39 protein-coding genes are annotated in these 54,592 nt (G+C 71.7%); 20 read left to right on the top strand and 19 right to left on the bottom strand.

Going from position 1 to position 54,592, the window contains the following annotated elements:
* Positions 1-19: 19 nt before the first annotated feature.
* The gene (locus ACWGR4_RS44930) at positions 20-1,552 is read right to left on the bottom strand and encodes a M1 family metallopeptidase (protein WP_380007473.1); all 1,533 of its coding nucleotides are present in this window, start codon (positions 1,550-1,552) and stop codon (positions 20-22) included.
* Positions 1,553-1,764: 212 nt separating this feature from the next.
* Between ACWGR4_RS44930 and ACWGR4_RS44935 the strand changes: the two genes are divergently transcribed.
* Entirely contained in the window at positions 1,765-2,028 is a 264-nt protein-coding gene (locus tag ACWGR4_RS44935; protein ID WP_452130444.1) for a hypothetical protein, read from the top strand.
* 173 nt (positions 2,029-2,201) lie between these two features.
* Here the strand turns inward: ACWGR4_RS44935 and ACWGR4_RS44940 are convergent, their stop codons facing one another.
* Positions 2,202-2,798, bottom strand: a complete 597-nt coding sequence (locus tag ACWGR4_RS44940) for a dihydrofolate reductase family protein (protein WP_380008049.1) — start codon at positions 2,796-2,798, stop codon at positions 2,202-2,204.
* 175 nt (positions 2,799-2,973) lie between these two features.
* Positions 2,974-3,405 carry an ASCH domain-containing protein gene (locus ACWGR4_RS44945; RefSeq protein WP_452130443.1) on the bottom strand — a complete coding sequence of 144 codons (432 nt, stop codon included), beginning with the start codon at positions 3,403-3,405 and terminating at the stop codon, positions 2,974-2,976.
* Positions 3,406-3,539: 134 nt separating this feature from the next.
* Between ACWGR4_RS44945 and ACWGR4_RS44950 the strand changes: the two genes are divergently transcribed.
* Entirely contained in the window at positions 3,540-4,829 is a 1,290-nt protein-coding gene (locus tag ACWGR4_RS44950) for a tetratricopeptide repeat protein (RefSeq protein WP_452130442.1), read from the top strand.
* Between the two features lie 67 nt (positions 4,830-4,896).
* On the opposite strand, the gene ACWGR4_RS44955 is transcribed toward ACWGR4_RS44950, so the two are convergent.
* Complete coding sequence (locus ACWGR4_RS44955; protein WP_452130441.1) at positions 4,897-6,105, bottom strand: amidohydrolase; 1,209 nt, start codon at positions 6,103-6,105, stop codon at positions 4,897-4,899.
* Between the two features lie 96 nt (positions 6,106-6,201).
* Here ACWGR4_RS44955 and ACWGR4_RS44960 point away from each other — a divergent pair, with 96 nt between their 5' ends.
* From ACWGR4_RS44960 to ACWGR4_RS44970, 3 genes are all read left to right on the top strand, one after another.
* The gene (locus tag ACWGR4_RS44960; protein ID WP_452130440.1) at positions 6,202-6,900 is read left to right on the top strand and encodes a TetR/AcrR family transcriptional regulator; all 699 of its coding nucleotides are present in this window, start codon (positions 6,202-6,204) and stop codon (positions 6,898-6,900) included.
* On the top strand, positions 6,900-8,633 hold the full coding sequence (locus ACWGR4_RS44965; protein WP_452130439.1) for an ABC transporter ATP-binding protein: 1,734 nt from the start codon (positions 6,900-6,902) through the stop codon (positions 8,631-8,633). Before ACWGR4_RS44960 ends, ACWGR4_RS44965 begins: the two co-directional genes overlap by 1 nt.
* Positions 8,634-8,713: 80 nt before the next feature.
* On the top strand, positions 8,714-10,615 hold the full coding sequence (locus ACWGR4_RS44970; RefSeq protein WP_452130445.1) for an ABC transporter ATP-binding protein: 1,902 nt from the start codon (positions 8,714-8,716) through the stop codon (positions 10,613-10,615).
* A gap of 66 nt (positions 10,616-10,681) precedes the next feature.
* Here ACWGR4_RS44970 and ACWGR4_RS44975 read toward each other — a convergent pair whose 3' ends face one another.
* Positions 10,682-11,386, bottom strand: coding sequence for an SDR family oxidoreductase (locus ACWGR4_RS44975; protein WP_452130438.1), 705 nt, complete (start codon positions 11,384-11,386; stop codon positions 10,682-10,684).
* A gap of 363 nt (positions 11,387-11,749) precedes the next feature.
* On the opposite strand from ACWGR4_RS44975, the gene ACWGR4_RS44980 reads away from it, so the two are divergent.
* Genes ACWGR4_RS44980 through ACWGR4_RS44995 form a run of 4 tightly spaced genes read left to right on the top strand, consistent with a single transcriptional unit; the run spans position 11,750 to position 18,590 of the window.
* Complete coding sequence (locus ACWGR4_RS44980) at positions 11,750-13,324, top strand: AMP-binding protein (protein WP_452130437.1); 1,575 nt, start codon at positions 11,750-11,752, stop codon at positions 13,322-13,324.
* Positions 13,321-15,801 (top strand): non-ribosomal peptide synthetase, encoded by a 2,481-nt coding sequence (locus tag ACWGR4_RS44985; RefSeq protein WP_452130436.1) that lies wholly within the window; start codon positions 13,321-13,323, stop codon positions 15,799-15,801. The genes ACWGR4_RS44980 and ACWGR4_RS44985 overlap by 4 nt, the downstream gene beginning before the upstream one ends.
* On the top strand, positions 15,798-17,045 hold the full coding sequence (locus ACWGR4_RS44990) for a cytochrome P450 (protein ID WP_380007503.1): 1,248 nt from the start codon (positions 15,798-15,800) through the stop codon (positions 17,043-17,045). Before ACWGR4_RS44985 ends, ACWGR4_RS44990 begins: the two co-directional genes overlap by 4 nt.
* A 24-nt stretch (positions 17,046-17,069) precedes the next feature.
* Positions 17,070-18,590: a tryptophan 7-halogenase gene (locus ACWGR4_RS44995; protein ID WP_452130435.1), complete on the top strand. Its 1,521-nt coding sequence runs from the start codon at positions 17,070-17,072 to the stop codon at positions 18,588-18,590.
* Here the strand turns inward: ACWGR4_RS44995 and ACWGR4_RS45000 are convergent.
* The 7 genes from ACWGR4_RS45000 to ACWGR4_RS45030 all read right to left on the bottom strand — a co-directional run bounded on the left by ACWGR4_RS45000 (position 18,562) and on the right by ACWGR4_RS45030 (position 29,247).
* Positions 18,562-23,049 (bottom strand): amino acid adenylation domain-containing protein, encoded by a 4,488-nt coding sequence (locus ACWGR4_RS45000; RefSeq protein ID WP_452130434.1) that lies wholly within the window; start codon positions 23,047-23,049, stop codon positions 18,562-18,564. The two genes, ACWGR4_RS44995 and ACWGR4_RS45000, sit on opposite strands and share 29 nt — an antisense overlap.
* A gap of 41 nt (positions 23,050-23,090) precedes the next feature.
* Entirely contained in the window at positions 23,091-23,837 is a 747-nt protein-coding gene (fabG, locus tag ACWGR4_RS45005) for a 3-oxoacyl-ACP reductase FabG (RefSeq protein WP_452130433.1), read from the bottom strand.
* 11 nt (positions 23,838-23,848) lie between these two features.
* Complete coding sequence (locus ACWGR4_RS45010; RefSeq protein WP_452130432.1) at positions 23,849-24,943, bottom strand: beta-ketoacyl synthase N-terminal-like domain-containing protein; 1,095 nt, start codon at positions 24,941-24,943, stop codon at positions 23,849-23,851.
* 11 nt (positions 24,944-24,954) lie between these two features.
* Positions 24,955-26,199 (bottom strand): beta-ketoacyl-[acyl-carrier-protein] synthase family protein, encoded by a 1,245-nt coding sequence (locus tag ACWGR4_RS45015; RefSeq protein WP_380007518.1) that lies wholly within the window; start codon positions 26,197-26,199, stop codon positions 24,955-24,957.
* Between the two features lie 25 nt (positions 26,200-26,224).
* Positions 26,225-26,467, bottom strand: a complete 243-nt coding sequence (locus ACWGR4_RS45020) for an acyl carrier protein (RefSeq protein ID WP_380007521.1) — start codon at positions 26,465-26,467, stop codon at positions 26,225-26,227.
* A 46-nt stretch (positions 26,468-26,513) separates the two neighbouring features.
* Positions 26,514-27,782 (bottom strand): cytochrome P450 family protein, encoded by a 1,269-nt coding sequence (locus ACWGR4_RS45025; RefSeq protein ID WP_452130431.1) that lies wholly within the window; start codon positions 27,780-27,782, stop codon positions 26,514-26,516.
* Between the two features lie 67 nt (positions 27,783-27,849).
* Positions 27,850-29,247 (bottom strand): cation:proton antiporter, encoded by a 1,398-nt coding sequence (locus tag ACWGR4_RS45030; protein WP_452130430.1) that lies wholly within the window; start codon positions 29,245-29,247, stop codon positions 27,850-27,852.
* 404 nt (positions 29,248-29,651) lie between these two features.
* Between ACWGR4_RS45030 and ACWGR4_RS45035 the strand changes: the two genes are divergently transcribed.
* The 5 genes from ACWGR4_RS45035 (at position 29,652) to ACWGR4_RS45055 (ending at position 35,041) form a co-directional block, all read left to right on the top strand.
* Positions 29,652-31,121 carry an MFS transporter gene (locus tag ACWGR4_RS45035; RefSeq protein WP_380007530.1) on the top strand — a complete coding sequence of 490 codons (1,470 nt, stop codon included), beginning with the start codon at positions 29,652-29,654 and terminating at the stop codon, positions 31,119-31,121.
* Positions 31,118-31,582: a MarR family winged helix-turn-helix transcriptional regulator gene (locus ACWGR4_RS45040; RefSeq protein ID WP_452130429.1), complete on the top strand. Its 465-nt coding sequence runs from the start codon at positions 31,118-31,120 to the stop codon at positions 31,580-31,582. The genes ACWGR4_RS45035 and ACWGR4_RS45040 overlap by 4 nt, the downstream gene beginning before the upstream one ends.
* Positions 31,583-31,738: 156 nt before the next feature.
* The gene (locus ACWGR4_RS45045) at positions 31,739-33,049 is read left to right on the top strand and encodes a serine/threonine-protein kinase (RefSeq protein ID WP_452130428.1); all 1,311 of its coding nucleotides are present in this window, start codon (positions 31,739-31,741) and stop codon (positions 33,047-33,049) included.
* An 85-nt stretch (positions 33,050-33,134) separates the two neighbouring features.
* Complete coding sequence (locus ACWGR4_RS45050) at positions 33,135-33,701, top strand: hypothetical protein (protein WP_452130427.1); 567 nt, start codon at positions 33,135-33,137, stop codon at positions 33,699-33,701.
* 83 nt (positions 33,702-33,784) lie between these two features.
* A complete protein-coding gene (locus ACWGR4_RS45055) occupies positions 33,785-35,041 on the top strand; it encodes an SLC13 family permease (RefSeq protein WP_380007541.1) in 1,257 nt (418 codons plus the stop codon).
* A 4-nt stretch (positions 35,042-35,045) separates the two neighbouring features.
* Here the strand turns inward: ACWGR4_RS45055 and ACWGR4_RS45060 are convergent, their stop codons facing one another.
* From ACWGR4_RS45060 to car, 6 genes are all read right to left on the bottom strand, one after another.
* Positions 35,046-36,485 carry an amino acid permease gene (locus ACWGR4_RS45060; RefSeq protein WP_452130426.1) on the bottom strand — a complete coding sequence of 480 codons (1,440 nt, stop codon included), beginning with the start codon at positions 36,483-36,485 and terminating at the stop codon, positions 35,046-35,048.
* 62 nt (positions 36,486-36,547) lie between these two features.
* A complete protein-coding gene (locus ACWGR4_RS45065) occupies positions 36,548-37,381 on the bottom strand; it encodes a M55 family metallopeptidase (RefSeq protein ID WP_380007547.1) in 834 nt (277 codons plus the stop codon).
* Positions 37,378-38,823, bottom strand: a complete 1,446-nt coding sequence (locus ACWGR4_RS45070; protein ID WP_452130425.1) for a diaminopimelate decarboxylase — start codon at positions 38,821-38,823, stop codon at positions 37,378-37,380. Before ACWGR4_RS45070 ends, ACWGR4_RS45065 begins: the two co-directional genes overlap by 4 nt.
* Before the next feature lie 119 nt (positions 38,824-38,942).
* Positions 38,943-40,598, bottom strand: coding sequence for a PucR family transcriptional regulator (locus ACWGR4_RS45075; RefSeq protein ID WP_452130424.1), 1,656 nt, complete (start codon positions 40,596-40,598; stop codon positions 38,943-38,945).
* Complete coding sequence (locus tag ACWGR4_RS45080) at positions 40,595-41,509, bottom strand: aromatic prenyltransferase (RefSeq protein ID WP_452130423.1); 915 nt, start codon at positions 41,507-41,509, stop codon at positions 40,595-40,597. The genes ACWGR4_RS45075 and ACWGR4_RS45080 overlap by 4 nt, the downstream gene beginning before the upstream one ends.
* Positions 41,510-41,701: 192 nt before the next feature.
* Positions 41,702-45,217, bottom strand: coding sequence for a carboxylic acid reductase (gene car, locus ACWGR4_RS45085; protein ID WP_452130422.1), 3,516 nt, complete (start codon positions 45,215-45,217; stop codon positions 41,702-41,704).
* Positions 45,218-45,426: 209 nt separating this feature from the next.
* Between car and ACWGR4_RS45090 the strand changes: the two genes are divergently transcribed.
* On the top strand, positions 45,427-46,200 hold the full coding sequence (locus tag ACWGR4_RS45090; protein ID WP_452130421.1) for a TIGR03084 family metal-binding protein: 774 nt from the start codon (positions 45,427-45,429) through the stop codon (positions 46,198-46,200).
* Between the two features lie 92 nt (positions 46,201-46,292).
* On the opposite strand, the gene ACWGR4_RS45095 is transcribed toward ACWGR4_RS45090, so the two are convergent.
* Positions 46,293-46,637, bottom strand: coding sequence for an SH3 domain-containing protein (locus ACWGR4_RS45095; RefSeq protein ID WP_452130420.1), 345 nt, complete (start codon positions 46,635-46,637; stop codon positions 46,293-46,295).
* 172 nt (positions 46,638-46,809) lie between these two features.
* Here ACWGR4_RS45095 and ACWGR4_RS45100 point away from each other — a divergent pair, with 172 nt between their 5' ends.
* The 5 genes from ACWGR4_RS45100 (at position 46,810) to ACWGR4_RS45120 (ending at position 54,501) form a co-directional block, all read left to right on the top strand.
* Complete coding sequence (locus ACWGR4_RS45100) at positions 46,810-49,017, top strand: protein kinase domain-containing protein (protein WP_452130419.1); 2,208 nt, start codon at positions 46,810-46,812, stop codon at positions 49,015-49,017.
* 122 nt (positions 49,018-49,139) lie between these two features.
* Positions 49,140-51,725, top strand: coding sequence for a protein kinase domain-containing protein (locus ACWGR4_RS45105; protein WP_452130418.1), 2,586 nt, complete (start codon positions 49,140-49,142; stop codon positions 51,723-51,725).
* Positions 51,726-51,854: 129 nt separating this feature from the next.
* Entirely contained in the window at positions 51,855-52,967 is a 1,113-nt protein-coding gene (locus tag ACWGR4_RS45110; protein WP_452130417.1) for a hypothetical protein, read from the top strand.
* The gene (locus tag ACWGR4_RS45115) at positions 52,964-54,103 is read left to right on the top strand and encodes a hypothetical protein (protein WP_452130416.1); all 1,140 of its coding nucleotides are present in this window, start codon (positions 52,964-52,966) and stop codon (positions 54,101-54,103) included. The genes ACWGR4_RS45110 and ACWGR4_RS45115 overlap by 4 nt, the downstream gene beginning before the upstream one ends.
* A 176-nt stretch (positions 54,104-54,279) precedes the next feature.
* A complete protein-coding gene (locus ACWGR4_RS45120) occupies positions 54,280-54,501 on the top strand; it encodes a hypothetical protein (protein WP_452130415.1) in 222 nt (73 codons plus the stop codon).
* Positions 54,502-54,592: the final 91 nt, after the last annotated feature.

The raw sequence follows: 54,592 nt of genomic DNA on the forward strand, positions 1-54,592 counted from the left end.
CTTCACGTCCGATGGATCGTCAATCCTTGTGATCGTGCACCGTGTTGGTCTCCTGGATCTTCTTCCAGGACTTCGGCTCCGGTGCCACGTCCGCGGTGGCCCTCGGCGTCAGACTCGGCTTCGCCGTACTCGGCGCCGCCACTCCGGCCGACCCCGCCGCGGGCTTCGACGGCGTGAACAGCCAGGTGGTGAACAGTTCGGCCAGCGGCTTGCCGGAGATCCGCTCCGCGTACGCCTGGAAGTCCTGGACGGTGGCGTTGCCGTACCTGCGCTCGGTCGGCCAGCCCTTCAGGATTTGGAAGAACTTCTCGTCCCCGACGGCGTTGCGCAGCGCCTGCACCGCCACCGCGCCCCGGTCGTAGACCGCGCCGGCGAACTGCTGATCCGGTCCCGGGTCGCCCGGCTTGATGGTCCAGAACGCGTTGTCGGCCGGGTAGAGGTTGTAGACGTAGTCGGCCAACTCCTGGGCCGTGCCCTCGTTTTCGTGCTCGGACCACAACCACTGCGAATACCGGGCGAAGCCCTCGTTGAGCCAGATGTCGCTCCAGCGCCGCACGGACACACTGTCCCCGTACCACTGGTGGGCCAGTTCGTGCACCACGACGGAGGTGTTGGCACCGCGGGCGAACTGCGCCGGGCTGTAGAAGATCTGGCCCTGCGTCTCCAGCGCGTAGCCGGTGGGCACGTTGGGCACATAGCCGCCGACGGTGCCGAACGGGTACGGGCCGAATCGGCCGCTGAGCCAGTCGACCAGCTCGCCGGTCCGCTCGACACTGGCCTGCGCCGCGCCGGCGTTGTCGCCGAGGTCCCTGCTGTACGCGGTGATGACGGGCAGTCCGCCGGGGGTGGTGTCGGTGCGGATGTCGAACTTGCCGATCGCCACCGTGGCCAGGTAGGTGGCCTGCGGCTTGGTCTGCCGGTAGTTGTAGCGGGTCCAACCGGCCCGCGAACTCTGCGTCGAGGTGCCGTTGCTGATCACCTGGGTGCCGTCGGGCACCAGCACGGAGACGTCGAACGTGGCCTTGTCGGTCGGGTGGTCGTTGCTCGGGTACCACCAGGCCGCGCCCTCGGGCTCGTTGGCGGCGATGCCGCCGTCGGGGGTGCGCAACCAGCCCGACACGCCGCCGCGCAGGACCGTACCGGGGCGGTCGGCGTAGCGGACGACGACGGTGATCGGGCTGCCCTTGGTGATCACCCGGGCGGGGGTGATCTCCAACTCGTGTTCACCGGTGGCGGCGAACGTGGCGGGGCGGCCGTTGACCAGCACCTCGTTCACCTTCAGCACGAAGTCGAGGTTGAAGCGGGTGAGGTCCTGGCCCGCGGTGGCCAGGATGGTGGTGGTGCCCTCTAAGTCGTCGGTGGCGGGCTGGTACTTGAGCCGGATGTCGTAGTGCGAGACGTCGTAGCCGCCGTTGCCGGCGGTCGGGTAATAGGGATCGCCGATGCCCGGGGCTCCCGGGCCGGCCTGGGCGGCGGCCGAGGCGGAGGCGGGGACGGACAGGAGCAGGGCGAGCGCGCCTGCGGCGGCAGAGACGGTCAGCCTCGTGCGCACAGTGGTCCTCCACAGGGTCACTGGGAAAACGGGTCGGATCGATCCTTGTCCCGCCGGACCCCGTGCTACGCCCGAACGCTCGGATGTTCACGGGAAGAAAGCAATGCGAAATGCCGGCGCCGGGGCGCACCCGATTCCGGTGGCACGGAACCGGGCCGCCAACGTCCTCGACGTTCCTCGGAACGATCACGGCCAACCGACGGGGGCACGACATGACGGATCGGCGAGAGGGTGACGGACTCGTACCGAATCGGCGTGGCACCGAGTTGGCGATGCTCGGCTTCGCGGTGCTCGCGGGCCACGATCCGGAGCGGGACGGGCCGCTCGCGGAGGAGGTCGTACGGGACACCTGGCTCGGGTTCGCGCCGGCGGACGAGGACGAGGACGGCGAATGGTGGGGCCGACTCGGGTGGTCGTCGGCTGCCTCGAAGCACGACGGCGCCGCTCCCGGGTACGGGAAGCGGCGCCGCGCGTGACGTCAAAGCCGGTGAGGGGGCCGCCTCACGGCGGAAGGCACACCGTGGCTCCAGCCGAGCGGTATTCCACGGAGGCAATGGTTGGGCCCGGGGGCACACCCTCACCGACGACCATCACAACCGACACCGCCCCGGAATCATTCCCCACCACCGAGCCGGGTCGGCGGCCGTGGCTACTTACGCCAGAACAGGTGGTGCACCACGCCGCTCGGGCTGGGCACGACATCGAGGTGGAACCGGTCGAGCAGCTCGTCGGGGGATTCCCACAGGCGCAGTCCGCCGCCCAGCTTCAGCGGGGAGACCGCCACATGCATCGTGTCGACGAGGTCGGCCTCCAGGAATTCCCGAATGACGGTGACCCCGCCGCCCAGTCGCACGTCCTTGCCCTGCGCCGCCTTGCGCGCCTTGTCGAGAACCGTGGCCGGGTCGCCGTCGACGAAGTGGAACGTGGTATCGGAGAGCGTGAACGAGGGACGCTCGTGGTGGGTCATGACGAACACCGGCGTCCGGAACGGGGGCTCGTCCCCCCACCAGCCCAGCCACTCGTGGTCCCGCCAGGGCCCACGCTGGGGCCCGAACTTGTTGCGGCCCATGATCTCGGCACCGATATTGCGGTCGTAGTCCCGCGTGAAGTAGTCGTCGAGCCCCCGGCTGCCCCCGGGATCGGTACGCATCCGCCAACTGGCGGTCGCCCCCGCCCAGGCGAACAGCCTTTCGGGATGATCATATCCGAACGGGCGTTCGAGACTCTGATCCTCGCCGGCACCCACGCCGTCACTCGACACGGCGAAATTCTGAACCCGCAACAGCTGAGCCACGTTTTCCTCCTGTGATGCCTTCAGGCTTGCGCCTCGGTTTCACGGATGGATCGGAGCCCACATCCCGTTCTCGACATCGAGCCACGGATTCTCCGAAAAATCTTCCGAACCCGCCTCACGATCGCATCTACGCGCCTTCGCCGCGCGGGAGGAGTCCGAAGCGCTGGGCAACAACCCGAGTGTCGTCATCGACCGTGAACCCGGGATCGTCCATCGCCGCCCGCATCTCGGGGCCGTGCCAGAACTTCTCGTGGTTGGCCCGCCACTGCGCGATCGAGGTATCGCCCTCACCCTCGTCACGAACATGCGACCAGTCGACATCCGCCAGTCGCAACACGCGGACCTCGATGATCTCGATGACACCGACACCGCATCCCCCCGAATCGACGACCGTGTAGCGATCCCCGACCCGCGGAAGTTCCTCACCCGCATGCTCGTAGTCCGCGAGCACACCGGTGGTACTGGTCTTCGTCCCATCGAGCACGGCAGCAACAAGCGCATCACGCAGCGGCCCGGGAAAGGCAAACTCGATGGGCGGATACTCGAACACGTCGACCATGCCCCCACGCTACGGCAGGGGGTTCACGGACGCAGTCCCGCCGCGCGAAACCGTTGGCGCCTTCGCGCCATGCGCCGGCGAAACCAAGCGCAACGGGGTGGCCCGGCCCCGTTCGGGCGGATGTCACACCTGCTGTGCGATCATCCGGTTCGTCGGTTGGGTGGGGTGCGCGTGAGGGGGCAACTCGGGTCGGGCGGTTGGCGGATCGTTGGCGGGAGCGTACCGGGGGCGAGGCCGGTGCGTTGTACCGGAGCGGGCTTGGGTTGCTGTTGGATCGCCGGGACACGGAGGCGGAGCCGTTGTTGCGCGAGGCCATGCGCTTGACGGTCGAGCGCGACGGACCGACGGCGCACACCACGTTCGTGTGCAGATTGGACCTGGGCAGCGCGCTGTCCAAGCGCGGCCGGCACGAGGAGGCCGAGGCACTGATCCGCGAATCGTTGGCATACGCGCAGACGGCGCAACCGTCGGGGGACGAGGAGATGCGTGCCCGCGCGTATCTCGTCCATGCGCTCGTCGTCGCCGGGCGACCCAAGCCGGCGGAGGCCGAGTCCCGCACCGTGATCGGACTGCCGGTCGGGCACCCCTCCCCGTGGTGGTACGTCGCCAACTGGCACCTGCGGGCCCGGACGTTGGCCTCGCTCGGGCGTCCCGGCGAGGCCCTGGAGATCGCCGAGCGCGTGATCGCCTACGCCGTTCGGCGTCCCACGGTGCGCTATTGGGAGCGGGGCGCGCGAATTCTGCGTGCGGAACAGTTGGGATACCTGGGTCGCCACTCGGACGCCGAGCGGGAGTGCCGGGCTGCCCTGGGTTCGTTGGACGGCGCCGACGAACGCACGGCAACGCAGACTTCCGTGGAGGTAGGGCACGTTCTGGTTCCGGCGTTGCTCGCCCTGGGGCGTCGGATCGAGGCCGAGGCGTGCGCTCGATCGACGGTCGATCGAGCCGCGTCGCATACCGCGACGTGGCGCGAGTTGGCCGTCGCGCACGCGAACCTGGCCGTGTGCCTGAACGCGGACGCTCGCCACGACGAGGCCCTGGCGCAGATCACCGCGGCCAGAGCGGTGTTCGCACGCACCGGACCGGCCGACCGGGACGGCAGCACGGCGCTGATCACGAACGCCGCGGCCGGCGTGCTGATCGGCCTGGGCCGATACGCCGACGCGCAGGCCGAATCCGACGCCGCGCTGTCCCTGGGTGCCCGCGAGCTCGGGCCCTTCCACCACCGCACCCTCGAGGCGGGCACCGCCCTGGGCACGGCACTCGCGCGCGAGCCGCGTCGTCACGCCGAAGCCCGGGACCGCCTCCGGATGGCCGAGGCGGCCTGGCGGACCCACTTCGGCCCGGAGCACCCACGAACGGCCGCCACCCGCAACGTACTTGCCGAACTACGGGATATTCCGCCGCAATCCGACCCGGACTGAGCCGCCCGAAGCACCTGCCCGGAGCCGGGCTCGGAGGTTCGCACACGCGGCGGCTGGAGGCGGGGCGCTAACGCGTGAGCCAGGTGCGGGCGGCGGATACCAGGGTTTGTACTCCGGTGGCCAGTGTGGGGTCGAGGGTTGGGGCGAAGTGGGGGGAGTGGTTGGTGGGGATGTTTTCCGCGATCCGGCCTGCCGCTTGGGCCTCTGCGTACAGCGCCGGGTCGGTGCCTCGGACGAACCAGTACGCGGAGGGGATGCGGCCGCCGTCGGTCAGCAGGCCGAAGTCCTCGCTCGCCGGGATCAGCGGCGCCGCGACCACGCGCGCCGGGTCGAACTGCGCCCGGAACGCCGCGAGTACCGCCTTGCCGACCCGCTCGTCGTTGACCAACGCCGGGAAGCTGTACAGCAGTTCGACCTCCGGGTCCGGCGCCCCGGACGTGGCCGCCTCGCCCCGCACGATCCGCTCGATCGCCGCCAGTGCCCGGTCGCGGACTGCGGGGTCGAACGAGCGCAGGGTCAGACCCAGTTCGGCCTCGTCGGGAATGATGTTCTCCTTGGTGCCGGCGTGCATCGACCCGACGGTCAGCACCACCGGGTCGGTCGCCGCCACCTCCCGGGACACCACGGTCTGCAGGCGCATCACGGTCGCGGCGGCCAGGACCACCGGGTCCACCGTCGCCTCCGGCCGCGAGCCGTGACCCCCCTTGCCGCGCAGTCGGATCCGGATGGCATCGCCGGCGGCCATGGTGACCCCGTCGCGGTACCCGATCCGGCCGGCCGGTCCGGGACCCACGTGTTGCCCCAACGCGACCGCCGGCGTGCCGAATCGTGCGTACAGGCCGTCGTCGAGCATCGCCCGGGCCCCACGGCCGATCTCCTCCGCGGGCTGGAAGACCAGTAGCACCCGGCCCGACCAGTCTGCGAATCGACCGGCCAACTCGGTCGCGGCACCGATCAGCCACGTGGTGTGCAGATCGTGGCCGCAGGCGTGGGCGACCCCGTCCCTCGTCGACGCGTACGGCAGACCGGTCTTCTCGGCGACCGGCAACGCGTCCATGTCGGCGCGAAGCAGCACGGTCGGCCCCTCCCCCCGGGCCAACACGCCCACCACGCCGGTGCCGCCGACCCCTTCGACCGTGTCGCAGCCGAGCGCGCGCAGGTGTGCGGCGACCAGGGACGCGGTGCGGTGCTCCTCGAAGGCCAACTCGGGGTGCCGGTGCAAGTCCCGGTATACCTCGGTGAGTTCGTTCAACAGGTCGGGTGATGTGGAGATCATCGTATTCCTTCCGTCGGGTCGGCGCGGCACGGTTCCGATGCTAGGGTGTGCGGCCTCGTTTGACTGAGTGAGCACTCATTCATTAGCGTCGAGCACGTGACGGACACCACAAGCAGGGCCACTCGGCGGCGGCGCGCGCCCTCCCTCGAACCCGAGGAGCGGCGGGCCGCCATCATCGCCGCCACCCTCCCCCTCCTCCTCGAACGCGGCGTATCGGTGACCACGCAGCAGATCGCCCGAGCCGCCGGCGTCGCCGAAGGCACGATCTTCAGCGTGTTCCCGGACAAACACTCACTCGTCCACGCCGCCGTGCTGAGCGGTTTCGAGCCGACACCCATCGTCGCCGCGATCGCCGCGATCGATCCGAATCCGGACCTGCGCGACCGGCTGAGCGCGGTGATCCGCGTCATCGCCGACCAACTCGTCGCCACCGAACCGCTCGTGGCCGCGTTGCGCACCCAGAGCGTGCCGGCGGAGGTCAGGGAACCGTTCCTGGCGGAGGTGGCGCGCTACCGGCAACGCCTCGTCGCGGCGGTCGCCGAGGTGGTCGAGCCCGACCGCGACACGCTGCGCCGCCCGCCCACCATGGTCGCCCAACTGGTGGTGGCGATGGTATTCGCCACCACCCGCGGCACGTTCGGCCTCGGCGACGCACTCGACACCGACGAGATCGCCACACTGCTCCTCGACGGCCTGCTCGTGCGCGAGCAAGCCCCCGAGCCGGCCCCCGCACCCACCCCGACCCTCGACCCGACGCGCCAACCACCCCGGTCGACCAAGCGGGCGCGACGCTGATGTTATTGCGCCTGTTACGCAACCACCTGCGCCCCTACCGCCGTTCCCTGACCCTGCTCCTGCTTCTACAGGTCGGTCAAGCCGTCGCCGCACTGCAACTGCCCAGCCTCAACGCCGATTTGATCGACAACGGCGTGCTCACCGGCGACAACGGATACATCCTGAGCATCGGCGGCGTGATGGCGGCCGTCGCGCTGGGCCAGATCCTCTGTTCGATCACGGCCGCCTATCTCGCCGCCCGGATCGCCACCGCCCTCGGCTACGACCTGCGAGCGGCGGTCTTCGATCGGGTGTTGTCCTTCTCCGCCCAGGAAGTGAACCGGATCGGCACCGCGTCGCTCTTCAATCGCACCACCAACGACGTGCAACAGGTGCAACTCCTGGCGCTGCTCACCGGCACCCTGCTGGTGCCCGCGCCGATCGTGTGCGTCGGCGGCGTGGTCATGGCGCTGCGCCTGGACGGGCCGCTGTCCGGCCTGTTCGCGGTCGTCATCCCGGTACTGGTCGTCATCGTGGGTGGCCTGGTCGGCCGGATGCTTCCGCTGCACCGGGTGGCCCAGCGGCGGCTCGACCGCACCAACGGCATCCTGCGCGAACAGATCACCGGCGTCCGGGTCATCCGGGCGTTCGTCCGCGACGACCGCGAGCGACGCAGGTATACCGCCGCCAACGAGGAACTCACCGAGGTGTCGCTGCGCGTCAGCCGGCTCACGGCGGTGATGTTCCCGATGCTGATGCTGGTCATCTACGTGTCCAGTGTCGCCGTGTTGTGGTTCGGCGGGCACCGGATCTCCGGCGGGTCGATGCAGATCGGCGCGCTGCCCGCCTACCTGTCGTATCTGATGCAGATCCTGATGTCGATTCTGTCGGCCACCTTCATGTTCACCATGATTCCCCGAGCCGAGGTGAGTGCCGAACGCATCCAGGGCGTCCTCGGCATCGAACCGATGTTGCGGGCGCCGGAACACCCCCTGACCGCGCTGCCCCGCGTCGGTGAAGTCGAGCTGTCCGCCGTGGAGTTCCGCTATCCCGGCGCCGATTCGGCCGTCCTGCAGGGCATCGACCTGGTGGCCCGACCGGGCACCGTCACCGCGATCGTCGGCGGTACGGGCAGCGGGAAGACGACCCTGCTGAACCTGGTGCCGAGGCTGATCGGGGCGAGCGCGGGCACGGTCCGCGTCGGCGGCGCCGACGTACGGGAGTTGGCACCGGCGCTGCTCGCGGCGCAGGTCGGGTACGTACCGCAGCGGCCGTTCCTGTTCTCCGGCACCATCGCCGACAACCTCCGGCACGGCCGGCACGATGCCGGCGAGGCCGAGATGTGGCACGCCCTGGAGGTCGCGCAGGCCCGGGAGTTCGTGGAACGGCTCCCGCAGGGACTCGATGCCCCGGTCACCCAGGGCGGCTCGAACCTGTCGGGTGGGCAACGCCAACGGCTGGCCATCGCCCGGGCGCTCATCCGTCGGCCGCCGATCTACCTGTTCGACGACTCGTTCTCCGCCCTCGACCACGCCACCGAGGCGGCGCTGCGTACCGCGCTCGCCGACGAGACCGCCGAGGCGACCGTGCTCGTCGTGGCGCAGCGGGTCGGCACCATCCGCGACGCGGACCACATCCTCGTGCTGGACGAGGGACGTGTGGTCGGCGCCGGTACGCATGCCGAACTGCTCGAACGCAACGCCACCTACCGGGAGATCGCCCTGTCCCAGACCAACGACCAGGAGGCGGCGTGAGTATCGGGAAGCCCGGCGACCCGGCGCGGCCCACCGTGCCGCGCGCGCCCCTGGCCGGTGCGGTCGGCGCCGGACGGGCGATGGGCGGCGGGATGCCGCCGGCCAAGGTGCTCGACCTGCGCGGATCGATCCGCCGCCTGGCGCGCACCCTGCGTGCGGACCGCCTGCTCATCGCCGCGACCGCCGGCTGCGCGGTGGTCGCCGTCACCCTGGCGGTGCTCGGACCGCTCATGCTCGGCAAGGCCACCGACGTCATCGTCACCGGGCACATCGGCGCCGAATTGCAGCCCGGCGTCGGCAAGGCCGACGCCGTCGCCCACCTGCGGGCGACCGGGCACGACCGGCTCGCGGACCTGGTGTCCCCGCTGCCGGTGTCGCCCGGCCACGGCATCGACTTCACCCGGCTGGGCTGGGTCCTGCTCGCGGCCCTGCTGCTGTACCTCTTCTCCGGGGTGTTCGGCATCGTGCAGGCCCGATGCACCGCCCGGCTGGTGCAGCGCATCGGCTTCCGGCTCCGTGAGGACGTCGAGGCGAAACTCTCCCGGTTGCCGCTGAGTTACTTCGACCGGCAGTCGCGTGGCGACGTGCTCAGCCGCGCGACCAACGACATGGACAATCTCACCCAGACCCTGCAGCAGACGCTGAGCCAGTTGCTCACGTCGGTCCTGACCATCGCCGGGGTGGTCGCGGTGATGTTCTGGGTGTCGTGGCTGCTCGCGCTGGTCGCGCTGACCACGGTCCCGCTGTGCCTGATCGGCGCCGCCCGGATCGGCCGCCGGGCACAACCCCACTTCGTCGAGCAGTGGGCCACGACCGGCCGGCTGAACGGACACATCGAGGAGACCTATGCGGGCCACTCGGTGGTTCGGACCTTCGGGCTGCAGGAGGAGGTGCGGCAGGATTTCGACCGGCACAACCGGGAGTTGCGTCGGGTCGGCTTCCGGGCGCAGTTCGTCTCCGGGACGATCCAACCCACCATGCTGTTCCTGGCCAATGCCAACTTCGTCCTGGTCGCGGTAAGCGGCGGGCTGTTCGCCACCGCCGGCATGGTCACCCTGGGCGGCGTCCAGGCATTCGTCCAGTACTCCCGCCAGATGAGCCAGCCGATCACCCAGATGGCGACCATGAGCAATCTGCTCCAGTCCGGCATCGCCTCGGCGGAGCGCATCTTCCAACTCCTCGACGCGGAGGAGCAGTTGCCCGATCCGGCGCAACCGGTGCGACCGGGGGTGCTCCGGGGCCGCATCGTCTTCGAGGACGTCTGCTTCCGGTATACGCCGGACGAACCGTTGATCGAGCACCTGTCGTTCACCGCCGAGCCGGGGCAGACGGTGGCGATCGTGGGCCCCACGGGCGCCGGGAAGACGACCCTGGTCAACCTCCTGATGCGCTTCTACGACCTCACCTCGGGTCGGATCACCATCGACGGCGTGGACATCGCGACGATGACCCGCGAGGACGTACGGCGCAACATCGGGATGGTGTTGCAGGACACCTGGCTGTTCCGGGGAACCGTCGCCGACAACATCGGGTACGGCGCGCACTGCCCGACGGCCGAACACATCGAGGAGGCGGCGCGCGCGGCGCACGTCGACCACTTCGTGCGCGCCATGCCCGACGGCTACCGCACGATGCTGGACGAGGCGGGTACCAATCTCAGTGTCGGCGAGCGGCAACTCGTCACCATCGCACGCGCGTTCCTGGGCGGGTCGGGCATCCTGATCCTGGACGAGGCGACCAGTTCCGTGGACACCCGTACCGAGGTGCTGATCCAGCGGGCGATGAACACGTTGCGCACCGGGCGGACCAGTTTCGTCATCGCGCACCGGTTGTCCACGATCCGCGATGCGGACCTGATCCTGGTGATGGAGGGGGGTCGGCTCGTCGAGCAGGGCACGCACGAGGCCCTGTGCGCGGCCGGCGGCGCCTATGCGCGGCTGCACGCGGCGCAGTTCGCCGGGGCGGATCGGCGGCGCGACTGAGGCTGTCCGAGGCCCTGTTCGGGGACCTGCGCGGAGCCCTGCGTGGGCCCCTGCATGGGGCCCTGCTCAGGGCATCCCACCGGCAGCCGCCACGTGGACGACCTGCCCCGAGGCAATGCCGGCCCCGTCGCCGGCCAGGAACGCCACCGTGGCCGCGAGTTCGGCCGTCGGCGCAGGCCCGCCCGGCGCGGGCGGACCGGGCGCCGGCGGCAGGATCTCCCCCGCCGCCGCCCGCACGCCCCGACCCACGACGACGAGGTGGGCGGTGACGCCGAACGCGTCGGCCTCCAGCGCCAGCGTCCGGGTGAACCCCTCCAGTGCGGCCCGCACGGTGGCGTTCTCCTGCCCGTCGGCGGCGTCCGGCATGTCGACCACGGTGACGATGCGCCCGTACCCCTCCCGAATCATCGGGTCCAGCACCGCCCGGCTGATCAGGAACGCCTCCCGCAGCGGTCCGCCCACCTGCCCGTCCCAGTCACCCGCCGCGCCCGGCGGCCCGCTCGGCAGCGCCCGGACGACGTGCAACAGCAGGGCAGGCGGCCCCAGGTGCACGTCGACGTGATCCACCGCCCCCTGCACCGAATCGGCCGCGCCCGCGCATACCTCCACGGCCAGCGCCCGCCGACCCGACCGCCGCGCGCACTCCACGGCCCCGGCACAGGCATCCGCGGACGGACCCAATACCGCGAGATCGAATCCCGCGTCCGCCAGCCGTGCAGCGAGCGGATCGCCGGCCCGGCCCGCCCCGGAAATGATGCCAACTGCGGCCACGGCGGCCTCCCCCCAACAGTTCGGAGGCGGGAGCCTAGCAGGGCAAATGGCGCTGTCCACCGCTGAGTTCTCCGCCGACCGACCCGCCGTGCGCACCGCGACGCCTACGGGTCGCATCGGTCTGGACCCCGTCGCCGACCCTGCCTAGACTCGGCGAATTCCATCGGGATCCCGCAGCGGCACGGTTCCGCTTCCAGCGCCGATCCGACAGTCTCTGCCCTGCTCGCCGCCGCACCCCGGTCCGGCGCCGCGTGCCGGCCCGAAGCCCGGCACCGCGACGGAATACCCACGAATCCCGCAGGCCCGCCGGCGACAACGCGGCGGCGCCGCACCCTGCAGCCGTACATCGGATGGGAGTACGCCATGCCCGGCAACGACCACTACGTCCGACAGATCCTGGAGTCGTTATCCGTCGACGAGGACCGGATCACCCTGGTCCACGAGGACATCCCGACCCGCGCCGGCGAGTTGGCCGCCGCGGTGCGCTCGGCCGCCGCCGGGTTGCGCGCGCTCGACGTCGGCGTCGGCGACGTGGTCGCGGTGATGACGGTCAACAACACCCCCGCGACGCTCGTTTTGCGCTACGCCGCCGGCCTCGTCGGCGCCCTCGTTGTGCACGTCGGCACGGTGAACGCGGTCGATCCCGGCGATGTACTGCGCGCCGGCGAGCAGTTCGAGATGGTCGCGAGCACCGGGGCGACCGTGTTCGCGATCGACGCGGACAACGCCGCCCGGGCCCGCGAGTTGCGCGCCCGGTTCGAACGGCCCGTGCTCCTGGTGGCATTGGGCGACCTCGGTCACGATGTCACCGACCTGAGCCTGTCGTTGCCCGACGCCTTCGATCCGGCCGACGCCGCCCAGGGCGAACTCGCCGTCGTCACCTACACCAGCGGCTCGACGGGTCGACCGAAGGGGGTGTGCTGGTCGTTCGAGGTGCGCAACGACGTCACCGCGCGGATGGCCGCTCTGGGGCACCGGCAGACGATGTTGGTCACCGCGCCGCTGACCCATACGGCCGCGTTCACCTCGGACAACGTCCTGGTGTCCGGCGGCACGGTCGTGCTGCATCAAGGGTTCGACGCGGCGGCGGTGTTGCGCGCGGTGGGCCGGCACCGGATATCCCGGGTGATGTTGTCCGCCCCGCAGGTGTACGCCCTGGCGGACCATCCCGACGTCGGCACCACCGACCTGTCCGGCCTGCGCGACCTCGGCTACACCGGCAGCCCGGCCTCCGCCGACCGACTCGCCGAGGCGGTGAAGGTCTTCGGCCCGGTGCTCGGCCAGATCTACGGCAGCAGCGAGTGCGGCCTGATCTGCCGGCTCACCGGCGACGACCACACCCGTCCGGAGTTGCTGAGCACCGTGGGCCGGCCGGTCGCACCGGTGACGCTGAGCATCCGGGACCCGCTCGACGAGCGTGAACTGCCCATCGGCGAAGTCGGTGAAGTGTGTGTGCATACGCCGCTGGTGATGGCCGGGTATTGGCGGGACCCGGAGGCGACCGCGCGGACCCTGCGCGGCGGTCGGCTGCACACCGGCGACATCGGACACCTGGACGAGCACGGTTATCTGCACCTGCGCGGCCGGCTCGCGGACGTCGTCAAGACCAAGGGCATCAAGGTGTATCCGGCGGCCGTGGAGAAGGCCCTGTCCGGGCACCCCGCGGTGGCGCAGGCCGCGGTGTTCGGGGTCGCCGACGCCGACCGCATGGAGCGTGTGCACGCCGCCGTGGTCGTGCGCGACGGCCGGCACGTCACCGCCGAGGAACTGCGCGAGCACGTCGCCGCGATCCTGTCACCGAACCAGTCCCCCACCGTCGTGACGTTCCGCGCGGAGTTGCCGGTGCTCGGCCTCGGCAAACCCGACCGGATGCGGCTGCGCGCGGAGGCCGAGGCCGCCGGCGCAGCGCCGGCCCACAACGCATCGGAGACGAGATGACCCTGCCCACCACATACGCCGGCGACCTGGACACCCCTCCCGCCGAGCACGCCCGGGGCGGCGCGTACCCGCCCGCGCCGACGGAACCGACCCTGCTGGTGCCGGCGCTCGCGGGGGCCGCCGAGACCGGTGCGCCGGCGAGCACCGAGCGGGAGCTGTCCGAGGCGACGAGCGCTCGGCTGACCGCGCATTGCGAGGCCCGGGGCCTGACCCTGGAATCGGTGGTGCGGGCCGCCTGGGGCGCGGTGTCGAGCCTGCTGACCGGCAACGAACACGTGGTCTTCGGCGGGGCGATACGTCCCGTCCACCTGCGGTACCGGCCGGCCGCCTCGCTCGCCGCGACGGCCCGGCAGGCCGAGGGCGAACCGGACCGGGACCACTCGACGGGCGAGTTGTTCGACAGCGCGGTGTACATGGCCGGCACCGACCCCGTGGGCTCGCCCGCCGGCGGGGTGCCGATCCACTGCACCGTGCATCCGGGCCGTCGGGTGCGGCTGTGCGTGCGCGCGGCGGACGGTACGGCCACCGAGTTGCCGGCGAACCTGCTCGTCCGCTTCCTCGACGCGTTCGCCGACGATCCGGATCGCCCGCTCGGCACGATCGCCCTGCTGACCGGCGACGAACACCACCGGATGTTGACCGAGTGGAACGACAACGGCGCGGACCCGCCCGCGATCTCGCTCGCGGAGGTGGTGCGGCGCCAGGCCCGTGTCAACCCGCACCGGACCGCGCTGGTCGGCGACGGGGAAACCCTCACCTACGCCCAACTCGACCGCCGCGCCGACCGCTTGGGCCGGCTGATCCGGCGCCGGGTCCGCGGTGCCGAGGACATCGTCGCGCTCGTGTTGCCCCGCTCGGTGGCGATGGTCGTCGCGATCGTCGCGGTCGGCCGGGCCGGCGCCGCCTACCTGCCCGTGGATCCCGAATACCCGGCCGAGCGCGTCGCGTTCATGCTCGGCGACGCGCGGCCCGCGCTGCTGGTGACAACCACGGGAGCGGCGCCGCCGTCCGGTGTCGGGCCGGAGCGGATCGTGCTGGACGAGCCCGAGACGGGCACCGCGCTCGACACACTCGACGCCGAAACCGAGGCCGAAACCGCCGCCGAGACCAAGACCGAACCCGAGGCCGTGAACGGCCGCCCCCCGTACCGGACGGCCGATCCGGCGTACGTCATCTACACCTCCGGAACGACCGGACGCCCCAAGGCAGTCGTGGTCACCCACGCCGGCCTGGCCTCGCTCGCGGCGGCGAAGGTGGCGCGCATGGCCGTCGCGTCGGACAGCCGTGTCCTGCAGTTCGCCTCCCCGAGCTTCGACGCGTCGGTCACCGAACTGCTGGCCGCCTTCACCGCCGGCGCCACCCTCGTCGTCCCGCCCGCCGGGCCGCTGGTCGGCGAGGAGTTGGAACGGGTGCTCGTCGACGAGCGGATCAGCCACGCGGTCCTGCCGCCGGTCGCGGTGGCCGGCCTCGCCGAACCCCGGCTGCCGGGTCTGCGCACCCTGGTGATGGCGGGCGAGGCGTGCCCGGCCGAACTGGCCGCGACCTGGTCGGGCAAGCACCGGACGATCAACGCCTACGGCCCGACCGAGGCCACCGTGTGCGCGACCATGAGCGAGCCGCTGTCGGGTTCGGGACGGCCGTCGGTGGGCGGGCCGGTCGCCGGCCGGTCGGTCTACGTGCTCGCGGACGGGCTGCGCCCGGTGCCGCCGGGTGTGGTCGGCGAGTTGTACATCGCCGGTCCCGGTCTGGCCCGGGGCTACCTGCGGCGGCCGGGCCTGACCGCGGCGCGATTCGTGGCCGACCCGTTCGCGCCCGGGGAGCGCATGTACCGAACCGGGGACCTGATGTCCTGGCGACGGGACGGAAGCCTGACCTTTTACGGTCGGGCCGACGACCAGGTCAAGGTCCGCGGGTATCGCATCGAACCGGGCGAGGTGGCCGCCGCGGTGGCCGAACACCCGGATGTCGCCCGCGCGGTCGCCGTGGTCCGCGACGACACGCCGGCCGGCCCGCGGATCGTGGCCTACGCGGTGCCGGCGGGCGAGGCCGCGCTCGATCCCGCCGCCCTGCGCGAGCACGTCGAGCGGTTCCTGCCGGCGTACATGGTGCCCGCCGCCTTCGTGGAGGTCGCCGAGTTCCCGCTCACGCCCGGCGGCAAGCTCGACCGGGCCGCGCTGCCTGCGCCGCAGGAGGCGCCCGCGACCCCGGGCCGGGCGCCGCGCAACCCGGCCGAGGCCGCCCTCGTCGCGTGTTTCGCGAAGGCGCTCAACCTGTCCGCGGTGGACATCGACGGCGACTTCTTCAAGCTCGGCGGCAACAGCATGCTCACCATCGTGCTGATCCGCGAGGCCCGCCGGGCGGGACTGTCGATCTCACCACGGGACCTGATCGACCATCCCACGATCGAGGCCCTCGCCGCGGTGGCCGAAACCAACCGGCTGAACCGCGCGAACGCGCACCAGAGGAGCCAGGCGTGAACACCCGACCCATGATCTCCCCCGACGACATCGACGACATCGACCTGGCCGACGCGCGGCTGCACGCCGAGTACGACCTGCGCGAGGTGTGGCGCCACCTGCGCGCGCACCGGCCGATCCACTGGCACACCCCGCGCGAGTCACGCCCCGGCTTTTGGGTCGTGAGCCGCTATGCCGACGCGATGACCGTCTATCGCGGCAAGGACCACTTCACCACCGAGGGCGGCAACGCGCTGGCCACGATCCTCACCGGCGGCGACTCGGCGTCGGGCACCATGCTGGCGGTGACCGACGGCAAGCGGCACGCGCAGATCCGCAACATCCTGATGCGGGCCTTCTCTCCCCGGATGTTGGAGGAGATCAAGCAGGCGCTGCGGGTGACGGTTGATCAGCTGCTGGTCGAGGCGATCCGCAAGGGCACCTGCGACTTCGCCCACGACGTGTCGGGGAACGTACCGCTGGGCGCCATCTGCGACCTGCTCGCGATTCCCCGGGAGGACCGGCGGCAGCTGCTCGACCTGACCTCGCACGCGTGGAGTTCCGACTACGCCGACGCCCCTTACCAGGACAGTTGGACGGCGAAGAACGAGATCCTGCTGTATTTCTCCGACCTGGCCGAGACCCGCCGGGACAGCAGGCACGACGACGTGGTGAGCCTGCTGGCCGGCAGCCGGATCGACGGGGAACACCTATCCGACGCCGAGCTGATGGCCAACTGCTACGGCCTGATGATCGGCGGCGACGAGACCGGCCGGCACGCCATCACCGGAGGGCTGCTCGCCCTCGTCGAGAACCCCGACCAGTGGGCGGCCCTGAAGAAGGGCGAAGTGGACATGTCCACGGCGGTGGAGGAGGTGTTGCGCTGGACCCACCCGTCGCTGCACGGCGGCCGTACGGTCACCTCCGACGTGACCGTCGACGGCCATCGTTTCGCCGCCGGCGACGCGGTCAGCGTGTGGATCTCCTCGGCCAACTTCGACGGTGAGGTCTTCGCCGATCCGGACCGCTTCGACCTCAACCGCTCCCCCAACAAACACCTGACCTTCGCGTACGGCTCGCACTTCTGCCTCGGCCACTACCTGGCACGGCTGGAGGTCGAGGCCGTGCTCGACGGACTGCGGCGCCTGGTGGCCGACATCGAGCCGCTCGGGCCGCCGCAGCCGATCTACTCCAGCATCCTCTCCGGCATGCAGTCCCTGCCGGTACGTCTGATCCCGGAACCGCACGCAATCGCCGCGGCCTGACCCATCTCGAAACGGAGACCAACCATGAACACAACCGATCGGGAGTCCACGGACGTGGACGTCGTCGTGGTCGGCGGTGGGCCGGGCGGCTCGACCGTCGCCTCGTTCGTCGCGATGCAGGGCGGCCGGGTGCTGCTGCTGGAGAAGGAGAGCTTCCCCCGGTATCAGATCGGCGAGTCGCTGCTGCCGTCGACCACGGAGTGGATCTGCGGACTGCTCGGCGTGGCCGACGAGGTGGAGGCGGCCGGCTTCCAGACCAAGACGGGCGGCACCTTCCTGTGGGGCGCCAGTCCCGAGCCGTGGTCGTTCACCTTCGCGACCGACACCCACCGCGGTCGCCACGCGTTCCAGGTCGAGCGGATGAAGTTCGACAAGATTCTGCTGGACAACGCCCGCCGGGTCGGCGTGGACGTGCGCGAGCGGTGTTCCGTGCGCGACGTCCTCGGCGATTCGGAGCGGGTGCGCGGCGTGCGATACACCGACGCCGACGGCGTGGAGCACGAGGTCACCGCGAAGTTCGTCGTCGACGCCTCCGGCAACACCAGCCGGATCCGCCGGCATGTCGGCGGTACCCGCGAACTCGCCGAGTACTTCCGCAACATCGCCGTGTTCGGGTACTTCGAGGGCGGCAAGCGCATGGACCCGCCCCGGCGGGGGAACATCCTGTGCGCGGCGTTCGGCGGCGGCTGGTTCTGGTACATCCCGCTGACCGACGAGCTGACGAGCGTGGGTGCGGTGGTCCCGGCCGAGATGGCCGACAAGATCCAGCAGGACCGCGAGGGCGCGCTCGACCGGTTCATCGCCGAGTCGCCGATGATCAGCGACTTCCTCGGCGACGCGCGCCGGGTGACCGAGGGTCCGTACGGACAGGTGCGGGTGCGCAAGGACTACTCCTACAGCAACACCCGCTTCTGGCGGCCCGGCATGGCACTGGTCGGCGACGCCGCCTGCTTCGTGGACCCGCTGTTCTCCACCGGCGTCTACCTGGCCACCTACAGCGGCCTGCTGGCGGCCCGCTCGATCAACAGCGTGCTCGCGGGCCGGCTCGACGAGCAACGCGCGTTCGCCGAGGCCGAGTTCCGCCACCGCCGCGAATACGAGCTGTACTACGAGTTCCTCAAGGCGGTCTACGACACGCACCAGGACGAGACGTCGTACTTCTGGACCGCGAAGAAGCTGACCGGCGCCGCGGCCTCCGAGGCCGACTCGTTCAGCTACCTCACCGCGGGCCTGGGCGCCGGCGAGTACACGCCGCTGGACGCTGGGTCCGCGACCCCGGCGCCGCGCACGCGGGGGCGCGGGCCCGACGAGGACGCCGGGATGCGGGCGTTCTGGGAGGGTCGGACCCAGGAGTTCACCACCGAGAACCACCCGGATCCCAACCACCTGCGGCTGGAGGGCGACAACCACCGGCGGTTGCTCGACACCATCGCCGCCGGGTGGCGGGACCGACCCGACCGGCTGACCGTGTCGACGGACGGCATGTACTGGGAGGAGCCCGCGCCGGCGCCCGCGCTCAGCGAGCCCGCAGCCGAGGCCGGATGACCTCGGCGAACCGGGCCAGCGGCTCCGGCTGAGTCATCTCCCGGTGCTCGCACCCGATGTCGTGCACCTCGATCGGCCCGGTGACCCAGGGCCGCCAGACCTCTCGGTTCGCCGAGTCGGTCCGGCGGCCCTTCGTCGCGCGAAACAGCAGCAGGTCACCGTCGAACACCGCCGCGGGCGGTCGGCGGATCAGCCGGGCGTTGTTGAGGAAGACGTCCACGACGGCGTGCCGGCTCGCCGCGTCGAGCGCGGACAACGGGCCGCCCTCGACGCCGAGGGCCGCCACCGCCCGGGCCCGGTCCGGCGGCGCGTGCGCCGGGTCCGGAGCGCCGCCGACGAAGTCCACCAGCTCGGCGAGCAGTTCCGGCTCCGACGGCTCCGACGGCACGCGGCCGTTCGCCGGACCGACGCCCGGGAAGCTGTCGAGCACGGCCAACAGCGCGACGGCCTCGCCGCGCGCCTGCAGCATGGTCGCAAGGGTGTGTGCGACGTGCCCGCCGAAGGACCAACCCATCAGGTGGTACGGGCCGTTCGGCTGCACCTTCAGGATCTGTTCCAGGTAGTCGGCGGCCATCTCCGCCACGGTCGCCGGCAGCGCCTCGCGACCGTCCAGGCCGCGTGCCTGGATGCCGTGCACGGGCTGGTCGTTGCCGAGGCTGTGCAACAGCCCGGCGTAGCACCAGCTCAGCCCGATGCCCGGATGCACGCAGAACAGCGGTGCCCGCTCGCCCCGGGTGCGCAGCGGCAGCAGTACGCCCAGCGCGTCGCGCCGGCCGCCCTCGCCGAGCCGCCTGGCCAACGCGGCCACGGTCGGCGCCTCGTACACGTCCCGCACCGACGGCTCGGCGCCCAGGACGTCGCGCACCCGCTCGACGAGGTGCGCCGCGAGGAGCGAGTGGCCGCCGAGGTCCAGGAACGAGTCGTCGATGCCCACCGACGGCAGCACCAGCGCCTCGGCGAAGAGCCGGCACAGCACCTCCTCGCGGGGTGTGCGGGGGCCACGGCCGGCCGGGTTCGGCTCGACGCGCGGGGCCGGCAGCGCCCGCCGGTCGGGTTCGCCGTCGGCGGTCGACGGCAGTTCGTCGAGTACGACCACCGCGGTCGGCACGGGCCGCTCGCGCAGGGTTCCGCCCAGATACGCGGCGCCGGCCAGGTACGCCCGCAGCGCTCCCGGGTCGATCCGACGGTCCGGCGCCGGGACGGCGTAGCCGACCAGCCGGCCGTCGGTGAACGTGACGGCGGCGCGGGCCACGTCGGGATGCTCGGCCAGGATCGGCCCCAACTCCGCCAGGTCGGCCGGATCGATCGTATCGGGCGGGGTGTCCTCGGCGCCGGCCGGCTCGCCCAGGGCCAACCGGGCCGCCAGGCCGGCCACGGTGGGCGACTCGAACACATGCCGGACCGACAGTTCGACGCCGAGCACCTCACGCACCCGGCCGAGCAGTCGGGTGGCCAGCAACGAGTGGCCGCCGAGGTCGAAGAAGTCGTCGTCGACCCCGACCGCCTCGACCGCGAGGACCTCGGCGACCAGTTCGCACAGGGTCTGCTCGGTGGGCGAGCCGGGCCGCCGTCCGCCGCCCGCGCCGGTGGTCTCGGGCGCCGGCAGTGCGCCGCGGTCGAGCTTGCCGTTGCCGGTCAGCGGCAGCGCGGCGAGCACCACCACGGCCGCCGGCACCATGTGTTGCGGCAGTCGGGCGGCGAGCGAGCGGCGCAGCGCCACCGGTTCGACGGTGCGCCCGGGCTCGGGGACGACGTACGCGACGAGCCTGCGGTCACCGGGCCGGTCCTCGCGCAGGATCACCACCGCGACGCCGACCTCGGGCTGTTCCGCGACGGCCGCCTCCACCTCGGCGGGTTCGACCCGAAACCCCCGCACCTTCACCTGGTCGTCCGCGCGGCCCAGGAACCGCAGGGTGCCGTCGTCGTACCGGCGCGCCAGGTCCCCGGTGCGGTACATGCGCGAGCCGGGCGGCCCGAACGGGTTCGCCACGAACCGCGCGGCGGTCGGCCCCGGCCGGTCCCGGTAGCCGCGGGCGACTCCGGGGCCCGCGAGGTACAGCTCGCCGGGCACCGCGATCGGCGCCGAGGACAGGCCCGGCGAGAGCACATGCGCCTGCGCGCCGCGAATCGGCGTCCCGATCGGCGGTGCCTGGTCGCCGTGCAGCGCGGCGCTCGCGGTGGCGCACACGCTGTACTCGGTGGGCCCGTAGGCGTTGACGAGGGTACGTCCCGGCGACCACTCGGCCACCAGCGTGCCGGAGACCGCCTCCCCGGCGACGACCACCGTGGTGCCCGGGGGGATCGTGTCGGTGGGGATGCTCGCGAGCACCGCCGGGGTCAACGTCACGTGGGTCACCGATGGTCGGCCGGCCAGGGCTTCGGCGATGGCGTCGATGCGGGGGCGCCCGGGTTCGGGCAGGACGAGCGCCGCGCCCGAGGTCAGTGCCTGGCACAGTTCCCAGAACATCGCGTCGAAACCCATCGACGCCGCCTGGAGCACCCGACTGCCGGGGCCGACGCCCAACGTCTCGCGCTGCCATCGGGCCAGGCTCGGCACACCGGCGTGGGTGACGAGCACACCCTTGGGCGTGCCGGTCGAGCCCGAGGTGTGGATCAGGTAGGCGGGGTGCGCCGGGCACAGCGGCCGGCTGCGCTCGGTGTCGGCCGGCTCGTGGTCGGGCAGGGCCGCCCAGCGGCGGGCGATGTGCGCGTCGTCGAGCACGAGGGTGGATGCGGCCGAGCCGTCCAAAAGCGCGGCGTGGTGCTCGCGGTCGGTCAGCACCAGGTGCGGCGCGGCGTCCGCGAGCAGGAACCGCAGGCGCTCGACCGGGTGTTCGACGTCCAGGGGCACAAAGGCGCCGCCGGCCTTGAGGATCGCGAGCAGTGCCACGATCAGCTCCACCGAGGGCGGCAGGGCCACCGCCACCAGCCGCTCCGGGCCGACCCCGCGGCGCATCAGGTGGCGGGCCAGCCGATTGGCGCGGCCGTGCAACTCCCGGTAGGTGACCGTCTCCGTACCGCAGTGCACGGCCGGGGCTTCGGCGTGCGCCCACGGCGCCAGCAACTCGGGCACCGTGGCGGTCGGGGTGTCGTCGTCCACCGGCCCGGAGGCCAGGGCCCGCAGCCGATCGCGCTCGGCGGGCGTGGTCAACTCCAGTCCCACGACCGGTAGTGCCGGCTCGGCATCGATCACTTGGCGCAACACCCGGAACAGCCGGTCGCCGTGCGCGGCCAACTCCGGGCGCCCGTACAGCGCCGGGTTGGCATCGAAGTTCAGCTCGTATCCCTCGCCGTCGCCGAGATCCTCGGCCGCCACGGCGAAGTCGCCCACGGGCCCGTTGGTCAGGCTGTGTACGCGCCAGGTCCGCCCGCCGGAACGCAGACCGCGCGGGAAGGACGTCACGTTGACCACCAGGCCGAACAACTCCCGGTCGCCGGTGCCGCGTTGCAGGGCTCGGCTCAGTTCGCCGCTGCCGTGCCGCTGGTAGCGCAGCGCCTCCAGCAGGCGCTCGGCCGCCTGTGCGCGCAGCTCGGCCACCGTCGTCGCGGGGGTGACCGTCATGCGCAGCGGCACCGCCTGGGCCAACATTCCGGGAATCCGCCGCAGGTGCCGACTGTCCCGCCCGCCGACGGCGAGCCCGACCACGACGTCCGACGCGCCGGTGATCCGGTGCAGGTAGGCCGCCGCGGCGGCGACCAGGTGGGCCGGCGCGCCCGACGCCGGCGGCCGGTTCGGCGCCGCGGTGCCGCGCAGCGCGGCGGGCGAGAGCCGCCGGGTCTCGCGCAGGAAGTCGGTGGGCAGCGCGGTGGGGGGTTCGCCGAGTCGGACCGGCTCGGGGGCGTCACGCATGCGCTCCAGCCAGAAGTCCCGACACCGCCCGAACGCCGCCGAGGCGCGGAACTCCCCTTCGTCGTCCAGCAGTTCGGCGAGGGTGCCGAAGCCGCACGGCGGTATCGGCGCGCCGTCGTGCAGCGCCGGATACACCTCGGCGACACGACGCACCAGCAGCCCGACGCTGTACGCGTCGAGCAGGAGGTGGTGGTTGGCCAGATACCACAGGAACCGGTCGGGACCCTCGCGAAACAGCGCGAACGAGAACAACGGCGCCCGCTCGATCACGCGCGGCTCGCGCAGGTCGGCGCGCATCCGCTCCAGGGCCGTGGCGCGCGGATCGGGCGCGGCGCCGATGTCGAGATACGGCAGCGACCAGTCCGGCTGCGCGCCGACGATCTGGCGCGGCTCGCCGTCGACCTCGACGAACCGCAGCCGCAGCGCGTCGATCTCGTCGACCACGTGCCGCAGTGCGGATTCGAACACCTCGGGCCGGACCGGGCCGAGGATCTCGACGTAGCCGCCGATGGTGTAGACGGGGTTCGCGGGGGCCGACTGTTGTGCGAGCCAGATTTCCCGCTGCGCCGCGGTGAGGGGCAGTGTCGCGGCCGTGGCACCCGGTTCCATCTCGCTCCGTTTCCTGTTCTTTCGGTTCCCTGGGGTTGCGGTCAGATGGTGATTCCGCCGTCGATCTCGAAGACGGACGCGGTGATGTACGCGGCGCGGTCGGAGGCGAGGTAGCCGATGAGGTCCGCGACCTCCTCGGCGCGGCCGAATCGGCCCAGCGGTACCGCGTCGAGCAGCTTCTTGCGCGCGCGTTCGGGCATCGCCCGGATCATGTCGGTGTCGACGAGTCCCGGTGCCACCGTGTTCACCCGGATCCCGAACCGGCCCACCTCCTTGGCCAGCGCCTTGGAGAAGCCGATGATGCCCGCCTTGGACGCGGAGTAGTTCGTCTGCGAGGGATTGCCGTGCACCCCGGCGACCGACGACAGCGTGACCACGCTGCCCCGTCGCCGCTTCATCATCGCGAACACCGCGGCCCGGCAGACCTCGAACACGCCGGTGAGGTTGGTCTCCAGGACGCTGTGCCACTCCTGGTCGGACATCAGCACGAGCGGCTGGTCGCGGGTCACGCCGGCGCACGTGACCGCCACCTCGACCGGCCCGAGGCGCGCCTCGGTCTCGGCCAGCCAGGCCCGGACCGCGTCCCCGTCCGCCACGTCGACCGGTACGGCCAGGCAGCGCGCGCCCGCCTCCTCGACCAGCGACTCGACTTCATGCGCCGCGGCCGCGTCGGAGTGGTAGCAAAAGCTGGTGTCGAAGCCCTCCCGGGCCAGGCGCAGCACGGTGGCGCGGCCGATCCCGCGCGAGCCACCGCTGACCAGCGCCACCCGGCGATCGTCGTCCGGCATCGTCTTTCCCCTCAGGATCGTGGCCGGCGGGCGGCCGAGTGATGCTCGCCCAGCCGCAGCAGCGCGCAGGCGACGGTGCCGTCGCGGTCGACGGAGCTGACCAGCGCCGCCCGCCCGGCGGCCGCGGGCAGCCGGTCCGATGCGCTGAGCACGGACACGAGTTGGAAGGCGGCGGAGGCCGCGCCGGTGTCGCCGAACGGCAGGCGTGGGAGCCGGTCGAGCGCGTTCGGGGCGAACAGCCTTGTCAGGGCCGCCCATTCCCGCTCGCCCGCGGGCCCCGGCGGCCGGCTCGGCGACACCGCCCAGACCTCGTCCGCGGCCACTCCCGCCGAGGCCAGCACCTCCACCGCCACCTGCCGAATCGTGTCGGCCGGATCGTCACCGCGGTGGACCCGGCTGCGTACCGACAACACTTCGGCGAGCACGGGAGCGCCGGCCGCGCCGTCGCCCAGGATCACCGCGCACCCCTCGCCGAGCGGCATCGGATCGGCGTCGTCCGCCCGGGCGTGGTGTTCCAGCCAGGAGCGGGTCACCGAATACTCCTCCGCCGCGCCGCACACCACGCGCCGCGCCCGACCGCAGGCCAGCAGTCGCCGCTGGTAGCTCAGGGCCAGCAGGCCGGCCGCGCGCCCGCCGGCGATGGTGGCGTTGGGTCCGCGCAGCCCGTAGCGGATCGCGCATTGCCCGGCGGCGCAGTTCATCACGGTGTTGGGAGTGCGTGCGGGGTCGACGTGATACGGGCGCGCGCCCTGGAACGATTCGCGGGTGAAGTCGGTCATGCTCTGCACGCTGCCGGTGGCGGTGCCGAGCACGAGTCCGGTCTGCTCCGGCGCGTCCGGTGCCGGGTCGGGGTCGGCCTTTGCCAGCAGCCGTCCGACGGCGACCGCGGCCAGCGCGGTGACCCGGTCCATGGACCGGGTCTTGCCGCGGAGCGCTTCCCGCGGCGAGAAGTCGGGCACCAGACAGGCCCGCGAGCCCGGAGCCGGCGGGGGTGTGGGGGTCGGCGCGGCGGCGGGCCGGGCGCCGGACCACAGGCCCTCGGTGAAGGCGTCCCGACCCACGCCGAACGGTGATACGGCGTCCCACGCCGTGATGGCGATGCCCATGCGACGATTCCTCACTGGTATCTGCCGAGGACCACCACGGCGTTGTTGCCGCCGAAGGCCATCCCGTTGTTCTGTACGATCCGCAGGTCCGCCTCGACCGACGTGTTGGGAACGCAGTCGATCGCGCATTCGGGGTCGGTGCGTTCGTGGTTGATGGTGGGCGGGATGAAGCCGTGGGTGATCGCCAGCGCGCATCCGATGGCGCCCAGCGCGCTGGCCGCGCCCATCGAGTGCCCCAGCATCGACTTCAATGCCACGGTGCGGGGCGGGTGTTCGCCGTACACCTCGCGGATGGCCATGCTCTCGGTGACGTCATTGGGTATCGTGCCGGTGCCGTGCGCCGAGATCAGGTCGACCTGGTCGGGGGTGACGCCGGCGTCGCGCAGCGCCAAGTCGATGCAGCGGGCGACGCCCGCCTGGTTCGGCGCGACCGGGTGGAAGGCGTCGCAGCTGAGCCCGAATCCGAGGATCTCCGCGTAGATCCGGGCCCCGCGACGCAGTGCCGAGCCCAGTTCCTCCAAGACCAGCACCCCGGCGCCCTCGCCGGTGAGGATCCCCTTGCGGTCCACGTCGAACGGTTGGCACCGGTCGGGCGCGATCGTGCCCAGGCGGTAGAAGCCGGCGAACGTCTTGCGGCACATGGCGTCCGCGCCGCCGCACAGGGCCACGTCCACCTCTCCGGAGCGGATCGCGTCCAGGCCGGTTCCGATCGCGTAGTTGCCCGCAGAGCAGGCGGTGGCCACGGTGGACGCCTCCGCGCGGTTGAGGGCGAGTTCCTGGGCGACGGCGGTGGAGAGCCGGATCGCGGACACCCGCCGCACCGTGACCGGGTCGTACTTCTCGGGTCCGTCGGCGAGTTCGCTCTCCACGAGCCGGTCCAGGTCGTACGCCTCGCCGTCGGTGGTACCGATCGCGACCAGGACGGGTTCGTCCCGCAACCGGTCGAGCGGCAGGCCCGCGTCCTCGACGGCCATCCGGGCGGCCGCGACCGAGAACCCGGTCGCCTTGCCCAGCGTGTCGACGTCCAGGTTCCGGATCCATTCGGCCGGGTCGAACCCGACCACCTCGCACCCGTTGCGGTGCTCGAAGCCGTCGGTGTCGAACACGGTGATCGGTCGGACCCCGCTGCGCCCCTCCCGCAGTGCCCGGGCGAATTCGTCGGCGCCGATGCCGATGCTGGACAGCACCCCGACGCCGGTGACGACCACGCGCCGCCGCCCGGCGGGCGGGTGGTCCGCCGCTGCTCCTGTTGCCATGTGCGCCCCCTCGGCCGGCCGGTCGCTACCAGCCCGGCGTCGCGTCGAGTACCTCGTACACACCGCGCAGGTTGACCATGCGCGGTACTTCGGACTGGGCGATCACCACGTCGAATCGCTTCTCCAGTCCGGCGAGGATCTCGATCAGATTCAGCGAGTCGGCCTCGTGGTCGTCGACGAATCTGCTCGTTTCGGTGACCTCGGACCGCTCCAGCTCCAACAGTTCGCAGACGAGGTCCGCGACCTGGCCCCGGCGTTCGTCGTCCATGTGTGCCCCTCTTCCGTCCCGACCCCCGATGCGGGCGGGTTTGCCGTCATCCGGCCGTACCGGTGCCCGGTACGGCGCTCGTCGTGGGTTGCCGCCCCAGGTGTACGGGCAGGTCCACCAGGCCGTGCATGACCACGCTCGGGCGCCGGCGCAGTTCGCCGACGGGGACCGCGAGCGTGATGTCGGGGAAACGTTCGACCAGTCGGCCGAGGGCGACCTGCGCCTCCATGCGGGCCAGCGCGGCTCCCAGGCAGAAGTGCATGCCGTGCCCGAAGCTGAGGTGGCCGGTGATCCGCCGTTCGATGTCGAAGGCGTCCGGGTCCGGGATGCGCTCGTCGTGGTTGGCCGCGCCCAGCGCCAGCAGCACGAGGTCGTTCGTCGCGATCGGGGAGCCGTGGATGCTCATCGGTTCCGCCGCGTATCGCCAGGTGGTGACCGGGGCCGGCGAGTCGTAGCGCAGCGTTTCCTCCACCGCCGCGTCCACCAGTTCCGGCCGCTCGCGCAGTCGCGCGAACTGGTCCGGGTGCTCCAGGAGTGCCAGCAGCGCGCTGCCGAGCAGGTTCACCGTCGTCTCGTGGCCTGCGATCAGCAACAGGCAGGCCATCGACACCAGTTCCAGCGGGGTGAGCCGGTCGCCGGTGTCGCTGGCCTCGACCAGGTCGGAGAGCAGGTCGTCGCCCGGCGCGGAGCGTTTGGCGGCCATCGTCTGCGCGAGGTAGCCGCCCATGGCGGTGGTGGCCCGGCGCAGTTGGTCGCGCGAGGAGGAGCCCACGACGACGGTCGACCAGGCGCGGAAGGAGCGTTGGTCGGCGCGCGGAATGCCGAGCAGTTCGCAGATGACGGTGAGCGGCAGCGGGAAGGCGAAGGCGTCGATGAAGTCGACGCTCCCGTCCGCGGCCCGCACGACCATGGCGTCCAGCAGTTCGTCGGTGAGCTGCCGGACGAGCGGTCGCAAACGTTCGATGCGGCGTGCGCTGAAGCCCTGGGCCACCAGTTTGCGCAGCCTGGTGTGCTCGGGCGGGTCGCTGTTGAGCATGTCGGTGGCGACCATCTCGCCCACGTGCGATCCGTCGAGCCCGGGCGGTGTGGCCCGGTCGATGATCGCCCGCAGCCGGGCCGAGTCCTTGCACAGGCGCCGGTCGGCGAGCGCGGCGGAGACCTCCGCGTGGCCCGTGACGACCCACACCGGAATGCCGCTCGGAGTATTCGCGCGATGTATCGGACCCACCCGGCGCAGCTCGGCGAATACGCGGTAGGGATCCTGCATATAACGGTCGCTGAATAGCCCGTGCTCGTGCACCGATTCGATCGTCACGACGCCCTCCTTTCCTCCGGTGCCGTCTTCGGGTTGCCGTCTTCGAGTTGCCGCCGAATTACGCGTCTCATCGCTCGGGTTCGGTTTTCCCCGGGGAGTGGAAACGGCCGGACAATGGCGTGTCCTGCGGTGATGGGGATCGACCGTACGGGACGGTATCGACATTGACAATGTCCACGGTCGGACGGATGCCGACCGGTCGCGGATCCGCTCGAAAGCCCAGGCGTCCCAGCAGCGGTCCGGTCATGAGCGTGGTCACCAGAGCCATGATCACCATGGCGGTGAACATGCGTGTGTCAAGTACGCCCAGCCCGAGACCCACGTTCAGGATGACCAGTTCGGTGAGTCCGCGGGCGTTCAGCAGCACGCCGAACGTGAGCGCCTCGTGCCCCGACGCGCCGGACAGCCGGGCGGCGACGGCCGCTCCCACGAACTTGCCCACGCACGCCACCAAAACGACGGCCACGACCATCACGAGGCCGCGCCGGCCGAGGCTGCCGAGGTCCACCGACAGGCCGGTGACGGCAAAGAAGACCGGCAGCAGGAACAGGCCGGTCTGGTCGATGCGTTCGGCAACCTCGGGAGCCCGCTTCTCGACCTCGCGGCGCGGTACGACCACGCCGAAGGCGAAGGCGCCGAAGACGGCGTGCAGCCCGATCACGTTGCCGGCCCAGGCGGACAGCAGCACGCCGGTGACCAGCACGGCGTGCAGGAGCGCGCCGCCGGCCGAACCGCGCCCGGAGGCCGTCAGCCGGCGCAGTCCGGGGCGCACGATGTAGCCGAGGACCAGCAGGAACAGCGCCGTCTCCAGTGCCATTCGGATCAGCGGCCAGGACCCGCCGGCGGTCGCGATCATGACGATCACGGCCAGCACGCACCACGCGAGGAAGTCCTGGATGGCAGCGCAGGCGAGCGACATCGCGCCGATGCGGCTGTGCTGCATACCCCGTTCCTCGATGATCCTGGCGAGCACGGGGAAGGCGGTGATGGACATCGCCGCGCCGAGGAACAGGGCCGGCGCGAGCATGCCGTCGGTATCGAGCCGGGACTTGTCGTACCAGGGGTAGAGCAACACCGCCAGCCCGGTTCCCAGCAGGAACGGCAGCGTCACGGAGGCGAGCGACACCGCGGTGACCCGGCGTCCGGTCCCGCGCAGGTGCGCGGCATCCAGCCGATGGCCGATGCCGAACATGAAGAGCACCAGGCCCAGTTGCGACAGCGCCTGGAGGAGCGGCCGGGTGTCCGCCGGGAACAGCGCGTCGGTGGGATCGCCCGGGAGCAGGCCCAACACGCTCGGCCCCAGGGCGAGCCCCGCGACGATCTCGCCGACCACCGCCGGTTGTCCGACGCGGCCGGCCAGTCGGCCGAAGACGAAGGCCGCGGCGAGGATCAGGGCGAGCCCCGCGAACATGGTCCCGGTGATCGCGTCGGCGGAACGGGCGGCAAGGAAATGGGGTTCGGACAAGGTCGGCTCTCCCCCGGTTCTGAATCCACTGAACGACAGGAACGACGATTCGCCTCCGACACGGGTTGACTGCGGCCGGGAATGTCCGGCGTGGCGAATCCCGAGGCTCGTACCTCGTACCTCATACCTCGTATCGCGCACTTCTCGACCGGCCATGCGGGAGAAACGCCGTCGATATCGGGTCGTCGAGCGCCACCGCATCAACGTAGAGCGGTCGACGGGCCCTTTCAAGGACCCGGAATTCACCGCGTGACGCGATTTCACCGTCCTGCCGACAGGACAACATCGCACTCGCCCCGACCCGGGCCCTGCGGTAATGGGCCGCGGCGGACCGGTTGACCGTCGACCCAGATCGTTGTACAACTATAATGGTTGTAGACCAGTAACGATTGATGGGGTGGTACATGTCGTCGCCCACCGGGATCGGCCGCCGCGAGAAGCTTCTCGTCCTGTCGACCTGTTGCCTGAGCCTGTTCATCGTCGGGCTCGACAACACCATCCTGAACGTGGCGCTGCCGTCGATCCGGGGCGATCTGCACGCCTCGGTGTCGCAGCTCCAATGGACCATCGACGCCTACACGTTGGTGCTGGCCGCGCTGCTCATGGTGGCCGGCTCGACGGCCGATCGCATCGGTCGGCGTCGGGTGTTCCAGACCGGACTGGTGGTGTTCGCCGTGGGCTCGGCGTTGTGCGCCGTGGCGCCGGGGCTCGGGTGGTTGATCGCGTTCCGCGTGGTGCAGGCGGTCGGCGGGTCGATGCTCAACCCGGTCGCGATGTCGATCATCACCAACACCTTCACCGAACCCCGCGAACGGGCCCGCGCAATCGGCGCGTGGAGCGCGGTGATCGGCGTCGCCATGGCGCTCGGGCCGATCGTGGGCGGTGCGCTGGTCGACTCGGCCGGCTGGCGGTCGGTGTTCTGGATGAACCTGCCGGTCGCGCTCGTCGCCATCGTGCTCACCGCGCTGTACGTGCCCGAGTCCAGGGCCGCGCGTCCTCGGCGGGCGGATCCGGTCGGTCAGGTGCTGGTGTTCGCCTTCCTGCTGTCGCTCACCTACACGATCATCGAGGGCCGCGCCCAGGGGTGGACCTCGCCGCTCATCCTCGGTCTGTTCGCCCTCGCCGCCGGCTGCCTGGCAGGTCTGGTGTACCGCTCACCGCGGCGCGTGGAACCGCTGATCGATCTGCGCTTCTTCCGCAGCGTGCCGTTCGCGGGGGCGACGGTGACGGCCGTGTGCACGTTCGCCGCGATGTCCGGATTCCTGTTCCTGAACACGCTCTACCTCCAGGACGCGCGCGGCTGGTCGCCGACCGAGGCGGGCCTGCGTACGCTGCCGATGGCGGTGATGACGGTCGTGTTCGCGCCGATCTCCGGGCGGCTGGTCGCGCGGGTCGGCCCGCGCATACCGCTGGTCGGGGCCGGTGTCGCCATGGCGGCGGGCGCGGCGTTGCTGGTCGGACTGGCCGAGGACACCTCGACCCTGCGCATGGTCGCCGCGTACGCCGTCTTCGGCGTCGGCTTCGGGCTGGTCAACGCGCCGATCACCAATACCGCCGTGTCCGGAATGCCGCGTGCCCAGGCGGGCGTCGCCTCCGCGATCGCCTCGACCAGCCGCCAGTTCGGCCAGTGCCTCGGGGTCGCGGTGGTGGGCACCACGATCGCCTCCGTGCCGGGCACACCCGGCGGCGCCGACCTGGCCGCCGCGACCCACACCGGGTGGTGGATCGTGCTGGGCTGCGCGGGCGCCGTCGCCGTCCTCGGTATGCTCACCACGGGCCGCCGGGCCCTGCGCACGGCCGAGCGTACGGGCGCGGAACTCATGCCCGCGGCGCCGCCCGCCGGCACGCAGGAAACGACGGACGTGAGGCAATGAGCGCATCCCCCGCGCACGACGCGACGAGCGACGCCCCTTCGGATGCCGCCGGGCGAATCTGGCGGGGGATGCGCGTGCTCGTCGTGGAGCGGCACGACCGACGCCGCGCGGTGACCGAGGCGACCGGGCTGAGCTTCGTCCGGGTCAAGGCGCTACGGCGGATCGCCGCCGGTCCGATGTCGATGCGCGAACTGGCCGGCCGGCTCGCCACCGACAAGCCGTACACGACGCTGGTCGTCGACGACCTCGAACGGCGCGGCCTGATCGAACGCACCGTGCACCCCACCGACCGCAGGCAACGCATGCTGGCGGCGACCCCGGAGGGCCGACGCCTCGCCCGAATCGCGCGCGACATCCTGGACGACCCCCCGGCGACGCTGCGCGACCTGCCCGCGGCCGACCTGGCGGTGCTGGACCGGGTGATCACGGCGCTGATCGACGCGGACGAGCCGGCGCGGTAGGGACGCGCCCGCGGCGTGTCGGCCGACTTCCCGAAGCCCAAGTCGTATGCACACACCCGGAGTATCTCCGTTTTCGGCGTGCGGGCGCGTTTCGGTATGGCGGGGCGAAGGGTGGGTAGGAACCCGGGCATTGTCGGGACCGATCGGGGAGAGTGCATGACGGCATTACCGCGCCGAATACGGCGTCCCCTGCCGCGGAGCGGCGGCATCCTCGACGGTCGATACCGCCTGGGGCAACTGCTGGGCGCGGGCGGCACCGCCGATGTCTTCCGGGCCGTCGACCTGCGGCTGCGGCGCGAGGTCGCGGTCAAGATCTTCCGGCCCGGCGTGCCCGCGGTGACGGCGGAACGGTTCTGCCAGGAGGCGGTGTTGCTGGGCCGGTTGACCCATCCGGCCCTGGTCACGGTGCACGACGTCGGTTGGCACGAGAGTTGCACGTATGTGGTGATGCGCCTGATCCGGGGCGTCACCCTGCGGCAGCACATCGTGGACGGTCCCCTGACGGCCGACCGGGTGGCGAGGATCGGCGCGCGGCTGGCCTCGGCGTTGGCGCACGTACACGCGGCCGGCATCGTGCATCGGGACGTGAAGCCGTCCAACGTGCTGATCGGCCCCGGCGACACCCCGTACCTGGCGGATTTCGGCATCTCGCGTCTCGTCGACGAGCCCACTCGCTCCTCACCCGGCACGATCGTCGGCACCGTCTCCTACCTCGCACCCGAGCAGATCCTCGGGCACGGCTCGGGCCCCGCGTGCGACGTCCATGCCCTGGGCCTGGTCCTGTTGGAGGCACTGAAGGGCGAACGCGAATATCCGGGATCCTCGCTCGACGCCGCCCTGGCCCGCTCGCGGCGATCGCCGCACATCCCGTCCCACGTGCCGAGCGAACTGGCCGCCACGATCGAGGCGATGACACGTGTCGACCCGGCCACCAGGCCCGACGCCGCCGAGTGCGCCCGCCTGCTCGACGCGGCCGCGGCATCGTGCGCGCCCGCGTCGGGTCCGCCGGTCGTCGCGACCGGCAATGCGACCCTCACCACGTCGGATACGCGGGTACTGGGCCGGAGACGACGTCACCTGCCGACCGTGGGCCTGGTCGCCGGCATCATCCTGGGCGCATCCGGTGCGACCCTGGCGGTCCTCCACCACCAAGCCGGCCCGGACGCGGACAACAGCCGCCCCGCACCGACCACCGCCCCCCTCCCACCGCTCACCCGGCCCACGACCCCACCCGTCGTACCGCCGTCCACCACGTCCGCCCCACCGCCCTCGGCACCCCCCACACGCGCGACCGCTCCCCCTCCACCGCCGGCCACGACCGTCACCGTCGCCGTTACCGTCGACGCCCAAGTCCCCTCGTCCGCCACCGACGCCCCACCCCAGGACAAGGAGCCGAAAGGCGACACCAAGCCCAAGGGAGAAAAGCGCACCAAACCCACCGAACCCCCCGGCAAACCCCACCGGTAAACCCACCCGACGACCGCCGGCGCACGTACCATCGGCCGTTCGTGATCTCACCGATGGGAGAAACCGCGTGCGGGCAATCGTGGGCGTGACCGTAGCCACCCTGATCCTGCTGGCCGCGTGCAACCACGGCGATTCCCCGAAGAAGCAGACCGCGGACCGGCCGACACCGACGGCTTCGGCACCACCGTCGACCGGCGCGCCCACCACCGGATCGTCGACGTCGCCGGCCTCGGCGACCTCGACACCGGCCGCCGTCGGGTCACAGGTCCCTTCGGCCACCACCGACGCCCGAGCGCCACAGGGTGCGTCGCCCGAGGCGGCGATCCGGCGCTTCGAGGAGTTTCTGCACGGCGTCGGGCGAGAGGACATCGCCACGCTCTGCGAGATCGCCGGGCCGGCCGCGAAGCAGGCCGAGAACGAGGGCGCCGGCCCGTGCGCCACGTCCTTCGCGGGCATGTTCCGGATGATGTCCGCCACCCAAAAGAAGGCTCCGACCACCGCCACCGTGGACCCGAAGCCGGTCTCCGTGCGCGGAACCGACCGAGTCGACATCCCGGCCCGCGCGATCAAGGCCACCACCACGTTCACCAGCGGCGACCTGGGCGATTCCACCCTGCGCTTCATCGACAACGCGTGGTACGTCGTGGACTGACCCCCGGGGGCCGGCTACCGGGGAATCCCGATTGCGCGGAGGGGTCGGATGTTGGTTGGTTCGGGTGGGGGAAGATCGGGCGGGTGGATTCCTCGTTGGCGGAGGCCGTCTCCGTCGTACTGCTTCTGGGCGTGCTCGCGTGCGCCGTAGTTCGCCCGTTCGGCATGACCGAGGCGGTTGTCGCCGTGCCGGCCGCCGGGGTGGTGGTCGCCGTCGGGGCGATCTCGCCCGCCCATGCCGGTGACGAGGCGGCGCGGCTCGGGCCGGTGATCGGCTTCCTCGCCGCCGTGCTGGTCCTGGCCCGGCTGTGCGACGACGAGGGCCTGTTTCACGCCTGCGGGGCGTGGATGGCCCGAACCGCGGCAGGACGCCCGCGTCACCTGTTGGTGCAGGTGTTCGTCGCCGCCTCGGCGATCACCGCGGTGCTCAGTCTGGACACCACCGTCGTGCTGCTCACCCCCGTGGTGTTCGTCACCGCCGCCCGGCTCGGCGCCCGCCCCGAACCCCACAGCTACGCCTGCACGCACCTGGCGAACACCGCCTCGCTGCTGCTGCCGGTCTCCAACCTCACCAACCTGCTCGCGTTCGCGGCCAGCGGATTGAGCTTCACCCGCTTCGCCGCCTTGATGGTCCTGCCCTGGCTGGTCGCCATCGCCGCCGAGTACCTGGTCTTCCGGCGCTTCTTCGCCGCGGACCTGGACGCCGGCGCGCAGGCGCCGCCCACCGCCGAACCCCGGGAGGTGCCGCTGTTCGCCCTGGTCACCGTGGCCTGCACGCTGGCCGGGTTCGTGCTGACCTCCGCGGTCGGCGTCGACCCCGCGTGGGCGGCCCTCGCCGGCGCCGTCGTCCTGGCCGTGCGAGCCCTGGTCCGGCGGCGCACCACGCCCACCGCGATCGTGCGCGCCGCCGCGATCCCGTTCCTGGCCTTCGTCCTGGCCCTGGGCATCGTGGTCCGCGCCGTCGTGGACAACGGTCTCGCCGACGCCCTGGGCCGGCTGATCCCGGACGGCACCGGCCTCGCGGCCCTGTTCGCCATCGCGGCGCTGGCCGCGCTGCTCGCGAACATCGTCAACAACCTGCCCGCCGTACTGGTGCTGCTGCCGCTGACCGCGCCGTCCGGGCCCGGCGCCGTGCTCGCGGTGCTGCTCGGCGTCAACCTCGGACCCAACCTCACCTACGCCGGCTCCCTGGCCACCCTGCTGTGGCGGCGGATCGTGCACGAACACGACGGCGAGGTCGAACTCGGCAGATTCACCCGACTCGGCCTGTGGACCGTGCCCGCCGGCCTGCTGCTGTCGGTGCCGGCGCTGTGGCTCTCCCTCACCGTCATCGGCGTCTGATCCGCTACGGCGTGGCGATGGGTTCCGGAGCGGCCTTCGGGTCCCGGGGCTCGCCCGACCCGGCCGCCGGGCGCGGGCCGTACACCCGGCGCAGCCCGTACGCGGCGAGCACGACGGCGAGGCTGCCCAGGCTGGTGAACAGTTGGGTGCGCTGGTCGTCGATGACCGCCATCGCCACCAGCACGGCGACGAAGCCCGCCATCACGATCCAGGTGAGGTAGGGGAACAACCACATCCGCAGCGTCAGTCGCTCCGGGGCCTCACGCTCCAACCGGCGGCGCATGCGCAGTTGCGAGGCGCCGATCATGACGTACATGAAGATGGCGATCGCGCCGGAGGAGTTGACCAGGTACGTGAACACGGTGTCCGGCGACAGGTAGGCCAACACCACCGAGACCCAGCCGACGACCGTGCCCGCCAGGATCGCCCGCACGGGGACGTTGCGCCTGCTGGTCCGGACCGACCACTTGGGCGCGTCGCCGTGCGAGGCCAGCGCGAAGAGCATGCGCGAGGAGACGTACACCGACGAGTTGAGCACGCTGAGCACGGCGGTGAGGATCACGATGTCCATCACCGTTCCCGCGCCGGGCAGGCCGATGATGTCCCATGCGGCGACGTACGGGCTCGCCAGCACCTCGGCGCCGTCCCACGGGACGATCGTGACGACCAGGAAGATCGAGCCGACGTAGAACAGGATGATCCGCCAGATGATGCCGGTCGTCGCCTTGGCCACGGAGCGCTCGGGCTCCTTGCTCTCGGCGGCGGCGATCGTGACGATCTCGGCGCCGCCGAAGGCGAAGATGACCACCACGATCGCGGAGAAGATCGAGGTGAAGCCGTTCGGCGCGAAACCGCCGTGCGAGGTGAGGTTGCCGAAGTCGAACGAACTGCCCGGCCACGCGCCGAACACGTGCAGCCCCCCGACCACCAGGAACGCGATGATCGCGGCGACCTTGACCGAGGAGAACCAGAACTCGAACTCGCCGAAGGACTTCACCGACAGCAGGTTCGTCGCCGTCATCACCGCCATCAGCGCCATCGCCGGCACCCACAGCGGCAGATCGATCCAGGCGTGCAGGATGGCCGCGCCCGCGACCGCCTCCACGGCCACGATGATCACGTAGTAGTACCAGTACAGCCAGCCGATCGTGAATCCCGCCCAGGGCCCGATGGCACTGCGCGCGTAGTCCGAGAACGAACCCGACGACGGTCTCGCCACGACCATCTCGCCGAGCATGCGCATCGTGCACAACACCAGCGCGCCGGCGAGACAGTACGACACGATCGCGGCCGGCCCGGCGGTCTTGATCACACTGCCGCTGCCGACGAACAGACCGGCCCCGATCGCCCCGCCGATCGCGATCATGGCCATGTGCCGGTTGCGAAGCGAACGGCTGAGTCGTGGTTGTTCGGTCGAGGATGTGGGCTGCGGCTGCGACGACATGGAGACTCCTGCGGGGGCGGGGAACGAGAGAGGTGAAAGGGAACAGGCGGGCGCGCGACCGGTCAGGTCCAGTCGCCCTCGCGGCCGGCGCCGATCACCCAGGTCAGGGCCCGGAACCGGCGCAGCGCCGTACGGGCGTCGGGGGCCGCCAGGCGCACGGTGCGCGGGCCGATCACGTCGACCCCGCCCATCGTGCTCGCCCGTTCGGCGAGGTAGGGGCTGTCCACGTCGACCTCGACCACGTGCGGGGCCGGCATCGCGGGGCCCGGATCCAGCGGGCTCGCCAACGCGGCGGCGGCCTCGCGGCGGATGTCGGCCGCCGTCGCGGCGGGCGTACGGCAGATCGCCGCATGCCGGGAGATGGCCGTCTTCACCGTGACCGTACGGCAGCCCGGCGCGTAGCGCGCGGCCTCGGCGCAGGTCGCGTCGTCACCGGTGACCAGCACCACCGGCACCCCGGCCTCGGCGGCGACGAGTGCGTTGAAGCTCCCCTCGTCGACCGCGCGGCCGTCCACGCGCACGCCGAGGATGCTGTGCGAGAGGTAGGTGTGGGCGAGCACTCCGGCCTCGCCCGCGCCGGTGTGGTAGCCGACGAACGCCAGCGCGTCCACGTCGGATTCGAGGCCCTGGAGCATGCCGAGGGGTTTGTTGCGGCCGACGATGAGCACCGCGCGCGGGTCGAGTTCCTCCAGGAGCACGTTGTCCATGCCGCAGTGCGCGTCGTTGACGATCACCTCGTCGGCGCCGCCGTCCAGGAATCCGGCCACCGCCGCGTTGACGTCGCCGGTGAGCAGGCGCCGAAAACGTTCGTAGCGCGGGTTGCCGGCGCGCACGTCGGCGGGCAGCACCGTGCCGGTGGCGCCCTCCATGTCGGCGGAGATCAGGACGCGGGTCATACCGCCACCTCCTCGGGGTCGGGACAGTCGTGCTCGGACGGGTACCCCGAGCAGGTCGCGGACCCCAGGTCCACGAGGGCGTGCACATGCGCCGCCCCGCTCTCCAGGACCACTTCGCGAACGGTCTGCGCCTCGCGGACGGTGGCCAGGCGCACCTCGCCGTCCACGACCCGGTAGCCGTACACGGCCGGTCGGGGCAGCGAGTTGTAGGCGAAGTGGGACGAGAAGTAGTACGCGCCGGTGTCGTAGAGCGCGACCACGTCGCCCGGTTCGAGCAGTGGTAGCGCGCGGCCGACGGCGGTCAGGTCGCCGGCGAAGCAGCACGGGCCGGCGACGTCCTGGATCTCCTCCGGCGTGTGCTTGGGGCGGCCGTGCGCGTCGAAGGCGCCCACGCGCAGCGGCCACGCCCGGGGCATGAACACGGTCCGGGTGGCGACCTGTGCGCCGGCGTGGGTGATCGCGATCCGTCGGCCGCCGGCGCTCTTGGTGTACTCCACGAGCGAGGCGATCGTGCCGTTCTTGGCGAGCAGCGAGCGGCCGAACTCGGTGACCAACTCGTAGCGGCCGTCCAGGAGTTCGGGCACCGCTGCGCGCAGTTCGGCGACATAGTCGGCGAAGGTCGGGTCGTCCTCGTCGCCGGTGAAGTCCACGGGCAGGCCGCCGCCGATGTCCAGGCCGGTGATCTGTCGGTGGCCCAGGACGGCGTTGACGTGCTCGGCGAGTTCGTAGGTGGCCCGCAGGCCGGCGGCGATCAGGGACAGCGGGCAGCCCTGGGAGCCGACGTGCGCGTGCAGTCGGTTCAGCCACGGCCGGCGGGCGAACGCCTCGACCACGGCCTCGACGGCCCCCGGGTCGCGCAGCGCGATGCCGAATTTGGACGTGGTGGTCGCGGTGCTCATCGCGCCGATCGTGCCGGCGCCGACCTGCGGGTTGACCCGGATCCCGATCGGCCCCGTCGCCGGGCGCTCGGCCACGATCGCATCGATGCGCGCCAGTTCCTGGAAGTTGTCGACGTTGACGGCGATGCCGTGCGCGAGGGCGTACCGCAGTTCCTCGACCGTTTTGGCGGGGCTGTCCAGGACGAGCCGGTCGGGGGTGAACCCGGCCGCCAGGGCCTGTTCGAGTTCGCCCGGCGAGGCGACCTCACAGCCCATGCCCGCGTCGGCGAGCAGGCGCAGCACCGGGACCAGGCCGCACGCCTTGGCGGCGAAGGTGTGCAGTACGGGGGTGTCGCCGAACGCCGCCGCCAGCGCGTGGACCGACGCCCGGATGCCGTCCACGTCGAGCAGTCCCAGCAGGGGTTGCTCCGGGCCCAGCAGCCCCTGCTCGACCACTCGGGCCAGGGCCGCCTCTCGGGCCGATCGACGCCGTCGGGCCGCTGCGGAAGTCACGTGCACCACACCTCGGAGATGTCGAGTGTTCGCGACCCGTTCGAGTCGCATGCACAGCTTGGATCCGGGCGTGGGCGGGGGTCAGCGTCACGGGCGACCAAAGGCGGAGGCATCGGTTGTCTGCCATCACAAGAAAATGATCATGAAACGCAGCCCGCCGCACCCTGGACTCACGGGCGCGCCCGGTACGCCAACCGCAGCCCGAGGTCCGCGAGCAGTCGGCCCGTCGGGTCGTCCAGGTCCACTCCGAACAGCTCCTTGGCCCGGCGCAGCCGATAGCGCAGGGTGTTCGGGTGCACGCTCAGCCCGCGCGCGGCGGCGGCGGTGTCGCCGAAGGCGCCCAGGTACGCGCCGACCGACGCGGAGTACTCCGATCCGTGCAGGCGGTCGTGCTCGACCATCTCGTGCACCGGTCCGGCCATCGGCCACAACGACGCGAGCCGGTCGAGGAGGCGCACCAGGGCCACCTCGGACACCAGGTCGGCGGACAGCGCCGACGCGGACGCGGGCGCCCCGGCCGACGCCGCCGCCCGCTCGCGCAGCACCCGCACCACGATCTCGGCCTCCTCGCGCGCACCGGGCAACTCGTCCGGCCGCCCGGCGGTGGGCCCCACCCCGGCGAAGACGACCGTGCCCGGAACCGACCGCGCCGTGGCGACCAGGTCCCGCGCCGGGTCCGCGTGCGCGTCGCCCGCCGGCGTCAGAACGAACAACCGCCGCCCGGCCCGCGCGGTCACACACTCCGGGCGCAGCGCCGTCGCCTGCAACGCGAGCACATCGAGCACCCGTTGCTCGGCGTGCGTGGGCGGGTCGGCCGCGGCCTGCGTCGCGGAACGCTCGTACGCCTCGACCACGATCACGATGTACGGCCGATCCGGGCGCACCCCCACCGTCCGGGCCGCCTGTTCCGCGCCCGCGCCGCCGCCGAGGAGCGTGTGAACCGCCTCCTCCCGCCGCCGCGCCGCCTCGCGACCGCGCGTCTCGTGGTGGACCAGGTGCGGCAGGGCCGCCCGGGCGGCGGTACGCAGCGCCGCCGTCGCGTCCGGCGCGAGCGGGCGCCCGTCGGCCGCGGCCCAGATCGACCCGAGCACTTCTCCCCCGTCGCGCACCGCGATCACCAGCCGCTCCGCGTAACGCTCGTCGGCGGGCAGCCGCACCACATCGTCGGTGCCCCACAGGGTGCGGAAGAAGCCGCTCTCGCGCAGCTCCGCCACCCGCCAGCGCGGCACCTCCTGGTTCAGGATGGTCGCCCGGCGCATCGGATCCGGCTCGTGGTCCATCCGGGAGTAGGCCAGCACCCGCGACTGCGGATCCTCGATCGTGATCGCGCCGCCGACCAGGTCGGCGACCGTATTGGCCAGGCCGGACAGGTCCCCGGGGCGCAGGCTGTCGACGGCGGTGAGTTCGAAGGTGCCGCTCTGCGCGCAGGCGTTGCGCAGCAGGCCGAGCACGTGGGTCCAGCCGCGTCGGGGATGCCGGGTGAGCAGGGCGGTTCCGCCGTGTTCGGCCGCCTCGACCACCGCGGGATCCACTCCGGCCGCCCCGCGCCGAAGCACCAGCGCGCTCGCCCCCGCGTCACGGGCCGCCCGCACGGCCTCCACCGCGTCGCGCCCGCGCGGGTCCACGCCCACCCCGAGCAGGATCGTCCCGGCGAGCGCCGCGCCGTCGGCGTCCTCGTCGCCCAGGTCGTACAGGATGACCCCGCGCACCGGCACGTCGGTCCCGCGCGGCGCCACCACGACGTCGATGATCCCGGGGTCGATCAGATCCAGCACCCGGGCCAACGTCGCCGCAGCGGAACGGCCGGAGGTTTCACGCTCGGTCATACACCCATGATGCCGGGCACGGTCATCGGGCTGTCGCAGTCGTGCATCAGTGCGACCAACCGGCCGCAGTAGCTGCGCTCGGCCTTCATATAGTGGCGATTTCCCGCGCCGAACGACCAGGCCACGGCATTCATCTCCGCCTCGTCGTGCGAGGGAACCCGGTCGAAGAATGTGGCCAGGCGGCCGGCGATGTGCGGGAATCGCCCGACGGGAAGCCGAAGAGCATAGATACCGACGCGCTCGATCCGTCCGGTGTCGATCCGCAGGGTCACCGAGAACGTATACCCGCCCGGCGCCGTGAAGGCGCGCATGTCCGCGAAAGTCCGCGCGTCCGGCCCGGCGCTCCCGGACAGCGCGAGCAGTCGCTTCGTCGACTTCGCGTCGATGCCTTCCGCGGTACGGAAGTACAGGTTCGCGGTGCCCTGTTGATAGTCCACCGCCACATTCCGCACCACCGTCAGGCCCAGTTCGCGGAAACGGCTCTCGTGCCGGCGGATCGAGTCCGGGATCTCGCGCGGCCCGAGGACCTCCTCCAAGGGCCGCCTCCCGTCCAGATACACCCAGGTCTTGACCAGGCCCTGCGCCGAGTCGAAGTCGCACAGCTCCCTCGACCCCGCGTACAGCGCGCTCCAGGCGCGGATCAGACCGGTGGCAGGGCTGCGGGCGGGGATGAAGCCGGCCCGCTCGGCGATGTGCACGGTGTCGACGGGCCTGCGCTCGTAGAAGCGATAGTTCAGCGCGCCGCCGGGCCGGTCGGTGGTGCGCCACAGCACCGCCCCCCGGTGGAAGCTCTCCTCGAACACATCCAGCACCCGGCGGGTCATCGGTGCGCAGTAGTCGGCGCCCAGGAGGTCGGCGGTCGTTTCGATGTCCGCGAGGAATCGGGACGGAGAAAATTCGATGGTAGACATAATCAGGATGCGCTCCCGGTTTTTGCATAGGAATTGACGAAACCGCGGAGCGGCTATTCACTCACGATCCCATAAAGCTCTGCAAGGACATGTCGGTATGTCGCGGAACACGAATCACATTCAGAGTATCGGGTGTGAAAAGGCGCCCGAATGGGCGAGTTCCGGTCGGGCCGGACGATTATCGACGTGAAATCAGATCAGCCCGAGCCGGCGCAGATCCGCCGCATACTTGTCGATCAGCCCGGCGGACAGATGGGGAATCCCCGGCTCGCCGATCCCCGTCGCCCGCACGGCCCGCGCGAACCGTCCGGCCGGGAAACGCGAGCCGGCCACGGGTTCGGCCGGTTGCCGGAAGGTGTGCAGCAGAGGCAGTACGGAGTGCCGACGCCGCGTCTTGGGCAGCGCCCGCAGCGCGGCCTCGAAGCGGGTGAACCAGACGCCGTGGTCGTCGACGCGTTCGATGTCGTGGCCGGTCGCGACGAGCCGGTCGACGAAGGTGTCCAGCGAGATGCCGTCGTCGTGGGGGTTGACGACGTTGTACGTACGAAAGCCGTCCCCGTCGCGGGCGCCGAGGGTGTCGACGGCCCGCGCGACGAAGTCGACGGGCAGACCGTCGAAGTGCGCGCGTGGCCCTTGGGCCCCGACGTCCCTCCGGTAGAAGGAGGCCGGCGCGATTTTGGTGGCGACCAGGCTCAGCATCAGCCGGGTGAACACGTCGGTCACGTTGAGCTGACCGGCGTGGTGGGGGTGGGCGAGGATGATGTCCGAGCGCAGCACGGTCACCGGCAGGCCGTACCGCTCGTGGGTTTCGCGCAGCAATACCTCACCGGCCCACTTGCCGGCCGCATAGCCGGTGGCGTAGGCGTCCGAGAGGCGGCGCTCGGGGCTCGCTTCGCGGATGTCGGCGCTCTCGTCGAGCCGCGCCGGTTCGACTCCGGTGGCCACGCCGACGCTGGACAGGTAGGTGAACGGCTTGATCCGCCCGGTGAGCGCCAGTTTGATCAGCTCGGCGGTGCCGGCCACGTTCGGGCCGAAGAGCTGGTCGTACGGCAGCACGTGGTTGACCAGCGCGGCCAGGTGGAACACCCGATCGACCTCCTCGGTCAGCCACCGCCACGTATCCGCGTCGAGGCCCAACCGCTCCCGGCCGATGTCCCCGGCGAGCACGTCGAGCCGCCGGGCGGCCAGGACCCGGTAGCGGCGCGACAGTTCCCCGTCGTCACCGTCGTCGAAGGCGGCATCGAGCCGGCGGCGGGCCTCGGCATCGTCCCGGCCGCGCACGATGCACACCAGCCGACCGCCCGTGCCGGCCAGGCGCTCCAGCAGGTCGAGGCATACGAATCGGCCGAGGTAGCCGTTCGCGCCGGTCAGCAACACGGTCGCGGTCGCCGTCGGCCGTACCGGTGCCGCCGGCGAACAGGCGGCTTTCAGGGTGGCTGCGTCGATGAACCGGTCCGGTGTGAGGTCGACGGCCCGCACCACGTCGCCGCCGGCGCCGTGCACGGAGCCCGCCGAGGGTCGTGCCTCACCGAACTCGCGTACCGCCTCGATGTGTTCCGCGATCGCCCGCATGGAGCACGCCGGGCCGAGCAGCATGTCGACCGGGACCTCGACCCCGAAGACGTCCCGGAGCAGTTCGGCGAACGCCAGCGCGGACAGCGAGTCGATCCCCAGGTCGGTGAAACGCGCGGCCGGCCCCGGATCCGCGACCGACAGCCCCAGGAATGCGCCGGCGGCCCGGCGGACGGCCGCGAGCACCGGTTGATCGGCGCCGGCCTCGCGCAGGGCGCGCAGTTCGTCCGGCCGTCCCGTCACCGTCTGCTCGTACAGCCGTTCCAGACGATCCCCGTAGCGCTCCTTCAACCGGGGTCGGACGTTCTTGCGCAGCTCCGACAGCAGGCCGTTCCCGATGTCGAAGGGCTCGGTCTCCACCAGGAAGTCCCGGGGAACCTCGTAGGGTTCCAACGCGGCCTGCCTGGCGACCCGTTGCAGCGACTCACCCAGTGCCCGCCGCAACTCGTCGCCCTCGGCCCGCGCCATCGCCTCCTCGGTGGGCACGATCACGGCGAGCAGATGGGCACGTTCGCCGTTGCCGTACACGTAGATTTGCCGCACGAGCGACGCGGTGGCGAAGATGCTCTCCAGCCGCGAGAGTGCGACGAACTCCCCCTGGGCCAGCTTCAGCACGTCGTTGCGGCGGCCCACGTACACCAGCCGGTCCGGGCCGATCCGCGCCATGATGTCGCCGGTTCGGTAGAACCCGTCCTCGTCGAAGACCTCGTCGGTCGTCCCGGGCCGTCCGTGGTAGCCGGGGGTGACGAACTCCGACTTGATCAGCAACTCGCCGCGCGGATACGGCAGATCGGTGGTGCGGTAGCCCGACTCCGGTACGTCGACGAGCTTGTGGTCACGCACCGCGGGCCGCTGTACGCGGGAGTCGAACAATACGACGCCGGCCTCGGTCGATCCGTAACTGTCGTGCACGGTCCGGCCCAGGTACGACTCCATGAAGCGGGCGAGTTCCGGGGACAGCGGCGCACTGCCGCACATCACCCGCAACACCCGGCCGCCGAGGCGGGACTCGCGGCCCAACTCCTCTTTCGGCCCAAGCAGTTCGTGGCCATGCTGCCGATAGAGCGTGTCGCAGATGCGCGGCACCAGCATCAGCTGCGTCGGGCGGACGAGCCGGATGTCGTCGAAGAGGGTCGAGGCGTCGCTCTTCGCGGGGAAGTACGCCGTGCCGCCGTGGCCCAGGGTGTGGAAGAGGACGGTACGGCCCGCCACATGGCTCAGCGGCAGGTACTGGACGGTGATCCAGGGTAGCCCGTCATCGGGGATGCTGCCCATCCACAGTCGCCGGAGCATACGCTCCGTGTAGATGGCGCCCTTCGGCTCCCCCGTGCTGCCGGAGGTGTAGACGAGCAGCCGCATCGTGTCCGCGTTCGTGTCCTCGTCCGCAGCGGTCGGCCGGCGCGCCGGGGCGGCGGGTGGGAGTGTGCGCCCTCGCTCGGTGACGACGGTAAGGGTGTCGATCCCGGTGAGTCCGGCCTCGGCCAGGCGCCTGCGCGCCGCCTCGAAGCGCTCGCGCTGATCGTCGACCTCAGGGTGGTGGTCGAACACCACGAGCCGGGGCCTCGACGTGCTCGCCAACACCAACTCGACGGCGTTGTCCAGGACTTCGACGCCGGCCGCGAGGACCCGGGGCCCGACCTCGTCGACGATCGACCGTAACCGGGCCACGGGAGCGCTCGACGGCAACGGCACGGACACCGCCGCCGACCGCAGGCACGCCAGGTCCAGCACCGTGTAGTCGACGCCGACGAAGCCGTACACCGCCACGAAATCCCCGGCATCGACCGCACGCCCCGCGTCCCGCGTCCACTCGGCCGCGACCGCGCCGGCCCGTTCCCACAACTGGGCGTAGGTGATCGTGTCGAACCACGGCAGCGGTTCCAGTGTGGTGCGACCCGACGCCGGATCGAGCACCGTGCGTGTCGCGCGCCGACCGAGGGCGGGACGTCGGGCGTAGGCTTCCATCAGGAGCGCGACGCTTCGCACCAGGCTGTCGGCGGAGTCCCGAAACGCGGCGCCGACCGAGGGAACGGGCACGGCGGCGCGCAACTGCGCGTCCTCCGCCACCACATCGGCGGGCTTCGGGAAGCCGGGGGCTACGGCGTCCCGGTCGCACGTCGCGGATGACGGGGACACGGCTCACCAACCTTCCGAACGAGGGGATCGATTCCACCGAAAGCCTCCCATCGACCCCCCTGTCGTAACGCCGATCCGCCCCCGAATGCACCCGACCTGGCGAACGGAACCACCCTAAACGGCTCCCGTCGCCGTCGCCGCCGGACGAAAACGATCGACATCTACGATGTTTCGGTGGACGCATGCCAACAACCGAAAGGCGACGTCGGATGCTGAACTACGGCCTTGACGTGTCCGGTCTGGAACGCGATGTCGCCCTGTCCGACCTGGTGGCCGAGGGAGACGAACTCGACGCCCTGGTATCGGCGCACGCCGACTGGACCGACCCCACGCCGGCGGCGGGGTGGACGATCGCCCACCAGATCGCGCATCTCGCCGCGGCCGATGCGAACGTCCTCATCGCCATACGAACCCCGGAGGCGTTCGACGCCGTACTGAAACAAACGGAAGCCGCGGGCAGCGGACACGCCGATCTCGAAGCCGCCGCGGGAGCCGCCAAACCACGCTCGGTACTGCTCGACGAGTGGCGCGCCGGTCGCGCCGAGGTGGCGGCGGCACTGTGCGACCTACCGACGGAGCACGGATTTCCCTGGTACGGCTCACAGTTGACCGCGACGCTCATGGCGCCGCTTCGGCTCATGGAGGTGTGGGCCCACGGGCAGGACGTCTTCGATGCGGTGGGCGCCGCACGCCGTCCCACGGATCGACTCCGGCAGATCGCCACCCTGGGCGTGATCGGACGCGAACTCTCGTTCCACGCCGCCGGATTGCCCCTTCCGACAGATCCGTTCCGGGTCGAACTGGCCGGCCCCGACGGCCGAACCTGGACATGGGGCCCGGCGGATGCGGCGCAGCGGGTGGAGGGCGGCGCCCTCGACTTCTGTCTCCGAGTCACCCAACGCAGGTCCCCGGCCGCGACGGACCTCACGGCGGTCGGTGGGGACGCACGGGCGTGGCTGGACAACGCCCGCGTCTTCCTCTGAGCAAGCCGCCCGATCGCCGTGCGCCCCGGGCAACCACCGCCCGGGGTGCACGGTCGTGATTCCTTGGATCCGTGGATCGGCGGCTCCGTGAATCAGCTGACGTACTTGACGGACACCCAACCCTTGATACCCGACGCCTGGTGCTTGACGTAGTACCACTCGCCGGCCTCGGCGTCACCGTCCCGGTAGACAACGCCCCGGCAGTAGACGGTGACCTTCGCGCCCTTCTGGAGCACCCGCAGGATCGGCGTCCACGTGCCCTTGCCCTTGCGCAGGTTGACGTTGTTGCCGGTGATCTTGGCGGTGTGGTCGTGGAGATCCCGGGTACATCCGGGGTTGCTCACGGCGGACGCCGACGGTGCGAGCGCGACGCCCACACCCGCGAACAACGACACCGACGCCAGGACGGCCGCAGCGCTCCTACCCACTCTGCTCACTGGCAAATTCCCTTGGTCGACATGAGGAACAGGACGCCCCGATCCTTCCGCTACCCCACTCGCGCGGATATCCGGTTCGCGCGACACGGCCCCCTCCGACGGGCCGCCGGAGGCCCGCCGCGGCGTGATCTTGGGGTCGGTATCCTGGCCATCGCCGCAGAAGAGGGGAATCATGGAGTTGTCGGGCGCCGCCGATCCGCGGCGGGTCGGACCGTATGCCGTGCTCGGCCTGCTCGGTGCGGGCGGCATGGGAAAGGTGTTCCTGGGTCGTTCGCCCGGCGGACGTACCGTCGCGGTCAAGGTCGTCCGTCCCGAACTCGCCGACGACCCGGTGTTCCGGGCTCGTTTCGGACAGGAGGTCGCCGCCGCCCGCCGCGTCTCCGGTGCCTTCACCGCCCCCGTCGTGGACGCCGACCCCGACGCCCCGGTGCCCTGGATGGCGACGGCGTTCGTGCCCGGCGTACCCCTGTCCACCGCGGTCGCCCGGCACGGGGCGCTGCCCGCGGCGGCGCTGCGCATGCTGATCGGCGGGTTGGCGGAGGCGCTCGGCAACGTACACGCCGCCGGCCTGATCCACCGCGACCTCAAACCCTCGAACGTCCTGGTCGCGCTCGACGGACCGCACGTCATCGACTTCGGGATCTCCCGGGCGGTGGAGGGAACCTCGCACACCCGCAGCGGTGCGGTGGTCGGCTCGCCCGGGTACATGTCGCCCGAACAGGCCCTGGAGCGGCTGCTCACCCCGATCAGCGACGTGTTCTCGCTGGGCGCCACCGCGTACTTCGCCGCCACCGGGCTGCCGCCGTTCGGGACCGGCAACGCCGCGGCGCTGATGTTCCGCGTCGCCGGCACCGAGCCGGACCACGCGCCGCTGGCCGGGCTCGACGAGCCGCTGCGCGCACTGATCCTGCGCTGCCTCGCCAAGGACCCCGCCGAGCGGCCCGAACCGGCCGAGGTGGTCGAGGACATCGAACGCCAGGGTGTCGACGTCGCGGCCGGGAGCTGGCTGCCCGGGCCGCTGACCGCCGACATCATGGCGGTCCGCGCGTCGACCCTCACCGCTCCCCCGCCCGAGCCGCCGGCACCGCCCACCGCCCGAACGATCGGTCGCCGCGCCCTGCTCGTCGGCGTCGCCGGCACCGTCGCGGTGGCCGGCGGCGTCACCGCGGCCGTCGCGCTGTCGAACCGGGGCGGGGGCAACGTCGACAACGCCGGCCGCAAGAGCGAGTCCGCCCGTCCCCGTCCGACCGGTGCCCCACCCGCCCCGGCCGCCCTGCCGACCACGCCCCTGACCGCTCCCGACGCCGTCGTCCGCCGGATGCGCGACCTCGGCGAGCCGTGCGAGGGCCTCGTCCTGAGCGGCGACGTCCTGGTGACCTTCGGCTTGCTCGACGCGAAGGGCCTGGACCTGGACGCCAAGGCCCGTTGGGGGCCGACCGGGGCGCACATCGACGCCACGTCGGCCAGGCATCGGCCGGGCATCGTGCGCAACGGCGTCCTCTACTTCTGCGGCAACGCCGGCTCCACGCGTGTCGACGGCCTGCACGCCGTGGACGTCTCGACCGGAAAAATCCTGTGGTCGGTGGCGGAGCCGGCCGGCGGTCGGCTCCTGCGGGTCGTCGCCGGAATCCTGGGCGACACCGTGATCGTCTCCGGCGACATCATCGGCACTTCCCCCATGCAGGGTTTCGTGTGGGCCGTGGACACCCGAAAGCGCGGCACGCTGTGGCAGGAAACCGGCACCGACGTGGCTGCGGTGCTGGTGGTACCGCCCACGCCCGAGTCGATGATCCTCGCGGCCGGCGGCGGCGTGGGCCGCGACGGCGCGGTCGTCGTGCTCGACCCGGCGACCGGCAGACGCGGCTGGCGCAACCCGGTTCCCGGCGGCTCCTTCGGCACCTACGCACAGTCGCGGGCGTGCTTCGCGGGCGGCGCCTACGTGTACGCCGGATCCTCGGTCACCGCGGTCGACCCGCTCGACGGCCGGCAGCGCTGGACGTTCCGGGCCGGCCGCAACGGCGGCGACAACTTCGGGGAACCGGTCGCGAGCCCGGACGGAAGGACGGTGTACATCACCTGCGCCGCCGGCCTGATCGCCCTCGACGCGGCGACCGGCGCGCCGAAGTGGGCCACCGCGCCGCAGGAGGGTTCGCTCCGCGAATCCGACTCGGCCGGGATCCGGATCGCGGACGGCAACGTCTACGTCGCGGACGACAGGGCGAACCTCTGGGCGGTGGACGCCGAGACGGGCAAGGGCCGATGGAAGTACAGCGACCCCACCCAGGACGCGACGAACGTCCTGCTCACCGCAGTGGGCGGCGGTCGGGTGTGGGGCGCCAACCGCACCTCGCTGGTGGTCGTCGCCGCGAGCGGAGCGTAGCCGCCGAACCGCCCACACAATCGCCACGACACGCGCGATCGGCCCGGACGATACCCGGGCGATATCCGAACTCCCGCTCCAAGTCGGGGCGTTCACCAACGAAAGGGTGACGGCAGCAGGCCATGGAACAGCTCGACGCCTCGGATCCTCGACGGGTCGGCCCGTACGTCCTGCTCCTGCCGCTCGGCTCCGGCGGCATGGGGAAGGTCTACCTCGGCCGCTCCGCCGCCGGACGCGCCGTGGCGGTGAAGGTCATCCGCGCGGACTTCGCCGCCGACGAGCACTTCCGCAACCGCTTCCGGGCCGAAGTCGCAGCCGCGCGGCGGGTGTCCGGGGCCTTCACCGCGCCGGTCGTGGACGCGGACCCCGACGGCGATCCGCCGTGGATGGCGACGGCGTTCGTGTCGGGCCTGTCGCTGTACGACGCCGTGCGGCGGCACGGGCCGCTGCCCGAGGCTTCGTTGCGGATGTTGCTGGCCGGGGTGTCCGAGGCGCTGGTCGGGATCCATGCGGCGGGGGTGATCCACCGCGATCTCAAGCCGGGCAACGTGCTGTTGGCGCTGGACGGTCCCCACGTCATCGACTTCGGCATCGCCCACGCGCTGGACGGCACGTCCTTCACCCGGGAGGGCACCGTCGTGGGATCGCCGGGGTACATGTCGCCGGAGCAGTCCCTGGGGCGGTCGGTGAGCGCGGCGAGCGACGTGTTCGCGCTGGGCTCGACGATGTTGTACGCGGCATCCGGGCAGCGGCCGTTCGGGGACGGGCCGCCCGCCGCCGTGCTCCGGCGCGTCGTCGGCGACCCGGCCGATGTCGGCGCGCTGCCGGCCTCCATCCGGGACGTGGTGGCGGCGTGTCTGCACAAGGACCCCGTACGACGTCCGACACCGCGAGCGCTGATCGACTTCGTCAGCCGGGACGAGGGCGGGTCGGCCGGGGGAAGTTGGCTGCCGGACGCGGTGACGCGCGATGTGAGCCGCGCGGCCGACGTCCTGACGGGCCTGCCGGCGGCGCGGGACGCGGCGAGCGGGCACCAGGCCCCGCCCACGACGGGCACGGACGCCCGACCCACGCCGCCGGCGCCGGCGCGGGCGTCCGCCGGGTCCGGAACGCCCACCCGGTCCGGGGCGTCGGCGGCACCCGAGACTTCGGCATCAGCCGAGTCGTCGGCGCTGCCCGGGATCGCCGCGCCGCCCGGAGCGTGGCCACCGCCCGGGATCGCCGCGCTGCCCGAGACATCGGCACCGCCCGGGGTCTCCGCACTGCCCGGGGTCTCCGCACTGCCCGGGACGGGGTCGCCGCTCGGCGCATCCACCCGCCCCGAAAGCCCGGTCCCGCCGGGGCAGGCTCGGCAACAGGTCTTGCGCAGGCGGCTGTTCCTCGGCCTCGCCGCCGGTGCAGCGGTGGCCGTCTCCGGCGGCGTGGCGGCCGTCCTGCTGCCGGGGGAAGCCGATTCGGCCCGGGGCGCGGCCGCGACGCCGCCCCCCGCCGGTCCTGGATCCTCGCCGCCGGCCACCGTTCCGGTCCCGCCGCCGGTCGTCCCGCATGCGCCGCTGCCCGCGCCGACCGGCCGCAAGGGTGTCCTCGACGGCCCCGCCGCAGCGACGTCGTGGACGGCCAAGGCGAGTGGACCCGTCACCGACGTGGCCGTGTACGGCGGTTCGGTCATCGCCACCGGCAAGAACGGCCGGGACGCGTTCGACGCCGGCGCGGGCCGACCGCGCTGGACGCTGCCCCTGGCCGGGGGTTGGAACGACGCGGGCCGGGTCGCCGGGGACGACCGGGTCGCCTACCTCACCGGCACCAAGGCCGCCGTCCGGCAGAACGTGCTGAGCGCCGTCCAGCCCGGCACCGGAAGGGAGTTGTGGACGCTCCCGCTCCCACATGTCGAGTGGACCCCCACGGGCGTGGCCGGCATCGTCGACGACATCGCCTTCGTCACCGGCCGAGGGATCACCGGCGAGACGACGACGCTGTCCTCCTTCGGGTTCGTCTGGGCCGTCGACGTCCGCACCCGGACCGGCGTATGGGAGACCGTGGGCACGGACGTCGACGGGTTGTTCGTCCCCCCGCACGGCCCGAACCTGCTGTCGCACGGCGACCACGACCGGGGCTCGGACGGCCGCCTCGTGACGCTCGACGCGACGCGCGGAGGCGCCCGCGGCTGGAGCACCGACGTACCGCCCGTGTCGACGCAGGGGTACGTCCCCGTGACCCGGCCCCCGATCCCCGTGTGTTGGACCGCCGGCGGCTTCGTCTACTGCGCGGACCGGGTCCACCTGGTCGAGCCGGACCGGGGAAAGCCGGTATGGGGCTTCCCCGCCGCCGGCCCCGGCGAGACCTTCACGGACTGCGCGTCGAACACCGACGGCGACACGGTTTTCGCCACCACGCAGACCACGCTCTACTGCCTCGACGCGAGGAAGGGCACGCTGCGTTGGCGCAGTTCGATACCCGGCGGCTCCCCCGGCCGACCGACGTTCGGGACGCAAGCCCCCATGGTCCGCTACGACTTCGGCAACGTGTACGTCGCGGACGGCACCGGAACACTGTGGGCGGTCGAGGCGACCACCGGAACGACCCGGTGGAAACACCCGTTCCCGGTGCAGCCTCCCGGTGAGCGCGTCGGCCCGATCCTGACCGCCGCGGCGGGCATCGTGGTGATCGGATACGGCTTCCAACTCACCACGATCGACGCGGCCGGGTAAGCCGGACACCGGGACCGATCGGCCACGACCACGGCGTCGAAACGATGCCTCGGATCGGCCATATGCCGTCTGTTCACGGCCGGGTTCATGCCCATAGGCTGAGCGATCCTCACGTTCTCGGGAGGTCTCGTGAACGGTCTTCGTGCGGTCGTCGTCTGCCTTGTGATCGCGGGTACGGCGGTGGTGTCGCCCGCCGCAACCGCCGCGACGCCCGCCGCACCGGCGTCGAATTCGACAGCGTCATCGACATCGGAATCCACATCGGCGAGATGGTCGGCGCTGCCCGTGCCGGCGGCGGCCCCGCCGATGAGCGTGGCCGATCTCGCCGCCCGCGGACCGGGTGACGCGTGGGCGACCGGGTCCGAGAACGCCGCCGACGGATCCCGGCCGACGTTGTACCGCCGGCACGGCACGGCGTGGAGCCGGGACACCTCCTTCCCCGGCGCCGACGAGCCGGGCGCGCTCGGCCGGGTGCAGTTCGTCGGCGACGAGGTGTGGATCTTCCACTACCGCGTGGGGATCGCGGAGATCCTGCGCCGGTCGGCGGCCGGGTGGAGTGCCGTCCCGCTGCCGCAAACCCTGTGGACCTACCAGGACTTCACCGCCGTACCGGGTGCCGCGTGGGTCGTCGGCGAGGACGACACCGGACTGAAGGTGTTGCGCTACGACGGTTCCGGCTGGACCACACAGTCCACCCCGGACGGCGTGCTGTTCCTGATGGGGATCACCGCGCGCGCCGCCGACGACGTCTGGGCCTGGGCGGACACCGCCGACGGGAGCACCATCCTGCGCTGGGACGGCAGTTCGTGGCGGGACGCGAAGGTACCGCTGCCGCCGAACAGCAACGTGCACACGATCGTCCTCGAACCGTTTGGCCGGATCACGATCGGCGGCAGCAGGTACACCGACGGTGTGGCCCGCACCTACCTGACGACCGGTAACGGGCGTGCCTGGCACACCCGTTACCCGCCGCTGGGCGACATCTCCACCGAGGCCATGGTGCGCGGCCCGGACGGCGCGCTGTGGTTGCCGGTGCGCAGCGACCGGGCGTTCCAGTCGAAGTACGCGCGGGTCGACGGCCTCCGCACCACGTTCTCCTACGGCCCCGAGCGCCCGAACGCGATCGACGTGAAACCGCGCGCACTGGCGACCGTCGGATCCGCTCTGCTGTCCTTCGGCACCGTCGAGATCTACGGCTCGAAACCGAACCTGATGAGCGAGCGACTGGGAGGTCGACCATGACACGCCGACTTGTGGTCGTGGCCGTCGCCGTCGCCATGACGGGCATGACCCTCGTCCCGCCGGCCTCGACCGCGGCCTCCGCCTCGGCCTCGGCCTCGGCGGAACCTCCGTCCTGGCAGCACGTTCCGGTCTCGGCGGAGGTACGCCCGCAGGCCACCCTGAACGAAGCCGTGGCGTTCGGACCGGATCGTGTGTGGGCCGTGGGCGCGGACGCGGTCGGGCGTGAGGCGCCCGGTTTCCCGCTGGTGCTGCGCTGGGACGGAGCCGCGTGGCAGCGCCGCAGCCTGCCCGGGATCACCTGGCAGGGCGAGTTGTCGTCCATCGCCGCGACCTCCCCGACCGCGATCTGGGCGGTCGGCCGCGACGCGGCGGGCGGCGGCCACGTGCTCCGCTCCGACGGCTCCGCCTGGTACGAGGGCCGGTCGCCGCGCGGTGTCACGCCGACCCGAGTCGTCGCCGGCGGCGGCCAGGTCTGGCTGATCGGCACGCGCAACGACGCGCAGGCGCTGCTGCGTTGGGACGGGCGCGCCTGGCGGGACCTACCGGTACCGCCCGGATCCGTGTACGGCCTGCACATCCTGGCGGCCGACGACGTGTGGGCCGCGGGCGCCGGCGCCTCGGGCGCGACCGTGTCGCACTGGAACGGTCAGGCGTGGCAGCAGACGATCGTGGACGGTTTCCCCCGCTCGGGCGTCGGCAGCGTACTGGCGGTCTCGCCGACGGAGGTATGGGCGGGCGGCACCGCCGGATTCATCGGCGGCCCGCCCGGCCGCCCGATCCCACCCCTGCTGGTCCGCTGGGACGGTCTGACGTGGCACCGGGTCGCCGTACCCACCGACTTCGGCGCCATCACCTCATTGGCCCCCGCTCCCTCCGGCGCCCTGGCCTGGATCTCGGTGATCCGCTCCCAAAAATGGGCCCCACCGGGCAACTCCCCACCCCTGATCCCCGGCCCGGACTTCCTCGCCTGGACCGGCCGATCCTTCACCGAGTACAAAGAACCCGCCGTCCCGGGCGAAGGCCCTTCGACCACCCTCAGCCTGACCCCGGTCCCCAACACCACAACCATCTGGTCCATAGGCCGAGCCCCCGGCCCGGAATCCACCTTCGCCCCCCGCACCCAACACTTCCCCTGACCCCCGCGCGGGCGCACGGGCGCGCCGCCGCGGAGCGGAATCTCAGGAGCCAAAGGTATAGACCTATTGTCTCGGCGTGTGGGGGACGACTAGCTTGGGGGCGCCGCGGTACGAACCGTCAGTCCTCGTACGTCGTTTCCCCGGACCGGATCGTCCGGGAGAATGGGGTTGGGCTCATGCGCAAGGTTTTGACCGGTTTCGCATTCGTCCTCGCACTCGCGGCCGGCGCCGTCGCCCCCGCGGTGGCCCAGGGCGGTCCGGACTTCACGTACATCGTGGGTTACTACCCGTCCGCCGAGGACTGCCGCGCCGGAGCCGTGGCCGAATACCCGAACCACGGGGCCTACTTCTACTGCGAACAGGTCAACGACCACGCCTGGGCATTGTGGATGCACTAGGTCGCGTATCGGGTTGTGATCAATTTGTGGGATTCGTCGTCAAGGCGGTCCTGGTCTGGTAGATCGTCTTGGTGTGACGCGAAGGCAACTG

The organism is Embleya sp. NPDC055664, from assembly GCF_053618075.1.

What these genes read in the sequence shown, in the direction of transcription:
- ACWGR4_RS44955 (WP_452130441.1), bottom strand. Translation starts at nt 6,105, where the DNA reads ATGATCTCCACATCACCCGACCTGTTGAACGAACTCACCGAGGTATAC.
- ACWGR4_RS45040 (WP_452130429.1), top strand. Translation starts at nt 31,118, where the DNA reads ATGAGCGCATCCCCCGCGCACGACGCGACGAGCGACGCCCCTTCGGAT.
- ACWGR4_RS45120 (WP_452130415.1), top strand. Translation starts at nt 54,280, where the DNA reads ATGCGCAAGGTTTTGACCGGTTTCGCATTCGTCCTCGCACTCGCGGCC.
- ACWGR4_RS44965 (WP_452130439.1), top strand. Translation starts at nt 6,900, where the DNA reads ATGTTATTGCGCCTGTTACGCAACCACCTGCGCCCCTACCGCCGTTCC.
- ACWGR4_RS45115 (WP_452130416.1), top strand. Translation starts at nt 52,964, where the DNA reads ATGACACGCCGACTTGTGGTCGTGGCCGTCGCCGTCGCCATGACGGGC.
- ACWGR4_RS45020 (WP_380007521.1), bottom strand. Translation starts at nt 26,467, where the DNA reads ATGGACGACGAACGCCGGGGCCAGGTCGCGGACCTCGTCTGCGAACTG.
- ACWGR4_RS44995 (WP_452130435.1), top strand. Translation starts at nt 17,070, where the DNA reads ATGAACACAACCGATCGGGAGTCCACGGACGTGGACGTCGTCGTGGTC.
- ACWGR4_RS45080 (WP_452130423.1), bottom strand. Translation starts at nt 41,509, where the DNA reads ATGTCTACCATCGAATTTTCTCCGTCCCGATTCCTCGCGGACATCGAA.
- ACWGR4_RS45015 (WP_380007518.1), bottom strand. Translation starts at nt 26,199, where the DNA reads ATGGCAACAGGAGCAGCGGCGGACCACCCGCCCGCCGGGCGGCGGCGC.
- ACWGR4_RS44985 (WP_452130436.1), top strand. Translation starts at nt 13,321, where the DNA reads ATGACCCTGCCCACCACATACGCCGGCGACCTGGACACCCCTCCCGCC.
- ACWGR4_RS44980 (WP_452130437.1), top strand. Translation starts at nt 11,750, where the DNA reads ATGCCCGGCAACGACCACTACGTCCGACAGATCCTGGAGTCGTTATCC.
- ACWGR4_RS45105 (WP_452130418.1), top strand. Translation starts at nt 49,140, where the DNA reads ATGGAACAGCTCGACGCCTCGGATCCTCGACGGGTCGGCCCGTACGTC.
- ACWGR4_RS44970 (WP_452130445.1), top strand. Translation starts at nt 8,714, where the DNA reads ATGGGCGGCGGGATGCCGCCGGCCAAGGTGCTCGACCTGCGCGGATCG.
- ACWGR4_RS45035 (WP_380007530.1), top strand. Translation starts at nt 29,652, where the DNA reads ATGTCGTCGCCCACCGGGATCGGCCGCCGCGAGAAGCTTCTCGTCCTG.
- ACWGR4_RS44935 (WP_452130444.1), top strand. Translation starts at nt 1,765, where the DNA reads ATGACGGATCGGCGAGAGGGTGACGGACTCGTACCGAATCGGCGTGGC.
- ACWGR4_RS45045 (WP_452130428.1), top strand. Translation starts at nt 31,739, where the DNA reads ATGACGGCATTACCGCGCCGAATACGGCGTCCCCTGCCGCGGAGCGGC.
- ACWGR4_RS45065 (WP_380007547.1), bottom strand. Translation starts at nt 37,381, where the DNA reads ATGACCCGCGTCCTGATCTCCGCCGACATGGAGGGCGCCACCGGCACG.
- fabG (WP_452130433.1), bottom strand. Translation starts at nt 23,837, where the DNA reads ATGCCGGACGACGATCGCCGGGTGGCGCTGGTCAGCGGTGGCTCGCGC.
- ACWGR4_RS45010 (WP_452130432.1), bottom strand. Translation starts at nt 24,943, where the DNA reads ATGGGCATCGCCATCACGGCGTGGGACGCCGTATCACCGTTCGGCGTG.
- ACWGR4_RS45090 (WP_452130421.1), top strand. Translation starts at nt 45,427, where the DNA reads ATGCTGAACTACGGCCTTGACGTGTCCGGTCTGGAACGCGATGTCGCC.
- ACWGR4_RS45100 (WP_452130419.1), top strand. Translation starts at nt 46,810, where the DNA reads ATGGAGTTGTCGGGCGCCGCCGATCCGCGGCGGGTCGGACCGTATGCC.
- ACWGR4_RS45070 (WP_452130425.1), bottom strand. Translation starts at nt 38,823, where the DNA reads ATGCGACTCGAACGGGTCGCGAACACTCGACATCTCCGAGGTGTGGTG.
- ACWGR4_RS45060 (WP_452130426.1), bottom strand. Translation starts at nt 36,485, where the DNA reads ATGTCGTCGCAGCCGCAGCCCACATCCTCGACCGAACAACCACGACTC.
- ACWGR4_RS45000 (WP_452130434.1), bottom strand. Translation starts at nt 23,049, where the DNA reads ATGGAACCGGGTGCCACGGCCGCGACACTGCCCCTCACCGCGGCGCAG.
- ACWGR4_RS44945 (WP_452130443.1), bottom strand. Translation starts at nt 3,405, where the DNA reads ATGGTCGACGTGTTCGAGTATCCGCCCATCGAGTTTGCCTTTCCCGGG.
- ACWGR4_RS45075 (WP_452130424.1), bottom strand. Translation starts at nt 40,598, where the DNA reads ATGACCGAGCGTGAAACCTCCGGCCGTTCCGCTGCGGCGACGTTGGCC.